Consider the following 43,408-nt stretch of genomic DNA (forward strand, 5'->3'; position numbering starts at 1 on the left):
ACCTTATTGATTTTGATAATAAATTCGAGGCTGCATTCTGGTATGTTTTCAGAGACACTCTTATTGTTGATACATTGACGAATGCACGCCGCTTGATGGGTGGCCTGCGTATGGTTACCCTTGAAGGCGAGGTCATTGAGAAGAGCGGTGCAATGGTGGGAGGTTCCCAGCAACAGCAGTCCGGTCTTTCCTTTGCTGCATCTGAAAAGGATAAACTTGTGAGGATAGCTGAAAAGATTACCGAGCTTGATTCCAAGCGCAGCAATGCTATCAAGAAACTGGATCAGGTTGAAGGCCATATTGCTCAGATCAACCGTGAGATCCACGAGCATGATAAGGAAATTTCCAAGAAGCAGATGCAACTTGAAGAGATATCAGGCAGGGGCGAGCGTCTTGAACAGCTTATTGAGGCTAAGAGCCATGAACTTGCAGAGATCGAGGAAGCCCGTAGTCAGCTCAGGGAAGAAATGGATGTCACACTCACAAAGAAGCAGGAGCAGGAAGAACTTGTGGCTTCGCTTGAAAAAGATATTGAGGTCCTGGAAGAGAAACTGGAAGGCTCAGAGGTTCCTGAACTTAACAGGCAGGCTGAACAGCTTGACGAGGAGATCAGGCGTCTGGATGGTCGTGTAAGGGATATTGAATCCACTCTAAATGCTCTCAATCTTGACCGCAATTATGCGTCTAATAAGATAGAGGAGAACAGGGAACTCATCAAGTCCATGGATGAGAAGAAGAGCACTCATAAGCAACGCGTTTCTGATCTTAAGGACAAAATAACTGAACTTGAGGAATCTCTCAAGGAGAAGCAGCAGCGTGAACTGGAACTTGCTGATGAACTTAAGGAGTTGCAGCAGGAACGTGCCCGCTTGCATGATGAACATGTTGCGTTGAAGAAAGAATTCGATAAATTCAAGGACAGGTTCGATGAGGGCAACAGGCAGATGATGGCTCTTAACGCAACAAAGGAAGCCCTTGATGAGCAGGTAAGTGATCTTACCGAAGAGATTCAGAGACGTGGTATAGAGGAAACCGGGGAAGTTCCTAATTATGAGACCGTGCGCACAAGGATAGCTTCTATCGAAAGAGCAATGGAACGCCTTGAACCTGTTAACATGCGTGCGATTGATGAATATGACGAAGTTGAAGCAAGACTTGATGAGCTTGTAACCAGACGTGACACTCTCTCGTCTGAAAGGGAGCAGATCCTTGAGCGTATAAAACAGTACGAGCAGCTCAAAAAAGACACTTTCATGGAAACCTACAATGGTATTAATGAACCATTTAAGGAAATATTCCACGAGCTTTCTGATGGAATCGGTGAGCTTGTCCTTGATAATTATGAAGATCCATTTGCAGGTGGTCTTACACTTAAGGCGCAGCCAAAGGAAAAGACACTGCAGCGCCTTGAAGCGATGTCAGGAGGAGAGAAGAGTCTGACTGCGCTTTCATTTGTTTTTGCTATTCAACAGTACAGGCCGGCACCTTTCTATGCATTCGATGAAATTGACATGTTCCTTGACGGAGCAAATGCCGGAAGGGTTGCACAGCGTGTGAAAAAGGCAGTTAAGAATGCACAGTTCATTGTTGTGTCCCTGAGAAAACCAATGATCGAAGCTGCAGAGCGCACGATCGGTGTTGCAATGCAGGAAAATAACATTACAAGTATAACGGGAGTGAAATTACGTTGAACGAAATAGCAGAAGATATGGAAATGGTTCAGGCAGTCGACATTGCCCAGATAGCTGATGTTTCGTTACCATGCACCATTGACCCTGAGTTTGTTGAGACTTTGAGGGGTCTGGGTGTTGATGAAGCCCTTCTGGAATTCCCTGAAGATGTTCTCAGCGAACCTGTTGAGATCCTTATGAACCTTGCAAAGGATGGCGCTATCAATCCATGGGATATTGATATTGTAAATGTCACTGACATGTTCCTTGAGCGTGTAGAGGTTATGCAGATGCTTGATCTGCGCATCTCCGGCAGGACGCTTCTTTATGCAGCAATCCTCCTGCGCATGAAGTCAACGGGAATCGTTCAGGAAGAAGAGGAAGAAGACTGCTTTGATATGTTTGATGCTGAGCTGGATTTTTATGAGGTTGACGAATATCCTGTTCCAAAATTACCGATCAGGCGCAGGGCGACCCGTCCAGTCACACTTCAAGAACTTATTGTTGAACTGCGTAAGGCTGAGAAGGTTGAAACCCGAAGGAAAGATCGCAGTGTTCACCGCAGGCTTGAAGAAAAAGCAGCAGTAACCACAGACGAAGTCCTTGGAATTGCACACGAAGAGGACATTCTGGGACGTGTGAGGGACATGGGTGCAATGCTGGAAAGATCCTTTGAAGACTGCGAATTTGTTATCCTTTCAGATCTTATGACCGATGACCGGTCTGAAAATATCATGACATATGTTTCATTGCTGTTCCTTGCTACTGAAAAGAAGGTCTGGCTTGCTCAGAAGGAACTTTTCGGAGAACTGTATGTTTATCCATGCAATGAGGCTTGTGATATTGTAAATATAACTGAGGCTGCGTGAGGTGTATTCACAGTTATGAGTGATAAGGAAGTTATCGAAGCAGCACTTTTTGCTGCCGGAGGCGCACTTGACGCTACAACGCTGGGCAGACTGATCGGCAAAAATAAAACGAAGGCTATTCCTATTGCTCTTGAGCTCGTGAAGGAGTATTCTGAGCGTGAAACCGGCCTTGAGGTTCTGGACCTCGGTGAACGTTATGTCATGCAGGTCAAACCCAAATATACTGATGATGTAAGGCCTCTTGCTCCAAAGGAATTGAGTGCACCAATGCTTCGCACACTTTCCATGATCGCATATCATCAGCCGCTTGTCCAGTCAGACCTTGTCGACATGAGGGGTAATTCCGCTTACGACCATATCAGGGAGTTAAAGGAAAGGGGATTTGTTGAAGCGCTTCCTCACGGCAGGACCAAGATTTTACAGACTACTTCTCTGTTTGCCGATTATTTTGGACTTGAATCCAACGACCCTGAACTTGTGAAAAAGAAGATAATTGAACTTTCCCGCGTCCAAAGCGGGCAGAATGGTCTTAATAAATGGCTTGGCAGGAGATTTATTGGTGTTACTCCAATGTATGAGTCCCTAATGCAGCTTTGTGGCATAAAGGAATACAAAGTTATCAATGCTTATGATCCAACAGAAGAGGAACTTGAAGAGCTTGAGGATGTTTACAAGCTGATAATCTCAAAAGGTTATACTGAGAAAGTAAGCAAATACTATGACGGAGAGATAATCGAGGTCAGTTCAACTACATTTGATGATCTCATTGATTCTATCAAGCTGCTTGAGAATGTCTGGGATGAAGACACCGCAAGTTCAAGTATTGACTCCATAACTGAGCTCAAAGAGCGCTATGTTTCCAAGGCTCTTGTGATTAGCAAGAAAGTTCAGCCCGCCACAGATATGGTTGCGCGCATCGTCAGTGATTTGCGTCTTGGTGTGTCAGCTACGGGAATTGTCATTGCGCCGGATTATGGCCAATCGAGTGAGGGCGTGGAAGTCTCAGAAGGAGCTGACATTTTGATTCCCACACATAGAGGCATGGATGGTGACCTTATAGAGCGTATATGCAGCAAATATGACGCAGTGATTGATGGTCTTAAGAGGTTTGAAGATGAATGAGATTGGATATAAGTATCATTTTCTGAACAATAAATATTAAAACTTTTAGCATTTTATCAGTTTCTTAAAAACCTATATAAATGAGAGGGTATAACTTTATATACTGAATTGTTGAATATTAGCCCGCTTTAAATATGAGGATTATACTATGTCAGATTACAACATCAAAATTGAAAATGTGGTCGCATCTACCAAGCTTGCTGAGGAGTTCGATCTTACAAAAATAGAAGCTGAGTTCGAGGGCGCGGAATATAATAAACAGAAATTCCCTGGTCTTGTCTACCGTGTTTCTGATCCAAAAGCCGCATTTTTGGTCTTCACTTCCGGTAAAGTAGTATGTACCGGCGCAAAGAATGTGGATGATGTTCACACTGTCATAGGCAATATGGCTAAGAAGCTTAATGACATCGGCATCAAGACAATCGAGGATCCTGAGATCACAGTACAGAACATTGTTGCGTCAGCAGACCTTCAGGCAGTTCTGAACCTTAACGCAATTGCAATCGGGCTTGGTCTTGAGAACATTGAATACGAGCCAGAACAGTTCCCTGGACTTGTTTATCGCATTGATGATCCTAAGGTAGTAGTACTTATTTTCAGCTCAGGAAAGCTTGTGGTCACCGGTGGAAAATCACCTGAGAATTGTGAACAGGGTGTTGAAGTCGTAAGACAGCAGCTTGACAGCATGGGTCTGCTTTAAGACCTTTCATTTCTATTTATCTATAGATGTCAAACGAAAATGTTTGTATTTTGTTGCCCACTTTAAACGAAGAGGCTACCATAGGTCAGGTCATCAGGGATTTTCGCTCCGAAGGTTTTGACAATATTCTTGTAATTGATGGTAATAGCAAGGATGGGACCCGTGAGATAGCCCGGTCTGAAGGTGCACGGGTAGTTGTTCAGACCGGTAAAGGAAAAGGTCAGGCTATCAAGCAGGCTTTTGAGCTTATTACTGAGGACTATGTTGTCATGGCCGATGGTGATGGGACTAACCTTGCAAAGGATGTTCATGCTGTGCTTGGTCCGGTACTTGAAGGCAAGGCTGACCATGTAATGGGTAACAGGCTTGTGGATTTTGAAAAAGGAGCTTTTACAAGGCTTAACCTTTTCGGGAACAAGGTAATAAACAAGATGTTTGGCATGGCATATGGTGTCTGGCTCAATGATATTCTTACAGGTTACAGGGCATTTAACAAAAAAGCCATCAAGTCCTTCGAACTTAAAAAAATGGGATTTGAGGTAGAATCTGAGATAACTATCGAGAGTGTGAAGAAAGATCTCAGGATAGTTGAAGTCCCGACCACATACCTTGCCAGGAGTTCTCAGGGAGCTACAAAGCTGAATCCGCTTAAGGATGGTTTCAGGATAGGTTCTACGATCTACAAGATGGCCAAGCTTCATAATCCGATGTTCTATTTTGGAATAATCGGTGGCATTTTCATTGTGGCTGGTCTGATAGTTGGTATTTATGTAGTCCATCAGTGGTTCCATGGAATTACACGTATTCCAATGACCATACTCACTACTTTGTTAGTAGTTGCAGGTTTTCAAATGTTTATTTTTGGAATGCTCAGCGACCTTATGGTTACCCTTCACAGGGAAAACATGCGCATGCTCCGTAAGATTACTGAATATATTGAAAAGGATGATGACTGATCTTTCACGAGTCATTATCTTTAAAGGCGAAGTTTCAGTGATTGTAATATAATGTCATTTTTTCTGTCAACAAAACAATCTTAGTTGTATTAATGATTTCGGGGGATGGTCCATTCTCTGTCTTCTAGACCTCTATTAGGTCTATTGATTATTGTTTTTCGAATAATTAATCTTATCTATTTTTTGATTTTTAAATGAAAAAGCAGTATCTATAAAGTTAACTTGACTTTATCTAAAGTTTATTTTTTGACAAACATTATATACGATTTGGTTATTGTAGGTTACATCTAATCTTGAGGTATAAACAATGACAATAGTTACAGATGCAAAAAATGGTAAGATCACAGAAGAGATGAAGATCGTTGCCGAGATTGAAGGCAAAGACCCAGAGTTCATCAGACGTGGAATCGAATCAGGAAGAATCGTAATCCCAATGACTCCATACAGAGACATAAAACTCTGTGGTATGGGTGAAGGTCTTACAACTAAGGTAAATGCATCCATTGGTGCATCATCAGACATCGTTGACCTTGACATGGAAGTGCAAAAAGCAAAGGCAGCAGAGGCAGCAGGCGCAGACACACTTATGGAGCTCGGTACCGGTGGAGACTTCCTTGGTATCAGGAAAGCTGTATGTGACGCAATCTCCCTTCCAGTAGGTTCAGTTCCACTCTATCAGGCATTCATCACAGCAGCAAAGAGAGACGGTTCCATTGTCCACATGACAGAGGATGACCTCTGGCATGCAACCGAGGAACAGGCAAAGCTCGGTACAAACTTCATGGCTATCCATACAGGTATCAACAACATTGTCCTTGACAGGTTGAAGGCACACGGCAGATACGGTGGTCTCTGTTCCCGTGGCGGTGCATTCATGAGCACATGGATGCTGCACAACGAGAAAGAAAACCCACTTTACGCAGAGTTCGATTACCTTTGTGAGATCCTCAAGGAACACGAAGTTACACTCTCAACCGGAAACGGAATGCGTGCAGGTGCAGTAGCAGACGCAACAGACAGAGCACAGGTACAGGAGCTCATCATCAACTCTGAATGCGCACAGAAAGCACACGACAAATACGACCTTCAGGTTATCGTAGAAGGACCAGGTCACGTACCACTTGACCAGGTAGAGATGAACGTCAAGCTCATGAAGGCAATGAGTGGTGGAAAACCATTCTACATGCTCGGTCCTCTCGTATCAGACATCGGTGCAGGTCGTGACCACATCGTAACAGCTATCGGTGCATCAGCTTCCGCAGCAGCAGGCTGTGACTTCCTCTGTTACGTAACACCAGCGGAACACCTTGCACTTCCAAACCTTCAGGATGTAGTTGAGGGTGTCAAGACATCAAAGATCGCAGCACACGTCGGTGACATGGTCAAATACCCAGAAACAGCTCGTCAGGTTGACCTTGCAATGGGCAGAGCACGCGCAAAACTTGACTGGGAAGCACAGTACAAACTCGCACTTGACCCAGAACTTGCAAGGAGTGTAAGGGATAGCAGAGCACCAGGCGACGAAGACGCATGTACCATGTGCGGTGACTTCTGTGCTCTTAAGATCGTAAACCAGAACTACGACCTTTGCAAATAATGCTATAGGGCATTATTTCTCTTCTTTTTTCTTTTTTAAATGTACACAAAAATTATTTTTCTCTTTTTTGTAATGTTTTTAAACCCACTATCAATGATGGGTCTTCCACACCTGGAATATATATATATATTTTTATGATAATTTATCTCCCATATTATTGAGGGTCACATCGCAAATAAGGCGAAATGGTTTTTTCTGCTTACAGTATCATTTAAACATGTATTTATAGCAAAACTGACTGAAATTATATTTATGTCAGTAATCACTCTTACTACTGATTTTGGCTCTCTTTATCCTGCATCCATGAAGGGTGTCATACTCAGTATAGATCCTGATGCCACAATTGTTGACATTAGTCACTCAGTGCCTCCCATTGACATTAGGGCAGGTGCGTTTGCTCTCTATTCTGTGGTAAAACATTTCCCCTCGGGAACAATCCATATAGGTGTGATTGATCCGGGAGTAGGTAGTGACCGCAAAGCGATAATTGTCAAAGCAGGTAACCAGTGGTTTGTAGGGCCTGATAATGGTCTTTTGATCCCTCCGGCACGTCTGCTTGGAGATATTGAGGTATATGAAATAATAGAAGACGAAATTTCGGAGCATATCTCATCAACTTTCCACGGTAGGGATATCTTTGCCCCGGCAGCTGCACATTTATCTAATGGCATGGATGTCCTGGAAATTGGCCGCAAAACAGATGATTATGTGGACATGGATTTTTCAGGTTATACAATAGAAAAGCAGTTCATCGAAGCAACTGTTGTTTACGTGGATGATTTTGGGAACATAATTACCAATATCCCAGGTGAGAAGATACTGGATGAGATAGAAATAGGTACTGTTCTTTCCGTATCCGGCAGGCAAATGCCTTTCCTGAATACTTATAGCGGAGTTTCAAAATGGGGATTGGTCGCATTAGTAGGAAGTCATGGATTCTTTGAGATAGCAGTGAATCAGAGCAGTGCTTCACGTCTGCTTCATATGACTAATGGAAATAGTATAAGGATAGGAATTATTGGCAAGACTTAACTAGCCATATTCTTATTTTCTCCTGATTAAGTACAAACAGCACATTGCCATTATGGCTATTATTGCACTGTTCTGACCGGTTTTAGGACTTTCTTCATCAGTTGTGTTTTTCATATCTGTATCCTGAGCATTCAGTTTCACATCGCCAACTGTTATATCTGCATTGGTTACTGTTATCGGGAGATCATCTCCTGCAGAGTTGGTAATTACCACATTTTTCATCTCAAGCTTGGCAATCCCGGAACTGTTCTTTGCCTGAAGTGTAATGGTAGCAAACACTCCCTTGTCAAGCATCATATCGTCTCCCATCATCACTGAATATATATTGGTGACAGTTCCAAGTTCATTATCAATTGTTCCTTTTGAGAATATTGTACTTTCCCCGCCTTGCTTGAAGAAATTACCTTCTGCTATGGACACTACTTCTATCAGTGTTGGGTCATATGCAAGTTGCATTTCAGCACCGGAGACATTGACATCGCTTTCTATCATGATGCTGAGGGTGAATTCCTCGTTTTCTTCAACGTGTAGCTGGGATGGATTTAAGGCAACTGATATCTCTGCGTTTGCAGTTCCTGCAAGTAGCAGGATTATAAACACAAATATAGAAACGGCTATAAATGTACTACAGTTTTTAATATGTGGAATATGATCACCTTCAATTATTCTACATAATTATTGGTGGTTTATTATATTAAAAACATTGCAGGTTTTATTGTGAATGGATTTCACATCCATTCGTAGTGTCTTGCAACTTCGGTATTAAAATTATACATGAGGCTGTTCTCTACATAACCAAAGAAAAGGCATTTCTGGCAACTACGCGCCTTCTCCCTTCGGATATTCTTTGTCCTTTCCCAGAAGTTTGTGATACCTTCATTGATATGACCTATTGGTTCACGATGGACTCTGCAGTTCTCTATACTACCATCTGCTGTGACATCAAGTATAATATCATTTGCATGACAGGTAAAGTCGGGATTCAGGTCACGGACCATTTTAAGGTATGTATAGGAGTTTATTATCGGATAGCCTTCCCTTTTCATCTCAATTATCCTGTCAACGGTCTGATGATACTTTGAGATATCACGAATCCCCATTCTTTCCCATGTATCATTCTTGATTCCCTGGAACTCGTACATCGGCTCGAATGAGATTTTCACATTCAGGTCTTTTGCCATTGTGACCACTTCTTCGATATCATCCAGGTTCTTTCCACTGATGACACAGTTTAGTAAAAGAGGGTTGTCAATTTTTTCTTTTGCTTTGAGGATGCCTGGCATTATTCTATCAAGATCCACACCTCTGATGTCTTTGTAACTGGAAGTCCCATCAACAGAAACAGAAAGATAATCAAGGTTTGTGAGTTCATCTATGCGTTTTTCAAGCAAAAGTCCATTAGTTATGAGTGATGTTACCATTCCAATGCTTTTTGCGTGAGCTAGAATTTCAGGAATGTCTTTCCTGAGAAGCGGCTCTACTGTCCATGCATTATATACAAGGATTCCGAAATTTCTTGCTTCATCAAGAAGCTTGAATATCTCCTGAAGCTCCATTTCTTCGCCTTCTGTTTTCCAGTATTCGCAGAAAGAGCATTTCATGTTACATCTGGAATTGATGGCATGGGACAGTACAAATGGACGTTTTCTAATATGCATTTGCCAGACAGCTTTTGCAGCAATGAATGGTGAGTATTTGGCCATGTGTTTTCATCCGTTTTTATAGTTCTATCACTTTCTGCATTATATATCTTGGTTCTGATAGCTTTAGTTTAGGTAATACGAATATTCATGATGTTAGTTCATTAAGTATATATAGTTCCTAGTACGTATCCACAAGTGTTACAAAAAACGATAAATTTCATATCCATGCCTATAACTTAATGAGGATTTAAAATGCATATTCCGGATTCCTTTATACCAATGGGTCAGGCAATCGTCTACTGGGTGATTGCTCTACCTTTCATATTTATGTCCATAAAATGGGCTAGAAAAGAACTTGATGACATGAAAGTACCAATTCTTGCAGCACTTGCAGCTGGTATATTCGCGATACAGGCATTGAACATTCCAATTGGAATGGGGACCAGTGGTCACATGGTCGGTGCCGTCCTTGTTTCCATAATATTCGGCAGCCCTATGGCAGGTGTTCTTGTACTTACACTTGTGCTTCTGGTTCAGGGTTTTGTCTTTGGTGATGGCGGTATAACAACAATGGGTGCAAACATTCTTAACATGGGTGTCATATCCGGTTTCACAGGATATTACCTGTTTGTTGTACTGAAGAATAAGACTGGTATCAAAGCAGCTTCATTCGTAGGAGCTTGGATCGGTCTTCTGATTTCTGCTCTTGCCTGTGCAGTTGAAATGTCAATTGCAGGTACATTCCCTCTAGTGGCAGGGCTTGCAACAATGGGTCTTTACCATTTGATAATCGGCTTTATCGGTGAAGGTCTTATCACAGCAATTGTGATCACTGCAATTGAAAAATCAAGACCTGACCTGCTTGATTCATCGGTTACAAATGTAAAAGGTGTGAGGGCATGAGTGTGGCTGCAAGTTCCAATATGAATATGAAATTCCTTTATGCAGGAATTGCTATCGCTTTGTTGATAGCCATTGCTGCTCCTTTCCTGGCCTCTCCTGATCCTGATGGTCTTGAAAGTGCAGCAGGAAGTATTGTGGAAGAATCAAAATTAGCTGGAATGGAAGTATCAGCTCCTTTTGTAGAGTCTCCAATGGCGGATTATGCAATTGAGGGACAGGGCAAGATGGGTGAGGTAGTTGCAGTTGTTGCAGGTACAATACTTGTTCTTGGTATCAGTTTTGTATTAGGAAAAGCAGCGAAAAAGAAATAATTCTTTTCCTCTCTTTTTTATTTTTGTTTTCAGGCTGCAAAAGCTATAATTATTGTTCCTATGGTGATTATCGAAAACAATATGTCACTAGTTTTTATCCTGTTCTTGTGAACATATACTTTATTGGCACTGGAATATCCTCTGCATAGCATGCTGATATAGGTTCTTTCGCCCTGTTCGTATGAACGAATGAACAATGAACTGATGGTATATGCTACCTGCTCTAGAATCCATCTGTGTGGCACATCCTTATTCCATAGATAGAAAAGGCGTGTTTTCTGCGCGACCCTTATGCGTTTTAGAATTATCCAGAATACGAAAAGGTACCTGACCATCATTGACAGGATGAGTGTGAATTCTGCTGGCATTCCAAGTCGTCTTGCGGAACTAACCATGTCATTCATCTTCATTGTAGATGATATGAGGACAATAGCCGTGATGCAGACTATGTATTTGGCAAGGAGTATGAGGCCAAACGTTATGCCTTCATAGGTCATAGTTATTCCAAGTGGCAGTCCAACCGGATATGCCGTGAATGTTTCAATAAAAGGTTGTCTTATAAATGGCTGTATAAGAACAATAGCAAGTCCGAACGGCAATATCGAGAGAAATCTCATAAGGGTGTAGAGTGGGTTGAGTCTTGCAATTGCCATCAGGAGTATAAGATAAAATTCCAGTATTGCAAGTTTTGTGAAATTGGCTTCATCCATGCGTGGAAGACTGACCGCAAAAATGATTATTGCAAGCAGTGCAAGTATCTTCGCTCTTCCATCAAGCCTGTGGACCGGGCTGTCCTTATATGCTTCCCTTTCAATATCAGTGAGTGTGATCTTCATAGGCAGACCTTTTATTTTTCATTGATGAGTCTGACTATCTCATCTTTTGCGTCAGGTGGTGTGATCTTTATATCAGTATCAAATCCGGATTCCTGAAGTAACTCAAATACCTCTGCAATACGTGGCATCCTGAGGTGTGCATTTTCAAGAAGTTGATGTTTTTTAAATATCTCTTTTGCAGTTCCTCTGGCTTCTATCCGACCATGATGCATCACATAGACCACATCTGCAAAAAGAGGTACTATGTCGACATCGTGGGTTGAAAGGACAACAGTTATGCCGAATTTCCTGTTCATTCCATCAACAATCTTCATGATATTTTCTGCACTAAGGGGATCAAGTCCGGCGGTTGGTTCATCCAGCACAACCACTTCAGGCTGCATTGCAATCACTCCTGCAATAGCAACAAGTTTTTTCTGCCCTCCGCTTAGGTGATGTGGGGAACGTTCCTCAAAACCGGAAAGGTTTACCAGTTCCAGGGCTTTTTTTACCCTCCTCTCTACCTCTTCTTCATCAAGACCCATGTTTATGGGTCCAAAAGCAACATCCTGCTCAATTGTGGGTGCAAGTATCTGGTCGTCAGGGTTCTGGAACACAATACCGACGGTCTGGCGTACAGTTCTGATATTCTTCTTTGAAATGGGCTCACCTTTTACAAGAACTTCTCCGGATGCAGGTTTTAAGATGCCGTTAAGATGTCTGAAAAGAGTAGATTTGCCAGCTCCGTTTGCTCCCAGAATTGCTATCTTTTCTCCTGGATAAAGGTCAAGATCGATATTATCAAGAGCCTTTGTCTTGCTACTTGTGTAAAAATAGGATACTCCTTTTAATTGAACGATAGGTTTTTGGGTCATTATAGTCACGCTGATTTACAACCGGCCAAAAAGCCTGTTTTTGACAGGGCGCTTTTTCATTCTACATAAGAATCCTGTTATAAATACTTGTTTGGTGTTACCAAATGGAATTATTTTTTGATTCCAGTTATTTTAATATGAATTTGTTTTGGAGTTTTGTCTTTTTATCCGAAGGCAAGAATTATTAGAATGATACCAATCTATATCTACTAACAGAACAAACATAGTATCGATGTTCAGGAAAATCCGCAGATACATTACTATCTTCAGGGTATTCTCAAAATACAACCTTTTCAGCCTCATTTACAGTGAGGTCAACCAATACTATGTTTCCAATAGGAGAAATCCCTGTGTACTGGATTCTAAGAACCGGGAAAATGCTGTAAAACTCAGGAAAGCCATGGAGGAACTCGGTCCGACTTTTATAAAACTTGGACAGATACTGAGTAAGAGGCCTGATATTGTTCCTCCTATCTACATCGAAGAACTTGGGAATCTTCAGGATAATGTCAACCCACTTGAATTTGATAAGATGAAAGTTGCCTTTGAGGGTTTTAGTTGCAGTATTGGAGATGCGGAAATTGAAGAAAGTCTTGAAAATTCGGGTTTTGATGTACTGAGTATTTTTGATGAATTTAATACTGACCCCCTTGCATGTGCTTCCATTGCCCAGGTGTATGAAGCAAAACTGGATGGGAAAAAGGTAGCTGTAAAAATTACAAGGCCCAACCTGATTGATACTATTAACCTTGATCTTGCAATATTAAATGACATAAAACCTCTTATTATAAGAGTTATAGGTCTTGGGAATAATTTTGATATTGATTCTTTTCTTTACGAATTCAGAGAACTTCTTAACCGCGAGCTTGACCTGAGTAATGAGGCCAGGAATATCAGACGTTTTGAAGAGAACTTTGCAGATGTAAAAGAGGTAAATGTTCCTCATATTTATGATGACTTTTCTAATGAGAATGTCCTTGTCATGGATTATATGGAAGGAGTCACCATCAGGAAACTTTCAGGTGTCACACCTGAAAAGAAAAAATGGTATGCAGATATTATCAGTAAGAGCTACCTGAAGCAAGTCTATCTTGATGGTTTTTACCATGCAGATCCTCATAGTTCCAACATTATATTGCAGGAAGATGGTATTGCATACATTGATTTCGGAGCAGTTGGTACAATTGATGATGAACTGCGTCGTAACATGTTGAATCTTTTTTACGGGATCTATAAGAAGAGACTTGATGTTGTTTTTGACTCCTTTATGAAGATCACGGGGATAAATAAGGAAGATATCAACGTACGTCGCTTTAAGCTTGATCTTGATGACATAATCTCAAAGCAAAATTATTCATCCGGGGAGCGCCAGAGCGATAACTATGCTACACTTGCCTTAAAATATGATCTTTCTCTCCCAAGTGAATTCTCAACCCTTGAAAGAGCATTGATATTAATTGAAGCAAACTGTCTTGAACTTGATCCAAAATTCAACCTTCTGGAAAATGCAAAACCTGTAATTACAAAAGTTTTGGTGAAGCGATATTCACCATTTGAGGCTTTCGAGTACCTGCAGCTTGAAGGTGACAGGTATCTGGAAATCATCAAGGAACTTCCACAGGGTGTCAATGATGTTATTGAAACTATCAGAGGCTATAAGATCGAGAGGTTTGAAAAGAAAACTGATGAGATCAGGAAGTATAAGACAATTGATTCAATTTCCAAATATACATTCCTGCTTGGTATTCTTCTTGCATCTTCATACTTTGCAATAAGTGGTGAAGGCTACCTGCCATTAATGGGTATTATAGGCTTTATGAGCGCAATATTCCTTTTTGCAGTTATGTTTGTGAAGAACTCCTGACTTTTATTTTTTCTCATCCAGTGATTGCAAATCTTATTTATGTTTAGTTCCATAGTAAATATTGGGAGTTAAGAGGCCATTAGTTTCTCTTAATTAAGAACTTAAAAGGATGTGAGGAAATAAATCACATAAAGGGGAACAATTTCGGGTGGTTATTTGGTGGGAAACACTATGATTTCTTTGCAACAATTCTTGGCTTTGGTATGCCATATTACAATCAGGTAGCTGAAGTTCTTCCGCTTGAAACTGGTATGTCTGTTCTGGATCTGGGATGCGGAACAGAGTCTGTTGGTATTGCAATTTCCAGGCATCTTGCAAAAGATGTGGATATTCATGGAGTTGACCTATCAGGTACTCAACTGGATTATGCAATCATAAAAGGCTTAAGATCAGGTGTCTCTCTGAATCTTTATAGGGGCTCAATGGACTTGTTGCCTTTTAGTGATGGATCATTTGACCTTGTGGTTACATCTGTAGCATTCTGTGAGACAACATCTGAGGTGAGAAAAGGTGCCATCATGGAAGCTTCACGTGTATTAAAGGATAAAGGGTTTTTTGCTATTGTAGATTGTGCAAAACCAATTCTTGGTATGGATACTGTTATGATGCTTCCGTTCTTTATGTTCAAAGAGACAGCTGAAAGCTGGAATAATCATTATCCTGACATCTGCCTGGAAAATAATCTGATTCTTGAAAACGAGATATATATCAAATCTTACGTAAAGTGCCAGCTTTTCAGGAAAGCTGATTAAAAAAAGAATGTTTTGTCCGCACAAAGGCGGACATGAAATATTTTGTTTATCCGAAGAGTGCTCCGAGACCAGCCATGCCGCTCTCTTCTGCTGCATCATCTTCTTCTTCTTCAGCTGCTGCCTCTTCTTCTGCTGGAGCTGCTTCAGCTGCTGCTGCTGGAGCTGCTGCTGGTGCTGCTGCGACTGCTGCGGTTGCCATTGCTTCCTCAATGTCTACGCCATCAAGAGCTGCTACAAGTGCCTTTGCACGTGCGTCATTGACGTCTACGCCTGCTGCCTGAAGTACTGCTGTTACTGCTTCTTCTGTAATGTCTTTGCCTGCTTTATAGAGTAAAAGTGCTGCATATATGTATTCCATGTGAAATCACCTTTTATTTATCAATGTAAGTTATGTAGTTTGTTAATTTTGATTATCCAAAGAGTGCTCCAAGTCCGGCCATGCCGTCTTCTTCAGATGCCTCTTCTTCTTGTTCTTCTTCCTTCTCTTCTTCTGCTTCTACAGTCTCTGTTACAACAGTTGCTGCTGCTGCGCTTGCTGCTGCACCAAGTGTTTCCTTCAGTTCATCGTCAACTGCATCTTCATTGTTAGCAGATGCAACGGATGCGACTGAAAGCATTTCGGACTGTGCTTTTCCAAGAAGCATGTCGACAATGCCTGGTTCCAGTACCACTGCGTTGACACCAAGGTTGCGTGACTCTGTTGTTGCCTTTGCAATGAGTGTCTTGATGTTTTCTTCAGTTGGGTATGCTGCGAACACGGACGTGTTGAATGCCTGCTGTGCTGCCAGCACAATGTCTGAGAAGTATTTGTCTTCGTCGATGGCCAGTACATCTGGTGTGAAGATCATTCCGTTCTCAAAGGCTGCTCTGAGGTCAAGACCTACTTCCATAGGGTAGATCTCAAGTCTTGTAAGCATTGCAGCGAGTTTCTGTGAAACTGCATCGCCTTCCTTTGCTACGGCTTTTGTCTCTCTGATTACCACTTTGCCGCCGTCGATAGCTGCAGGAATTCCTGCTGCCTGCATATCTCCGAGTATGGGGCCTGGTGGGAATGATGTTGGTCCCTTTTCGACGATAATGTCACGAGGTGCAATAGCACCTGCTTTGATTGGGGATGGGCTCTTGCTTTTTTCCAGTGTCTTGAACAGTTTGAATGGGTTCTGCTCTGTGAATACAAGGGCGGTCTGTACGTCTACGTACTCTTCCATGTCCTTTACATCACTGGACTGCTCAAGTGCTCTTCTGATTAGAGTGTTTCTTGCGACTTTCAAAACAGCCTTGCCTTTAAGATCCCTTCTCATTTTCTGAAGTTGCTTTGCTGGAATTCCACCAATACCAATGACACCCATTATTGGGTATTCCTTGATGAGTTCCTTTATTGCCTCAACTTCATCCTTTTTCCACTGTGGGATGTGGCTTGTGTGGTGTTCTTCAGCCATATTATACCACCTTCACTGATTTACCCATAGTGGTTGTAACATAAATGGATCTTATGTTATGCTGACCCTTCTCAAGGGCACCTTCCACTCTGCTAAGGACTGTTTCTACGTTCTCTGCAAGTTTCCGGACTTCCATGTCTCTACGGCCAACGGATACGTGGAATGTAAGTTTATCCTTTGATCTTATCCTGATTGAGCTTCTTGCGCTGTTGATAAGATCAGCCACGTTCTTTCCTGGTGGCAATGGAGTTGGCATCTTGCCTCTTGGACCCAATATGGCACCAAGGGCCTTACCGATCTGTGCCATGTACTGAACTTCTGCAATAAAGAAGTCATACTCATTGGCAACTGATCTCGCACGTGATTTGTCTTCTGCCATCTCTGCAAGATCTTCTTCGGAGAATACCATCTCTGCGCCAGCACTTTTTGCCTGGAGGCCAACCTCACCTTTCGCAAATACTGCGATCTTGAGGTCTTTACCCAGGCCGTGTGGAAGTAAGATCTCTTCATCAACACGGTTTTTGGGCTGACTCATGTCCAGATTCTTTAAGTTAATAGCAAGCTCAACACCCTCTGGGAATTTCCTCTCTGGTGATTCTGCTAATAACTTTTCAATAGTTTCTACTATATTTTCGTCTGCCATTCTTTACCTCCCGTAGTGTGAACTCATGGTTCAGGCAGGACCTTAACGGTCTACTACGGATTTGTCTAGAGTTTTAGATCTTCAGACCTTTACTCTGTCTATAATGGACACACCAATTAACAGTATTTATATTAAAGTTATTGGTCAAAGCATGGAGTTACCATGCTTCTTGTGCCAATGCATCGTCAAACTGTCCCTCGTCGATAGCTTTCTGGCATTCCTTTGGAGGCATACCTTCTGCTGTAACGCCCATTGGGACACAGGAACCAATTACTTCCTTTACTGCAGCCTTAAGTTCGTATGAAAGTATATCTTCTTTCTTCATACGTGCTATTTTTGCTGCCTGTGCAATGGTAATGTTTCCTACGATTGTTGTGTTAGGTTCGCCGGATCCTTTCTGGATTCCTGCTTCCTGTAATATGAGTGCAGATGTTGGTGGTGTTCCTACTTCTATTTCGAAACTCTTATCGTCTGCTACTATTACTTTGACAGGGACTTGCATCCCATTGTAATCTTTTGTCTTTTCGTTGATCTTGTCGATCACGTCTTTTATGTTAATTCCAAGAGGACCAAGTGCAGGACCGAGTGGTGGACCTGGATTTGCTTTTCCTCCTGGGACCAATGCTTCTACAACATTTGCCATTTGAATATCACCGTTGGATTAAATAATAAATATCAATTCAGATTCTTTATGCTCTCAGGCATTATCCTCTTCATCTTTCCTGAGGACTCTTACAGTATCTCCGCGAATAGTTATAGGTATCGGTACAACTGCATCGAACAGTTCTACTGTGATTTCCTCATGTCCCTCATCGACTCTCTTCACACGTGCCTTTTCACCTTTGAAAGGACCGGATGTAATCTCGATGATCGCGCCTTCTGAGATTCCTGTTACTGTTGGTTTTGGTGTAAGGAAGTGTGATATCTCCTCTATGGAAGACTGTCCTTTGACCAATGCTCTGGCGTGGGGTACGGTCTGTATTGCCTGTTCCACATCTCCAGGGGACGAAGCTTCAATTAGCACATATCCTTTCAACTCATCCGGTGCAAGGATCGCCCTGATGTCCAGGTGCTCTTTCCTTGCGGATTGAGTTATCATATTTGCTACTGATCTTTCCTGATTCGCAGTTGTTTTTACTACGAATATCGCTGACTCTGCGGTCATGATTACACCCATTTAGGCATTTCCACCAGAAGTACATATATAAGGAAACCTAAGAATCCAATTACAAGGATTCCCAGACCAGCAACCTTGGCTATGGTCAGGAACTCCTCTCTTGATGGTTTCTTTGTTAGTTTGAGTACCCTTAAATATGTCTTCAAGGATTGGTTTATGCTTGCGCTATTGATATTGCTTAAATCAAATGAATTTTCTGCCAAAGTACTTCACAACCGGTTATGATCGTTTATAATGCATGCGTTTATTTTGAAGCCGTATAATGTCAGAACTTTGTGTCTGCTAGTATATAGCGCCATCAAAACAACGTCTTTAATAAAATACCTTTCGATTGGATTGCGTAAATAGGCCATCCCATCGAAAGTTTTCTATGTTAAAAAAGGGAGAGATTCTATTTAACAAAATCGATTCCGTATTTCCTGGTTACGCTCTTTGCGCCGCCGTGGCCATATATTTGTGGTGACTTCACACCAGTTACCACGATCATTGTACGCACAGTCTGCTCAAGTTCATCATTGACCTGAGCACCCCATATAAGTCTTGCTTCGGGGTCGATCCTGCTGTATACTTCCTGTACAACACTTTCGGCTTCTGCAATTGTCATATCCGGTCCGCCAATCACATTGACAAGTGCGGATGTTGCACCAGATATGTCTACATCAAGAAGCGGGCTGCGCAGTGCTTTCTGCACGGATTCGACAGCTTTTAACTCGCCGTCTGCCTCGCCAAGTCCGATCATTGCCACGCCACCATTCTGCATGACTGTTCTGACATCGGCAAAGTCAAGGTTAACAAGACCTGGTTTTGTGATAAGCTCAGTGATACCTTTTACTGCTCTCATAAGGACTTCATCGGACACTTTGAATGCTGCCTGAAGTGGTAATCTTGGAACAACTTCAAGAAGCTTGTCATTTGGAACCACAATTACTGTGTCTGCTACTTCTCTGAGTCTTTCAAGACCGGCTTCTGCATTTGTTCTTCTGACCTGTCCTTCAACACTGAAAGGCAATGTGACAACGGCAATTGTAAGAGCTCCGGCATCCCTTGCAGCTTCAGCTACAATCGGTGCTGATCCTGTTCCGGTACCTCCTCCAAGTCCGCATGTAATGAACACCATGTCGCTACCGTTTACTACGGCTGCGATCTCATCAACACTCTCAAGGGCTGCATCCTCGCCGATCTGCGGTAGACTTCCGGCACCAAGACCTCTGGTCTTCTTCTTACCAATGAGTATCTTCTGGTCTGCTCTAATGTTAAGAAGGTGCTGAGCATCTGTATTTACTGCAATGAACTCTGCGCCTTTAATTCCTTCTTCGACCATTCTTTGAGTACTGTTGGAGCCTCCACCACCACAACCTATCACTTTGATATTGGTGTGTAACTGGCGTAACATCTCCTCTAATTCTGCATTTATGTCTTTGTGCTCGGGGCTTGCTGCAGGTGAACCGCGGATGTTTGCCTCCTGTTCAGACCTTGCAAGTGCCTCTTCTACTATGGATCTCATTCTTTTTCTCCCTCAAATGAAAATCGTATATTGGATTACAGGTATGATTATTTATATTTAATCGGACAACTGGATACGCTTTACCTTTATTTTGTGTACCATCTCGGGCGTGATGGTCTTTTCCTCTAATGTTACCGGGTTACCTTTTGCAAGTTCACCAAGCATTGGCCCGGGAGGGATACCCAGTTCTTTTGCTGCTTTCGGATCAAATTTTTCACTGATGATGCAAAGTATATTCTCATCAGGAATATATTTAATTTCATAATGCTCTTTTAGTATTTTAATGCATTCATTTGTAACGTTCTGCATAGCACTTTTAGTGTCTTCACCTATTCCCAGTATGGTATTTGAAAGAGTTCCGTTATTTCTTTCCATATAGATGGGAGCACAGCGTTCAAGCATTTCTTCAGTAAACTTCCTGTTCGCTTTGACAGTTTCCTGGAACAGTTCATAATTGATGCTACAAAGGACGATTTCTCCATATGTTTTTCCGCCTTTATGCCGGGATCTTTCAATTTGTGATATGAATATATCAGTGGCTCTGAACTTTCCGTCAGGACAAAGCTCATTACATCTGTTCTTGATATCCATGAATATATCCCAGGGAATCCTTCCTATTTCTCTGATATCACTCTCCCTTAGTAATATATAATGCAGCTCATTTATGAGGCTGAAAAGTCTCTCTCTTTCTTTTGCATTCATGGATTTTCTGTCAAAATATGCAAAATCGGCTCTGGATTTATCAAAAGCCTGAACCATCATTTCCCTGTCTACAAAAGCTAACTGATAGTCAGGGAAATTATGCCCGAACGTAACTTCTGCATCCAGTATAAGTTCTGTTTGTCTTGATGCATAATGTCCTCCTCCAAAACCAACAGCTACGGGTATATATCCTCCATCATCTTTTGGGGATATGAAATCTCTAATTGCTCCTAATATTGCTTTTGATGCAATGTTTCCTGCTTCTTGATCATTCCACTGTATTTCAGAACTACCTATCTCTGCATAGACCATTGGTGTCTTCAATTCAGTAGGTCCGTGGTGAGTGGACTCCATGTTCACTTCATAATCTATTCCTTCTGAACGTTTTTTCATATTTTTCAGTATACATCGCAACATATGAGGTGCTGCCACAGAGAGCTCCTTTGGTCTTCCTCCAAAATCTGCGGTATCAGGATTTCCCGTAAAGTGGGCAGTGAGTACTGATCTTCCGTCGCTGCTCTTGTGTTTTGAAGCGACAATAATCATATCTGTATCAAAACCGGATGATCTCATCTTCTCATCTATCCTGTCTTCGTAAATGTGGTGTCCTTCAATCTCCAAAATTCTAATTTTCGGATTATCATAAATTGAAACGAGTTCTTTCCAATTGTCAGGAGTTGTCTCTATTTGTTCCCAATGTGCATTTTGAAGCAGGTGGTTCTTTATGTTCTGGCTTGCTGCATCGGCAGCAGAACATAATATATTAATCTTCTTCATGTTCTGTAATCCTGTCTCTCGATGTGTCAGTGTATTAAACAATTATTTTTCTCTCAGTAGTTTTAATGCTTATGATGCATTCATTTGGGATGAAGTTTTATCATAGTTGTAATTCTCTCTGATTTGTACTTGGAACTAAGTAACCGGTACAGGCTGAATACAATTATGTATCTCATAAAATTGATTTAAAGACGTGATACTTTGGCTGATATGACAATTAATGGTGTATTGATAAGAAAACTGGAATATGCAGGTTTTATGGTAAAGTCCGATGAAATGGTACTTTATATTGATCCCAATGGGCTTGGCAATGAAAATATTCCAGAAGGAGACATGGCTGATCTGATTCTCATTACACATGAGAACTTTGGCCACTGCGATCCGGATTCAATCAGGAAGATCCGCAAATCTGATTGTACAACTCTTATTCCTGAAAAGATGGGATTGCAGTTCAGGGGCGATGCCAGAAGGGTGATGGGAGGTGATTCCTTAACAGGTGAGTTAAGCATTAAAGGTGTGGATATTGAAGTTCTTGCTGCCTATGTTTCATGCAAGTCCAACCGAACTCTTAGCAAGGGAGTAGGTTATTTCTTCACTTTTGGACATCTTAGCATTTACCATGCAGGGCATTCATGTGATATTGCTGACATGGGGGGTCTTTCCCCTGATATTATAATGTTACCTATTGGTAATGAGCAGCTAATTAGTGTCCAGAAAGCAGAAGATATCATTACAAAACTTGCACCTGATTATGTTATTCCTATGTGTTACGGCGATACAAATGATGTTGATATATCGGAATTTGTAAAATCAATAAAGTCAAAGTGTCCATCCTCGGAGATCTTACTCTTTTAGATTACAGGTGCTTATTCATGGCAAAATCCCGAAAAAAGAACAAGGCAGTGGCTCGTAGTATCGCACAGGAGCGAATAGAATATCTTTTCGATCTTGCAAAAGGTGAGTTTTCAGAGAACCCGGAACTGAGCAAAAGATATGTCTCCCTTGCCCGTAAAATAGGTATGCGTCACAGAGTCAGCATTCCTTCTGAACTGAAAATAAGTTTCTGTAAAAATTGTGGTTCTTTGCTATTACCGGGAAATAATTCAAGAGTGCGCTTAAAGGATGCCTCTATAATAATAACGTGTTTGGATTGTGGCAACATCAAAAGATATCCATTTGATAAGGAAAAGAAAGGATGATCATGGATTGATCCATGAGAGCAATGTTGTTGCCAAATATGCTACAGTGAATATTATTGCACCCATAGCTAAGTAGAGGAATATATTCCTGAATACCACATCTTTTTCAGAGCCTGCTTTTATCCCAAAACCGCCACCACACCCTCCTCCGCATCCTCCTCCACATGATGTGCATGCAACATTTCTGCCTGACTCTGCTTCATTATCTTTTTTGTTTAATAAAGGAACTGTTGTTTTTCCAGACATCGTATACTATTCTCTCCTTATTCTATTAGGTTCTTGCCAGTGAAATATGGCATAATATTCATTCTATGGTTTAGTATTTTAAAAAAAGAGCGACGAGAGGGGGATTCGAACCCCCGAGGCGCATAGCACCACAGGATTAGCAATCCTGCGCCATACCGGGCTTGGCTATCTCGTCATTTTTTGTAGTGTTCGTTCCTAAATGCAATTCAGGTATTTAACGTTTTCCGGGTTAAAGTGACAGGCACGCCCGAAGTCGTTGCTTTTTCCATGATCAGGTGGTCTGGAATTTCTTCTCCACCCCGCAACCCTCCAAGCGACGATTGTCTACGGTAGGCCTGCTCCCTTCCGGGCCTGGGCTGGTTCCCGCAGTTAAGATATAAGTACATGCTCTCCAGTAAGCACCTATATCAACGTCATCCAAGCAGGACGGGGTTTCTCAGTTGAAATTACAGGTTTGAAAATGGTCCAAACATCTTCTTCAGGCTTCGTCTCCCGCGTATCGGCGATTTCGGGTTACAGGTAACGCCGGCCTACCCAGACTAGCCTGCCACCCTTAGATATGCATTACTGGTTATAAAAGTATCCTTTGGTATAGTTAGCATAGCATTGGTATATGTTCTGAAAAGAGCTTCTGGGTGGATACATGTAAAAGTAATATATAGAATGCTGGACAATATTATATAGGAGGTCTTAAATGGAAGAATTGATTGGATTTGTGACTGGTAACAAAAATCGCCAGAAATTACTTACTCTTCTAGGTTCTAAACATCAGCTTGACGCCGGAAAACTTGCCAAGAATATGCATATTGCACGTCCATCTGTCGAAAAGATAGTGGAAGAGCTCCTTGAAAAGGAGTTGATCGTCCAGGAATCTGATATGTATATGCTTACGGAACTAGGAGAATCTCTGGAACGTAGGGTTCAGAGCATTTAACTGTTTTTTCTCTTTTCCTTTTTGTTCATTTATTTTCTCTAAATTGTGTGAAAAGTTCATATCAGGGTGTCTGTTCTGAGTTTTATGCCACTCTCTGTAATGGCATATTCTTTTATTGAACGTTTATGTTTTGCACCTCTGGATTTTGTAACACACATGTATCTGCGGTCTCTTGCCTTGGAATTATGTAATATGAGCACAGAATCCATGATTGATGAGATATCTATCTTTTCGTTGCCCGGACAGTCAGCAGGTGCAATATCTGTTGTGAATAAAGATGTGATATTCTTGCTTTTAAGGTAACTTGTAATTGAATACAAGTATCCTCTAAGTTCAAGCATATCGGGTATCGATATTTCCATGTGGTTAGTGCCATCAAAAAAGACTCTTTTTATATTGTTTGTTTCTATAGTTTCTTTTATTCTGTCAGCATGTTCTGCAGGATATATCTGATTTGGATTTGTGCATATAAAATGTAATAGTCCTTTATTGATGTATTCTTCCAGTTTCCAGCCAATTCTTTTGGAATCAAGTATCATCTGATGGGCTGTGTCCTCAAAAGTGATAACCATTGCAGGTTCATTGTTCTCCAGTCCCTGTAGTATGAATTGCAATCCAAAAAGTTTCTTTCCGGTACCAGGGACACCCGCTACTAGTAAACTGTTATAACGGTATAATCCACCTTCGAACATGCTGTCAAGGCCAGGAACGCCAATCTCGACTTGTGTATCATCAAGATTTATTTCTTTCATCGGTCTGAGTGGGGGATAGACGGTAAAACCAGATGAGTTGATGTCGTAAAGATATTTGTGTGAGGTGATCTCTGAACGTTTGCCCGGATCAATTCCTCTCATTTTTATAAATTCCAGTCTGTGGTCTGCTCTGCTATTCCTGTCTTCTCGGGTAAGATATATTATTCCATCAGAAAGGTGGCTGACAACAGAATTGTGGATATCTGATTTGAGTAGTTCTCCAGCCAGGAATGTTACCATATTCCTTTCCTGCAACATGGAATCAAGAGTATAGAAGAATCTTCTTTTTTCCTGTTCGATAAAACCATATCCAAGCGGTGTAATCGGATCGATCACAAGTCTGTCAGGTTTAATTGATTCAAGGATATTTCCTATTTCTATTAATGTGGTCAGTGGATCTTTTTCAGCCAGTTGTCTGTTTATTGGATGAACTTCAAAGGAATCCTCATAAAAATCAAGCGTTGAATTATAAAGCTTCAGTTTTTCAGGATTTTCGGTTGTGATTGGAATGTAAAGAGCTTTCTCTCCATTTTTGGACGCGTTTGATAACATCTGGAGTGACATAATGGTTTTACCCACACCTGCAGATCCTGCTATCAGGACTGTGGAGGGCGACATAATTCCTCCAAGGATTGTATCAAGTCCTTTGATACCACACGAAATATGTTTTAATTGATCCATTTTATCCCAGGTTTCATTTATCGTCTCAATAAATGTTTATTCGTTAATTTAATATATACTTTTATATAATTAGTTGTTGGTGAAAAAAAGTGAATTATAGATGTCCTGTTTGTGAAGGTAAAATGAACCGCTGGAGATATCCTGTACTAAAAAGATATGATCACTTTGGCCGCACGCTGGCAATCTATAAATGTGTGGAATGCGGCCATGAAGAGATGTATCCTGATTTCTGATCAATTTAGAACATTGAATATACTTCTTCATGCGGATGGATTACAAATCCGCCAGGAGTTATATCATATGGATGGATCTTCTTGCTATGGTCAGATCCTCTCATCTTGTATATTTCCATACTTCGCATTCTGACGTTCTCGTGTCTCTTGTAGTATAATACTATAGTACCATCAGTGACGAAGTTTTCGACACCAAATCTTGAAGGTTTGGATTCGTCAATTAGTTCACAGGTCATCATCGAAGTAAGGCCAATAACTTCCAGTGTGGTGCTGAGTTTAAGAAGTTCAATTCTGATCTTCGCAGGATCCTGCAGGTAGAAGCTAACAGAAGTTGTCGAATCAACAAGTGCACGTTTTGCATTAATCTCTTCCTGTGTAGCTATTATCTGGTCCATCATGGATCTGATGTCGAATGGTCTTACGTCAACATATTTTTCTTGGGAAGGAATACCTATTTTGGTTGAGCATGCATCGATAATTACGAGTTTGTTTTCATCTTCAAGTGCCTGAAGGTCCCAGCCGAACTTAAGAACATTTTCTCTAATCTGTTCGGGTCTTTCTTCAGTTGCCACAATGATTCCATTCTCTCCGTATTTCGTGATCCCATTATAGATGAATTGTATGGAAAAATTTGTTTTTCCTGCACCTGATGTACCTGATATAAGATATGTTCTGTCACGTATCAGACCGCCACCACATAATTCGTCAAAACCCGGAATGCCTGTTTTGACACGATTTGTTTCGTCATCCATTGATATTTCTTCAGAAACTGCACCATCGAACATCTTATTATTTCACTCCTTGATAATTGGTAATTCCCTCATTGATTATATCGAAAATTTTCTGAACTTGCCAGACTTTTATTTCATGTCCCTTTTATGTAATAACATATATAAATATGTTGAACTATTCTAGCTTCAATGGCATTGATTTCATGGATTTTCCGTGAAAACTAAATTCCTGCATCGACGATTAGTGAAGAATATTTCATTTTTTGTCTGTTTTTCCCTTTAAATCTCATGACGAGTTCGACATTTACCGTCGAATGCATCGATGTTTGCCAATGCAATGCGATAATTGTTCTGTTTTAGACCACAAAAGATTTAAAACGGCAATTGTTTAATAGAACACTTGTAATCCAATATGACGGGATTAGGAGGGTGATGAAGTCTCCTTCGGCAATAAACGAACTGTCTTGTTTGTGGCCAGAAGACTAATAAGGCGAAGCTCGCTTTATTCTTTGATTCTCACTCTTTTATTACATGAATAAATACGGAGGAAAATAATGAAAAGATTTACAACAATCGCATTGGTTGTTCTTGTGGCATTAGCTACTTTAATAGTGCCTGCAAGTGCAGCTAATTCTGTTGAAGTCAGGGGTACTGTTTACAACGGTTCTTCTCTTGATAACATTATAGCGACTTCAGCAGCTGGAAATGATACACTCAAATCTGCATATATTGAGATGACACCACAGACATTTGCTGGATTCTTCTACGACATTGATGATGACACATCCACTGAGTCACTCAAGATTTACAACTATACTGCCACTGATGGTGACCTTGTTGATGGCAGAACCATCTCAAAGAACGGTGTAGTTTACAACACATCCATCGCATTAGTTAACTATTCAAGTCCAAACCTTCTTGGTCAGTACAATGTTCTCGGTCTTTTTGCTGAGAAGTACATCCCACTGAAGGATACAACACCGGACAAGCTCGGTAAGCTTCTCCTCGATGAAGACCAGAAGTACACTCTCAGGACCGGTTCCGCTCTTGATCTTGGTGATGGCTATGCAGTCACTGCCAAGCAGGTAGATGTTGACGGTAAGAAGGTATGGATGGAGCTTACCAAGGACGGCGAGTTCGTAGAAGATGAAGTACTTGACCTTACAAACGGCGCTCAGACCTGGGACTACCAGAGAGACGGTGTTGCAGGTGAGGACGATGTATCTGTATTCAAGGTCAACGTCACTGACGTATTCCAGGGACAGGTCGACAGTCTTGCTGTAATCGACGGTGTTTGGCTCATGGACTACTCCAACATACTCGAGATCCAGACCGATGACACATTCGGTGATCTGAAGGTCAAGACAGTAGGTACAAACTACCTTACCCTTAAGAACGACAACTCAATAACCCTTACAAAGAACAAGAAAGTCTCAATCGCAGAAGGTCTCTATTTCCAGACTGCAGACTCTGATGATGTCAGGTTCTTCCTTATGAAAGAATACACCGCTGCAGGTACATATGATGTCCGTGGTTCAGTATCAACCGGTACTGGTGGAGCTACCCCTGTAACATCATGGGACTACTCCAACTTTGCAGGTTTCTTCTACGACCTTGATGATAATATCTCAACAGAGGTTCTGACCATCCTTCAGCCAACTGTAAGTAGCAGCAGCCGCACAATTGACAAGGATAACCTTACCTATACAACCACAATTGCATCCGTAGATTATGCAAGTCCAAACCTTCTTGGTCAGTACGATGTTCTCGGTCTTTTTGCTGAGAAATACATCCCACTGAAGTCCACAACACCTGACAAGCTCGGTAAGCTTCTCCTTGATGAGGACCAGAAATACACTCTCAGGACCGGTTCCGCTCTTGATCTTGGTGATGGTTATGCAGTCACTGCCAAGCAGGTAGATGTTGACGGTAAGAAGGTATGGATGGAGCTCACCAAGGACGGCGAGTTCGTGGAAGATGAAGTACTTGACCTTACAAACGGCGCTCAGACCTGGGACTACCAGAGAGACGGTGTTGCAGGCGAGGACGATGTATCTGTATTCAAGGTCAACGTCACTGACGTGTTCCAGGGACAGGTCGACAGCCTTGCTGTAATCGACGGTGTCTGGCTCATGGACTACTCCAGCATACTCGAGATCCAGACCGATGACACATTCGGCGACATGAAGGTCAAGACAGTCGGTACAAGCTCACTTACCCTCAAGAACGATAACTCAATAACCCTTACAAAGAACAAGGACATTGATATCGCAGAAGGTATGAAGTTCAAGACTGCAGATTCTGACACACTTAGGTTCTACCCATTCGTAGAGAAGACCATTGGTGAATCTACAACAGGTACAACAACAGAGCCAACAGTAACAGAACCAACCACTGAGCAGCCAACTGAGAATGTAACTGAGCAGCCAACTGAGAATGTAACTGAGCAGCCAACAACTGAGCAGCCAACAACTGAGCAGCCAACAACTGAACAGCCAACAACTAATGATACAGGCACAGAACAGCCAAGTCCAGGATTTGAAGCTGTCTTCGCAGTTGCTGGTCTCCTTGCAGTTGCATACCTTGTCAGAAGGAACTAAGATAAATAATATCTAGAAGGGATATTCCCTTCTGGAACTCTTTTTTTTTTAAATTGATTTCTACTATGAGGTCAGACTATGCTTAAAAAAATACTAATTATAATGTCTCTTTTCGTATTGTTTGTTTCAATATCTGGATGCCTGAATAACAACCAAAGCACTGATAATGAAGCATCAAGTGTTGTATTGACAACACCACAAGAACTTATCGTGGTAAACGAACTTCCTGCAGGTTTTGAGTATATGGGTGCTCCTTCTATGTCAATAGGGGATGTTCAAAGAGACTATGTTGCTACTGCAGGAATAAAGTCCGCTGCAGAAGGCTTGTATAAGTATTCAGATAAAATTGACTTCAATATTGACGTAATTGAGATGGATAATACCACTGCTGCGGAGAATCTCATTTCGCAATATAAAGCAGGGTTCAAAGAACTTCCTGCAGGTGATCGCTTTACTGAAGAATCATTTAATGGTCATTCTTCTACAATAATCAAAAAGTACGTCGTCTCTGGCGGTCAGGATGTTCCGAGGTATGTATATCTCTGGAATAACGATAATTTTGTATTTGTAGTAAGTGGTGCCACAGATGATTCTGCACTCTTGCGCACTTTTGTCGAATCAACCGGTTATTAGGCCGGTCATATTCTATTTTTTGGAATAGTATTTTCGTTTTTCATTAGTTTCAATCGATACGCTTTAATATGACTTTGCCCTTTTACATGCTGCACTGCCCGGATAGCCTAGTTGGTTGGGGCGCCAGACTCATAGGGAATAAAATTCCGTGCGTCCAAAATCTCCTGAGATATCTGGAGGTCGCGTGTTCGAGTCACGCTCCGGGCACTCTTTCTTATTTTTCTTTTACTTCAACGCAAAGCATATATGTTGCAAGCCTGTAAGGATAGTCATGAACTTTCAGATACTGGACGCTGATTATATAGGGCATGAAAGTGGTCCTGTGATCCGTCTTTTTGGTAGAGCTGAAGATGGACAGAGCGTCTGTTGTTTTGTACCGAGATTTGAACCTTATTTCTATATGAATGCAGATGGAGAGCTCGATAAGCTTGCCACTATGTTGAAAGAAAGGTTTGATGTAATCAAAAAGGTAGATATAGTTCCAAAATTTGAACCTGTGGGTTATCAGGTATCAAAGAAACCAATGTTACGTATTACTACTATGGAACCACGTAATGTTCCTGAAATACGTGACGATGTCCTTACTCTTCCTGGTGCAAAAGAAGTATATGAGACTGATATCCTCTTTAGAAACCGTTTCATGATCGATACGGATCTGCATGGTATGGGCTGGGTAACAGCAGAGGGCATTTCAGAAAGTCCTATCTCTAACGATCATATTTATTGTGATTCTATTTTCACCGCAACTTCTGTCAGAGAAACTGAAAAGCTCTCCATTGCTCCACTTAAACATGTATCATTCGACATTGAATGTCTTCCCATAGATGGTTCAATGCCTGTGCCTGAGTCATCTCCGGTTATTATGGTAAGTATGTCTTTCAGTCCTGCGTTCAATGGACATGATACTCTTGTTCTGGTATCAAAAAAAGTAGAAGGTTCAGATGATGATGTCCTGAGTTTTGATTCCGAGACTCAGATGCTTAACCGGTTCTTTGAGTTGTTCCAGGAATATGATCCAGATATTGTATCTGGTTATAACATAAATGATTTTGATATTCCTTACATCGCTGACAGGGTTGCTGTCCTGTCGAACGCCGGGGAAACCGTCAGACCAACAGTCGGGCGTGATGGGAGGGTACTGAGTTACCGCAAGATAGGCAACAGGACAATGGTATCAATTCCTGGAAGGGTTGTTGTGGATGCATTGCCACTTATAAGAAGCCAGTACAGTCTTAAGCGTTATACGCTGAGGAACGTGGCAAAAGAGCTACTGGACATGGAGAAATTGGATGTTGTGCCATCCGAGATGGAAGAATACTGGCTAGATGATGGTGAAAAGCTCCTAAAGTTTATAGATTATGCACGCAGGGACTCAGAACTTGCAATCGAACTAATCCTGAAGCTTCGTCTTCTTGATAAGCATATAGCAGTGGCTCAGGTTAGTGGCTCTCTCCTGCAGGAAGTTGTCGACGGTGGTCAGACTTCAATGGTTGATAATCTCCTTTTGAGAGAATATGGTAAGCAAGGAAGGGTTATTCCCCCAAAGCCAAGTGATGAGCTTGTAGCAATAAGGAATCGCAGCAGCGAGGGTCTGAAAGGCGGTGAAGTGCTGGAACCTAAAAAAGGCCTGCTTGAGAATGTTGTGATTCTTGATTATAAATCACTGTATCCCACTATTATGATGGCACATAACCTCTGTTATACGACTGTCGTGGAGCAGGATCGCCCTGAAGAAGGTAAAACTATAATTCCTCCTTCTGGTGGTGAGTTTGTTTCTGCAGATGTCTCTAAAGGTATTATGCCATCTATTCTTGAAAGCCTGCTTCTGAGAAGGGTTGAGACCAAGAAGAAAATGAAAGATGCATCAGATGAATCTGAATATCGTGTACTTGATGCTACTCAGCTTGCACTGAAGATTCTGCTTAATAGTTTTTATGGTTACTCTGGATATACCCGCGCAAAACTTTACAGTCTGACTCTTGCAAACGCTGTAACCAGTTTTGGCAGGGAAAACATTCTCAATACACGTGCGCTTATCAATGGTGGCATAAGTAAAGTTATTCTGAAAGATGATTCTGCTTATTTTACAGAGGAATTGTCCTCCATTGCACCGAACGACCACGTGGTGTCCCTTTCAGTAGTTTATGGCGATACTGACAGTGTGTTTGTTCAGTGCACTTCCAGGCAGGAAATATCGCTTGATGATGCCGGGCTGGTAGGCAGCAAGATCGCTGCAACAGTTTCAGCTTCTCTTCCCGATCCAATGGAATTAGAATTCGAATCGATTGCAAAACGTGCACTTTTCATTGCAAAGAAGCGTTATGCAATATGGGTATTTGAAAGGTCAGGACAAGAATGGAAAGGCGGTATAAAAGTAAAGGGTATGGAAACGGTGCGCAGAGATTGGTGTGAGTTGACATCCAAGACTCTTAATCGTATCCTTGAGTTAGTGCTTAAGGAAGGTAATGTAGAAGCTGCTGTGCAACATGTTCGAAGTGTTGTTGATGGTGTAAGAAATATCGATGTTCAGAAAGATTCTGATATCATTGAAGATCTGACCATGACTCGTATGTTTTCCAAGAAAGCTACCAGCTATAAGAATAAACAACCACATCTGACAGTGGCGGAGAAAATTGAGGAAAGGACCGGAACTCCTCCTCCTGTGGGAGAACGTATTCCTTTTGTGATCGTAGCAGGAAAAGACCTTTTTGTGAATCGTGCTGAAGACCCTGAATACGTCAAGGAGAACAATATTCCCATTGATGTGGACTATTATATCAAAAAACAGTTGTTGCCTCCGGTAGAGCGGATTCTGGGTGTTTTTGGAGTGGATATAGCTAACCTTGACTATGATTCAAAGCAAAAAGGTTTGTTTGATTTCTCAGACAAGCCACCAGAATCTCCTGTTAAAAAGTTTAAGCAAAAGGAAGCAGAAGTAAAGATCCAGCAAACGCCTGTGAACAAAAAATCACAGAGTTCGCTGTTTGATTTTTAAATATTTCAATTACATTTAGATCAATTGAGATCTTTTCTCTGTGCTTCTGCAATATAGACTATGCTTTCGCATATATTGCATGCGTGATCTCCTATTCTTTCAATGTAGCGGAGCACGAAAAGAAGGTGTGATGCGTTTGTAATTATGCTTTCATCTGCTACCATCATTTCTATGAGCTCTTTTTCAATGGAATAGAACGCCCTGTCTATCTCATCATCTTTTTTCGCAGTAGCTTCAGCAAGTTTTGCATCATTTGTTTCAAAAGCTATCATTGTCTGTTCAAGCATTTCACTGGCAACTTCTGCCATTTTAGGGATATCTACAAGTGGTTTGACATGATTTCCTTCCATTCTTTCTGCAATCTCTGCAATATTCACTGCCAAGTCACTCATTCTCTCAATATCGATTGCTATTTTTAGACAAGAGGTAACGAATCTCATATCTCCTGCAGTAGGGCTTTGAAGTGCAATTATTTGGGAAATTGATCTTTCAATTTTCATTTCATAATCATCAATTGGCTGGTCTCCTTCTATTACACTTTTTGCCAGCTCTTTATCAAGCTCTTTCAGAGCTTTTATTGAGTTGTCAATGGCTTCATGCGCCAACGTTCCCATTTCTTTCACATCACTTCTCAAACTATCAAGACTTTCATGGTATTTTGTACGTGTCATTAATCCACCCTGATTTTGTTATATAGATCTCTTTTATCATGATTTTATATATTTGTTATATATGTTGATTGCTTTTGCATCATATGATTTCTTTTCATATCTTATTATTATGCTAATATATTATTGTATTATTATATTATTTACTATATACTATGTGGTATGTAGTCTTATTTAGTTTCCTTTTTTATGAATCTTTCAGATAATTCTGATATCTCTAATTAACAAAAAATGAAGACCCAAGCATTTTTTGTATAAGCTTTGAATCTGTAATTTTGGCTATATGGGTTTATTTTTAGTCATCAATTGAGATTGACTCTCTGGCCAGTGGCCACATAAACAATACTCTCACAAATGTTGCATGCATGATCTCCAAACCTTTCAAGGTATCGGAGTACCAGTAAAAGATGTGATGCATTGGTGATGAGAGCTTTATCTTCTATCATCGCTTCAATAAGCCTGTTTTGGGTTCCGTAGAATAACTTATCGACTTCTTCGTCCTTCAGGGCTGTAGATGCTGCCAGTTCGTGGTCAAGTGTTTCAAAGGCTTTGATTGTCTGATTTAGCATCTCATCACATATTTCAGCCATCTTCAGAATATTGTCCAGGTGCTCTTCATGTTTTTTTTCCATGCATTTAGCAACGTTGGCAATATCTACTGCCAGGTCACTCATTCTCTCCAGGTCAATAGCTATCTTGAAGCAGGAAATGATCAGCCTCATATCTCCTGCTGTTGGGTTCTGGCGCGCTATCAATTGTGTGGTACATTTTTCAACTTTTAGTTCATAGTTGTCAATTATCTCATCACCTTGATATATAATATCTGCCAGTTCTGCATCCTGGGTTTTGAGTACCTGAATAGCCCCGAGTATTGCTTCACTGGATAACTCACCCATTTCAATAATGTATCCTTTAAGCGTCCCCATATTTTGCTGAAATAAGTCCCTTGTCATTTAGCCTCACCCGAATCTGCCAGTGATATAATCTTCAGTTTCCTTTTTCTGTGGATTCTCAAATATTTGATTAGTTTTTCCAAATTCAATGAGGTCCCCAAGCAGGAAAAATGCTGTATAGTCTGATATTCTGGCAGCCTGTTGCATATTATGTGTTACAATGACAATCGTATAATCCTTTTTTAGTTCTAATATGAGATCTTCTATCTTACTTGTGGATATAGGGTCCAGTGCACTGCAAGGTTCATCAAAGAGTATCACTTCTGGTTTTACTGCAAGTGTTCTTGCGATACACAGTCTTTGCTGCTGACCACCACTAAGGTCGAGAGCCGAGGCATCAAGTCGGTCTGCTATTTCTTCCCAGAGTGCCCCTGACTTGAGTGCATTCTCAACTATTGATGGCATCTCTTTTTTGCTCATGCCATGGATCTTGGGTCCATAGGATATATTATCAAATATTGACATTGGGAATGGATTTGGTTTCTGGAAAACCATTCCTACTTTCTTTCTAAGATCAACAACGTCTGTTTCTCTGGAGTATATGTCTTCTCCACTAACGTTGACGTGTCCTTCTATCCTACAACTTGGAATGAGGTCATTCATCCTGTTAAGGCATCTGAGGAAAGTGGATTTACCACATCCTGAAGGCCCAATGAAGGCGGTGACGCTGTTCTTAGGGATATCGATTGATATGTCATGGAGTGCATGGTTATCTCCATACCAGAGGTTAAGGTTCTTCACCTCAATTTCGGTACCGTTTTCGTAAGTTTCTGGCATATGTTATCCTCTTGATTTTGTGTAAAATTGTAGGGATTTCATCATCTTTTAAGTTTCTTTCTATAGTGAGATCTGATCGTAACTGCGATAACATTTACAAACAATACCAGCAGGAGTAGTATTAATGCTGTACCATATTGTATGGGCCTTGTTTGGGAGATATTTGTTCCTGCAGTGGCAAGTACATAAAGATGATATGGAAGTGCCATGAACTGTGAAAATATGGTACTTGGAAGCCTTGGATAAAAATAAGCCGCACCAGTAAGCAGAATCGGTGCAGTTTCTCCTGCAACTCGTCCAACTCCCAATATTGCACCGGTCACAACTCCCGGAATTGCAGCAGGAAGGACAACTTTTCTGATAGTCTCCCATTTCGTGACACCTAGTGCGAGTGAGGCTTCTCTGTACTCTTTTGGAACAGTCAGAAGAGCCTCCTGACTTGCTCTTATGATAATCGGAAGTATCAATAATGCAAGTGTTAAGGATGCAGAAAGAATCGAGTCGCCAAAACCAAAATATTTGACAAATATTGCAAGACCAAATAGTCCGAATACAACGGACGGTGTACCCGCAAGGTTATTTATTGCCATCTCGATCATCCATGTTGTTTTTCCGGGCTGGGCATATTCTGTTAGGTAAATAGCAGCCAGTATTCCTAGCGGGAGGGCAACGATCATCGAACCCATTATCAAATAGGTTGTTCCTACGATTGCAGGGAAAATTCCTCCCTGTGTCATTCCTTTTCTTGGAGCACTGGTAATAAATTCAATACTCAGGATACCATACCCGTTGGATATGATGTCATACAGGATTATTACGACAAAAGCAATAACCATGGCCATTGCAACTTTCAATAGTGCAAAGGCTATTTTTTCATTAAGTTTTGCATTGGAGAACATGGTTATCACAGACTGAATCTATATCTCCTTTTTATGTAATTTGCAATTATATTAATTATAAAAGTAGTAATGAAAAGTACAGAACCGATTGCAAAAAGTGCATGGAAGTGGTCGCTTCCCTGTGGGACTTCTCCCATTTCTAAGGCTATTGTGGCTGTCATGGTTCTTACTGATTCAAAAAGGCCGGAAGGGAATCCAGGTATTATCGCTGAATTTCCTGAAACCATCATGACAGTCATTGTCTCGCCAATAGCTCTTCCAATTCCAAGCATAACCGCTGCTGAAATTCCCGAAAGGGCTGCCGGGACTGTGACTTTATAGATGGTTTGCCATTCTGTAGAACCAAGCGCAAGCGATCCTTCTTTTATGCTTCTTGGTACTGAGCTTATAGCATCTTCTGATATTGATATGATTGTGGGAAGTGCCATTATTCCAAGCATAATGGAACCTGTGAGTGCTGTCTGTCCTGTAGGCAGACTCAGGGTTTTCTGAACGATGGGCACAAGTATCACAAGGCCAAAAAATCCATATACTACAGATGGAATGCCTGCAAGTATCTCTGTAACTGGTTTCAGGACATTTGCTATTTTAGGATCGGCAATTTCTGATATATAAATAGCTGATGCGATACCTAAGGGAACTGAGAATAATATTGACCCGACAGTTACTACAAATGATCCCAGAAGTAGTGGTAAAAGTCCGTATTGGGGTTTAGTGGCTGTGGGTAGCCATTTTGTATCGGTTAAAAAACTGCTAACCGGATAATTTTCAAATAGGAGTGCTCCTTCCCTAAATAAAAATATACAAAGAAGGAAAAGGGCTATCACTGCCGTCGCACCGGCTGCAAAAAGCAGTGACTCTATGCCCTTTTCTTTTATATTTCTGTTCAACATCTGTCCTCTAAAGCGTGGTTATTTTTAGTTAATTGGGAAATATCCGGATTCAGAAACAATTGCCTGTCCTGTGGAACTGAACACATAGTCTATGTATTCTTTTGCAAGTCCTGTTGGTTCTCCATTGGTGTAGTAATAGAGTTGTCTTGCAAGTGGGTATGTTCCGCTCTTAATGTTCTCAGGGGTAGCTTCTATAAATCCATCTCCTGCATTAACTGAAACTGCTTTTACGTTTTCATCAAGGTATGCATAACCTATGTATCCGATTGCCTGCGGGTTACCTGCTACGCTTTCCTTTACAAGTCCATTGTCTGAAAGTGCAAGTGCGTTTTCTGAATAGCTTTCTTCACCGAGTACGGATTCTTTGAAATATTCATATGTTCCAGAGGAACTGTCACGGCCTACAACACTGATCTCTGAATCTGCTCCTCCGACATCTGCCCAGTTTGTTATGGTTCCATTGAAGATACCTCTGAGCTGATCAAAGGTGAGTTCTGTGACTGTGTTCTCCGGGTTAACCACAACAGCTATTCCGTCCCATGCAATTGCATGTTCTACTGGATTGACGTTGTTAGCATTTGCGTTTTCAATCTCGGATTGTTTGATCTCTCTTGAAGCCTGAGCAATGTCAGTGGTGCCGTCAATAAGTGCAGCAATTCCTACTCCTGATCCTCCGCCTTTTACGGTGAGAATTGCATCTGGGTAGGTATTCATGAATTCTTCAGCTTCGAGTGTGGAAAGTGGTAATACGGTAGTTGATCCAGTGATGCTGAGTTCTCCTGAAACTGTGTTTTCAGTAGTTCCTGCATCTGCAGGTGATGTTTGTTCTGTTGTGGTAGTACCTCCGTTATCAACACATCCAATTCCAATGAATGCAGTTGCAATAATTACCATCACAACAGAAAAAATTGTAATGTTTTTAAATAGTTTTCTGGATATCATATATTGGTTCACCATTCTATTTTTAATACTGTTTTTTTAATACTGTTTTAACTTGTCAGTGAACCATTACAAAATCAATACATAAGGGTTATGTAAGTACAATATATACTCCTATATTCCCAGTACTCTTGTATATTGTCTATATAGGTACTATTTAGCTATATAGTCATACAATATTTTATTTCTCTCTGTCTATCATAAAAAGCATATACTTCTATAGGAATATAGGATTCTATGCCTGATATTCTTATCAAGAACACCAAAGTCTTCGTCAATAATTATCTTCAACCTGCAGAGGTGCTTATTGAGAATGGAAAGATATCCCGTATTGCAAAAGAGATAGATGTTCAGCGTCTGAACCAGATTATTGATGCCAGGGGTTCACTTACTCTTCCTGCCGGAATTGATGTTCATGTCCATTTCCGTGACCCTGGTTTGATTGAAAAAGAAGACTGGTATACAGGATCCTGCTCCGCAGCAGCAGGTGGTATAACTACTGTGATCGATCATCCAAATACAATTCCTCCGACTATTGATAAGAAGACATTTAAGAACAAACTTAAGATCGCAAACCGCAATTCTATAGTTGATTTCGGACTTTATGGTGGGGTAACAGGGAATATTGGAAAACTTCCTGAACTATGGAAGAGTGGTGCCACTGCCTTTGGTGAGATCTTCATGGCTGAATCGACTGGTGCTCTTAATATTGATGAAAAATGCCTTGATGAAGCACTAGCTGTGCTAAAACAACTTGATGCGTTACCATGTATTCATGCGGAAGATGACAAGATCAGGCTGGAATGCGAGGCTTTCCTTAAGAATGACTATGCACCGGATTCTCACTCCCGCGCACGTCCAAATTATTGTGAGGCACTTGCCGTTGAGAAGGCTATCAAACTGATACGAAAGAACGGTGTAAAGGCACATTTCTGTCATATAAGTGCCATGGAATCTGTGGGACTTCTGCGCAAGGAACGCTATCTTGATTCTAAAGATGGTATTGCACCTACAATTACAAGTGAAGCTGCGCCTCATCATCTGTTCCTTTCGACCAAAGACTGGGATCGTCTTGGTTCATTTGGTCGAATGAATCCACCTCTAAGGGATCGTAGAAGTGTAAAGATGCTGCTGAACTCCTTGAATGATGGTACTATTGATGTAGTTGCATCGGATCACGCACCACATACTGAAGCTGAAAAAGATGTCGATATCAAGAGTGCACCTTCCGGGGTTCCTGGCGTTGAAACTTTGATCCCATTGATGCTAGTTGCAGTTAAAAGAAATCTTCTGCCCTTGGGGCGCATGATCGATGTGACAAGTAAGAATCCTGCAAGGATATTCGGACTGAACCGTTTCTCAAAAGGAGTATTTGCTGAAGGCTATGATGCTGATATCATTATAGTTGATCATTCCAAGGTCAGTGAGATCAAGGGCGATGATCTTCATAGTAAGGCAGGATGGACCCCCTATGAAGGTATGGATGGTATTTTCCCGGAATATACTATTGCCCGTGGTGAACTTGTATGGGATGGTGACATTATTGCACCAAGAGGCCGGGGAAATTTCCTTCCGGGTAGAGGTTTCACGTCAGATGACTCTGAATAGATATGTTCATAATTTAGAATGTGTGTTCACAATACCATAACATTTTAAATATATAATCACCTATTGTGTACATATGGTGGTGTGATGAAAACCAAATTCCCCATTCATACTACGTTAAGCGCAGACGCTATTAAGGTTCTTGAGCGATACGAAAAAGAACTTGGTGCAAAGAATGTTGTACTTGAAAAGGCACTGCTTAATCTTGATTCTACTCGTTTCAAGGCCAAGCTTGATACTCAGAATATCGACCGTATCATCAAGAGAGTCACAACTGGAATTCCAGGATTGGATGATTTTCTGGAGGGTGGATTCCCTAAAGGGTTCGCTGTCGTTGTGACCGGTCCTCCAGGTACTGGCAAGACTACTTTTTCAATGCAGTATCTCATAGAGGGTGTAAAGAATGGTGAACGATGTATCTTTTTCTCATTTGAGGAGAGGGCGCAACAATTAGTCCAACATTTTGCAAGATTTGGGTGGGATGTCGGTAAGTTCATTGATGATGGTTATCTTGAAATATTCGGAATCTCCATGTTGACATCAGAGGAAATGATGGAGATAATAGATTCACACAAGCCAGAAAGGGTTGTTTTTGACTCTATGAATGTTCTTACGGCACCAAGTGATTTCCGCACTTCAACTTCATGGCGCGGACTTCATCGTTTGCTAAAGAAGAACCTGACCACTGCTATTCTTGTAACTGAGAAATCCCATGGAATAGAAGTAAAAGAGTATGATGATTTTGATTTCCTGGGTGATGGTGTTGTTTTCCTTGATTTCATTCAGACAAATGATATTGATACAACTCCTATGCCTGTGATGGCAGTTCAGAAGATGAGGGCAACACGTGTGGACCACACGCCTCAGCCATTCAGGTTCACGAACAATGGTATCGCCAAATACAGGGCTCTCAACATTCCTTCAAAGGTTCTGCAGGATAGAATTGAAAAGCGCAGAGCTGAAAGACTTGGAATGTCAATAGACGAAGTATGATATTAAACTGGCAACAATTGTTGTCAGATATATAGCTTTATAGCTACCAGCGCCACCAATGCTGATAAAGGCGCTACCTGTTCTCTCTTTATTGAATGTAAGTACTGAGATTATGTTTCCTGTTAGTATTCCGCCAACGCCTGCTATGAATGTGACAGATGCGGCATTTTCCGGAGAGACTATCAACGAGAATGGTAATGCGATAAGGCCAATGTAATCTGGTATTATTAGTCCTATTCCACCTATCATTTCTGAAAGAAGGCTAACTGCAACAACAACAATAAGCATAATTTCCAGTGCTGTGTTGTTTGGCTGGGTCAGCAAGAGGTAAACTGTTGCAAGTGCAGGAATAATTGCTCCGCCGAGGTTTGCTGTTATTCTTGTGGTAAAAACCCTGTCTTTGCCAATGTTCAGTTCTTTTACAACCGGGACTGAATATATATCTTCAAGGATTGGTGCATATCTGAATAATTGTTCTGGTTTTTTGGTTCGTGTGTTGATCAATGGTATTTCAACAATTGAACCAAGAATCATGGCAAAAAGGATGATCATTAGTGCAAGGGAACTTATTGTTCCAAGTGCAAGGTGTCCTTTATAACAAAGGGCTGCTGTGGGGAGCAGAATCAATACAAAAGCTGCGTATGTCCTAATCTCGGAAATGTTAGTATATCCTCTCATCTGTCCTCCGATAGTTATTAGGGTTTGAGAGCTTTAATATTTTTGGTGAGATATACTATTCGTATATCTCAAAATGTTGGTAATTTAATAGTAATCAAGCTGTGATTGGAGCAATTCCTGTCTTTTCTTTTCCAGGTAGCTGTAAACGCTTCCGTGATTCGCTCCTTCAATTAGCATCTCAATTGCGGTTCTAGCTATCTGATTTTGTTCGGGAGTGCCGATCACACTAACTGTCTTTCCATAGACTGACATTTTCACGCCTATCAACCTTTCAGTTATCTCACGGGTCTTGCCGCCTTTCCCTATAATTCTTCCTTTAAGGCGCAACAGTTCTTTTTGGGTTCCTGTGTGTTTTGAGAGATCAATGACTTCAAGCATCAGCATGTCATCATCAAACATTGTGAATGTCTTGTCCGGATTAAATCCTCTTGCAATTGCATTGATAACATCTTCTGCCTTCATGGCTCCGACTGCGTCATCTCCTGGTATGATCTCTACAGTTCCTTCTTCACTGTCAATGTCCAGACTTGCTGTTGATTTCTCTTCTATTATCTGTTTGACGCGGCCCTTTGGTCCTATTATTGCGCCAACTCTGTCTTTAGGAACTTTGATGTGTGTCATAATTGTCTACCTTTGTAAGTTATAGGTCATTTTCTTCGTTTTTCGCTTCTTTGTTCCTGATCAATTTGTACAGTTCGTGTGGATCTGCGCTAATGCTATATTTTTTGAAATAGCGTGTTATATTCTCAATGTCTCTTATCAGGAATTCTATTGATCGGGGATGCTCCCGGGTTACGGACTGACCCATATCTATGAATACGGGCTCTTCAGTTTCGGGGATTATGAGTATGTTATACTCGCTTAGGTCTCCATGAACAAGGTTTGCTTCGTTGTACAGGAGATCAATGTAATTGATGATCGTGTCGAATGCTTCCTTTGCGGTTTCTTTTTCCATCCTGTAATCTTTTAGTTGGGGGTATGGTATTCCGTCTTCTCCCATAAATTCCATCACAAGGATGTTTCGCTCTGCCACAAAGGGTTCAGGCACTTTAAGGCCTGCTTCTTTTGCACGTACAAGGTTTCTTTGTTCTTTTTTTGTCCATGCAAATATTATGTCACGTTTTGAATGCCTCACGTTTCTAAAACGTGGGTCTCCGAGGATGTAGTCCTCCATTGAATTGAAGGTGCTTGAAGATATTCTGTATATCTTCACAGCTATGTCTTTTTCCGTATCTTCAGCAAGGAATACGTTTGCCTCTTTTCCTGTGCTGATGGATCCTCCAATGGCTTCTATTATTCCTTTATTAGATAATGTATAAAGGGTCTTTAAGGTTGGTTCGTCAAAGACATTCTCTTTTACTTTTAGAGTATCAGTATCTTTGCGTTTCATCCTTAGTTTGTCGACTCTGGTGTCAATACGTTTAACTTTGCTTGTAACTTCTTTTTTCATGTTCTGCTTATCCTTTCAGGTATCCCTTGCGTTCAAGCCAGTTTACCTGTGGACGTGTATATTTCCATATTACGTCTGCTTTCTCGTTCTGGAAGTCCCAGGGGACTGCAATTACAATATCTCCTTCCCGTATCCATGTTTTCTTTTTCATTGATCCGGGAATTCTGCCCATCCTCACGACGCCATCCATACATCTGAGCTTTACGTGATTTGCTCCTAGCATGTTTTCTACGGTGGCTAGAATTTCGTTGTTTTCCTTGCGCGGGGTGCGAACTCTTGTGACTTCGCCTGTGTCTGGAACATTGTTTCTTTTCTTGTACTGCAAGCTTATCCCTCTTGCATTTTTTGGGTGAGTACTGCTATGTCACTTATATTGTTAAAGCTTGCGTAGCTTTGCTTTTGTTTATGTTTTTGTTCTTTTTTATTGTATTATCATCAATCTGCATATTTGTATTGCAGTCAAATTAATTAAATACGTTAGGTTTATATAGTATGAATGGTATGTATGAATTCCCTCCAAGGTAGCTTGGAAGGGTCATGAACACTTTTCTGTCAATTAGGCAGTGTGTATTATGGCGATGCCACAAACTCCATATAGGATGAAATCATAAATATGAAATCCGAGTGGAAATATGAGCATTCTGATATGCTCCAAAGGGCCATCCTTTGGCTTCGAACCCAGCGTTCGAAAGCCTTATATACAATGGTGACCTTTGAAGGAGTCCGCGCAAATCGCGCGAAAACACTTACAATCACCGCCTTACAAGTGGAGACAGAAGTTTTTTCTGTCTGACGTTGGATTTGGCAGTTCGGTTAATTCTGACCGGTAGTGTATAACTACAAACAATTAAGGAATTAACCAAACTTATGTGCAAATAGGAAATATTCTCTCAAAGAGAGTTCTTTCCGACTGATTCCTAAATGACTTCCAAATATTTTGTGTGTGATCAACAACAATTCTGGTTGATCCTGCCAGAGGTCACTGCTATCAGTATTCGATTAAGCCATGCGAGTCAAATGTTCTTCGTGAACATGGCGTACTGCTCAGTAACACGTGGATAATCTGCCCTAAGGTCAGGTATAACTCCGGGAAACTGGTGATAATCCCTGATAAATCATAGATACTGGAATGTTCTGTGATTCAAAGCTCCGGTGCCTTAGGATGAATCTGCGGTCTATCAGGTAGTAGTGGGTGTAG

The 43,408-nt window shown here is 41.2% G+C and carries 45 protein-coding genes, 2 tRNA genes, 1 rRNA gene and 1 other RNA gene (1 of these 49 running past the window's edge); 22 read left to right on the top strand and 27 right to left on the bottom strand.

All coding sequences use genetic code 11. The features are described from left to right. The 7 genes from smc to BLP52_RS12940 all read left to right on the top strand — a co-directional run. A protein-coding gene (smc, locus tag BLP52_RS12910) for a chromosome segregation protein SMC (protein WP_091710904.1) crosses the window boundary here: on the top strand, positions 1–1,691 show its end. Its footprint begins 1,834 nt before the window's first position; the window shows 1,691 of its 3,525 coding nt (coding positions 1,835–3,525); its start codon lies off the left edge, out of view; its stop codon occupies positions 1,689–1,691. Beyond that, positions 1,688–2,539 carry a segregation and condensation protein A gene (locus tag BLP52_RS12915; RefSeq protein ID WP_238380837.1) on the top strand — a complete coding sequence of 284 codons (852 nt, stop codon included), beginning with the start codon at positions 1,688–1,690 and terminating at the stop codon, positions 2,537–2,539. The genes smc and BLP52_RS12915 overlap by 4 nt, the downstream gene beginning before the upstream one ends. Before the next feature lie 15 nt (positions 2,540–2,554). Further along, complete coding sequence (gene scpB, locus BLP52_RS12920) at positions 2,555–3,661, top strand: SMC-Scp complex subunit ScpB (protein ID WP_091710905.1); 1,107 nt, start codon at positions 2,555–2,557, stop codon at positions 3,659–3,661. A 148-nt stretch (positions 3,662–3,809) separates the two neighbouring features. Further along, positions 3,810–4,361: a TATA-box-binding protein gene (locus BLP52_RS12925; RefSeq protein WP_091710906.1), complete on the top strand. Its 552-nt coding sequence runs from the start codon at positions 3,810–3,812 to the stop codon at positions 4,359–4,361. A 26-nt stretch (positions 4,362–4,387) separates the two neighbouring features. Then, entirely contained in the window at positions 4,388–5,317 is a 930-nt protein-coding gene (aglJ, locus tag BLP52_RS12930; protein WP_091710907.1) for an S-layer glycoprotein N-glycosyltransferase AglJ, read from the top strand. A gap of 307 nt (positions 5,318–5,624) precedes the next feature. Next, positions 5,625–6,914: a phosphomethylpyrimidine synthase ThiC gene (gene thiC, locus BLP52_RS12935; RefSeq protein WP_091710908.1), complete on the top strand. Its 1,290-nt coding sequence runs from the start codon at positions 5,625–5,627 to the stop codon at positions 6,912–6,914. A 252-nt stretch (positions 6,915–7,166) separates the two neighbouring features. Next, entirely contained in the window at positions 7,167–7,946 is a 780-nt protein-coding gene (locus tag BLP52_RS12940; RefSeq protein ID WP_091710909.1) for an SAM hydrolase/SAM-dependent halogenase family protein, read from the top strand. 12 nt (positions 7,947–7,958) lie between these two features. Here the strand turns inward: BLP52_RS12940 and BLP52_RS12945 are convergent, their stop codons facing one another. Then, on the bottom strand, positions 7,959–8,546 hold the full coding sequence (locus BLP52_RS12945) for a cohesin domain-containing protein (protein ID WP_091710910.1): 588 nt from the start codon (positions 8,544–8,546) through the stop codon (positions 7,959–7,961). 128 nt (positions 8,547–8,674) lie between these two features. Next, positions 8,675–9,649, bottom strand: a complete 975-nt coding sequence (locus tag BLP52_RS12950; protein ID WP_091710911.1) for a radical SAM protein — start codon at positions 9,647–9,649, stop codon at positions 8,675–8,677. Between the two features lie 192 nt (positions 9,650–9,841). On the opposite strand from BLP52_RS12950, the gene cbiM reads away from it, so the two are divergent. Then, on the top strand, positions 9,842–10,492 hold the full coding sequence (cbiM, locus tag BLP52_RS12955; protein WP_091710912.1) for a cobalt transporter CbiM: 651 nt from the start codon (positions 9,842–9,844) through the stop codon (positions 10,490–10,492). Then, positions 10,489–10,803, top strand: a complete 315-nt coding sequence (locus BLP52_RS12960; protein WP_238380838.1) for a PDGLE domain-containing protein — start codon at positions 10,489–10,491, stop codon at positions 10,801–10,803. Before cbiM ends, BLP52_RS12960 begins: the two co-directional genes overlap by 4 nt. A gap of 29 nt (positions 10,804–10,832) precedes the next feature. Here BLP52_RS12960 and cbiQ read toward each other — a convergent pair whose 3' ends face one another. Further along, positions 10,833–11,639: a cobalt ECF transporter T component CbiQ gene (cbiQ, locus tag BLP52_RS12965; protein WP_091710913.1), complete on the bottom strand. Its 807-nt coding sequence runs from the start codon at positions 11,637–11,639 to the stop codon at positions 10,833–10,835. An 11-nt stretch (positions 11,640–11,650) separates the two neighbouring features. Then, entirely contained in the window at positions 11,651–12,493 is an 843-nt protein-coding gene (locus BLP52_RS12970; protein WP_091710914.1) for an energy-coupling factor ABC transporter ATP-binding protein, read from the bottom strand. Between the two features lie 232 nt (positions 12,494–12,725). Here BLP52_RS12970 and BLP52_RS12975 point away from each other — a divergent pair, with 232 nt between their 5' ends. Then, positions 12,726–14,357 (top strand): ABC1 kinase family protein, encoded by a 1,632-nt coding sequence (locus BLP52_RS12975; RefSeq protein ID WP_091710915.1) that lies wholly within the window; start codon positions 12,726–12,728, stop codon positions 14,355–14,357. A gap of 128 nt (positions 14,358–14,485) precedes the next feature. After that, positions 14,486–15,109 (top strand): class I SAM-dependent methyltransferase, encoded by a 624-nt coding sequence (locus BLP52_RS12980; protein WP_274377652.1) that lies wholly within the window; start codon positions 14,486–14,488, stop codon positions 15,107–15,109. Positions 15,110–15,155: 46 nt separating this feature from the next. Here BLP52_RS12980 and rpl12p read toward each other — a convergent pair whose 3' ends face one another. The 8 genes from rpl12p to BLP52_RS13020 all read right to left on the bottom strand — a co-directional run bounded on the left by rpl12p (position 15,156) and on the right by BLP52_RS13020 (position 21,351). Further along, the gene (rpl12p, locus tag BLP52_RS12985; protein ID WP_091710917.1) at positions 15,156–15,467 is read right to left on the bottom strand and encodes a 50S ribosomal protein P1; all 312 of its coding nucleotides are present in this window, start codon (positions 15,465–15,467) and stop codon (positions 15,156–15,158) included. Between the two features lie 52 nt (positions 15,468–15,519). Next, positions 15,520–16,548 (bottom strand): 50S ribosomal protein L10, encoded by a 1,029-nt coding sequence (locus BLP52_RS12990; protein WP_091710918.1) that lies wholly within the window; start codon positions 16,546–16,548, stop codon positions 15,520–15,522. 1 nt (position 16,549) lies between these two features. Further along, entirely contained in the window at positions 16,550–17,191 is a 642-nt protein-coding gene (locus BLP52_RS12995; RefSeq protein WP_091710919.1) for a 50S ribosomal protein L1, read from the bottom strand. Between the two features lie 157 nt (positions 17,192–17,348). Next, positions 17,349–17,834 (bottom strand): 50S ribosomal protein L11, encoded by a 486-nt coding sequence (locus tag BLP52_RS13000; protein ID WP_091710920.1) that lies wholly within the window; start codon positions 17,832–17,834, stop codon positions 17,349–17,351. Positions 17,835–17,888: 54 nt separating this feature from the next. Beyond that, positions 17,889–18,356 (bottom strand): transcription elongation factor Spt5, encoded by a 468-nt coding sequence (locus tag BLP52_RS13005; protein ID WP_091710950.1) that lies wholly within the window; start codon positions 18,354–18,356, stop codon positions 17,889–17,891. Positions 18,357–18,358: 2 nt separating this feature from the next. Continuing rightward, positions 18,359–18,571, bottom strand: a complete 213-nt coding sequence (locus BLP52_RS13010) for a protein translocase SEC61 complex subunit gamma (protein WP_091710921.1) — start codon at positions 18,569–18,571, stop codon at positions 18,359–18,361. A gap of 188 nt (positions 18,572–18,759) precedes the next feature. Continuing rightward, positions 18,760–19,872, bottom strand: a complete 1,113-nt coding sequence (ftsZ, locus tag BLP52_RS13015; RefSeq protein ID WP_091710922.1) for a cell division protein FtsZ — start codon at positions 19,870–19,872, stop codon at positions 18,760–18,762. Positions 19,873–19,929: 57 nt separating this feature from the next. Then, positions 19,930–21,351: a D-aminoacyl-tRNA deacylase gene (locus tag BLP52_RS13020; RefSeq protein WP_091710923.1), complete on the bottom strand. Its 1,422-nt coding sequence runs from the start codon at positions 21,349–21,351 to the stop codon at positions 19,930–19,932. Positions 21,352–21,561: 210 nt separating this feature from the next. Between BLP52_RS13020 and BLP52_RS13025 the strand changes: the two genes are divergently transcribed. Together BLP52_RS13025 and BLP52_RS13030 are read left to right on the top strand one after the other, a co-directional pair. Next, the gene (locus BLP52_RS13025; protein WP_154717884.1) at positions 21,562–22,206 is read left to right on the top strand and encodes an MBL fold metallo-hydrolase; all 645 of its coding nucleotides are present in this window, start codon (positions 21,562–21,564) and stop codon (positions 22,204–22,206) included. Between the two features lie 17 nt (positions 22,207–22,223). Beyond that, on the top strand, positions 22,224–22,550 hold the full coding sequence (locus tag BLP52_RS13030; protein ID WP_091710925.1) for a ribonuclease P protein component 4: 327 nt from the start codon (positions 22,224–22,226) through the stop codon (positions 22,548–22,550). Here the strand turns inward: BLP52_RS13030 and BLP52_RS13035 are convergent, their stop codons facing one another. The 3 genes from BLP52_RS13035 to ffs form a co-directional block, all read right to left on the bottom strand. Next, positions 22,551–22,796, bottom strand: coding sequence for a hypothetical protein (locus BLP52_RS13035; protein WP_091710926.1), 246 nt, complete (start codon positions 22,794–22,796; stop codon positions 22,551–22,553). Between the two features lie 90 nt (positions 22,797–22,886). Beyond that, a tRNA-Ser gene (locus BLP52_RS13040) sits at positions 22,887–22,971 on the bottom strand. 60 nt (positions 22,972–23,031) lie between these two features. After that, an RNA gene (gene ffs / locus BLP52_RS13045) (signal recognition particle sRNA) lies at positions 23,032–23,346 on the bottom strand. Between the two features lie 144 nt (positions 23,347–23,490). On the opposite strand from ffs, the gene BLP52_RS13050 reads away from it, so the two are divergent. Then, a complete protein-coding gene (locus tag BLP52_RS13050) occupies positions 23,491–23,730 on the top strand; it encodes a transcriptional regulator (protein ID WP_091710927.1) in 240 nt (79 codons plus the stop codon). 56 nt (positions 23,731–23,786) lie between these two features. Here the strand turns inward: BLP52_RS13050 and BLP52_RS13055 are convergent, their stop codons facing one another. Further along, positions 23,787–25,163, bottom strand: a complete 1,377-nt coding sequence (locus BLP52_RS13055; protein ID WP_091710928.1) for an ATPase domain-containing protein — start codon at positions 25,161–25,163, stop codon at positions 23,787–23,789. Positions 25,164–25,252: 89 nt separating this feature from the next. Here BLP52_RS13055 and BLP52_RS14485 point away from each other — a divergent pair, with 89 nt between their 5' ends. Next, on the top strand, positions 25,253–25,396 hold the full coding sequence (locus BLP52_RS14485; protein WP_154717885.1) for a hypothetical protein: 144 nt from the start codon (positions 25,253–25,255) through the stop codon (positions 25,394–25,396). 5 nt (positions 25,397–25,401) lie between these two features. Here the strand turns inward: BLP52_RS14485 and BLP52_RS13060 are convergent, their stop codons facing one another. Further along, on the bottom strand, positions 25,402–26,181 hold the full coding sequence (locus BLP52_RS13060) for an ATPase domain-containing protein (protein WP_091710929.1): 780 nt from the start codon (positions 26,179–26,181) through the stop codon (positions 25,402–25,404). A gap of 500 nt (positions 26,182–26,681) precedes the next feature. Here BLP52_RS13060 and BLP52_RS13065 point away from each other — a divergent pair, with 500 nt between their 5' ends. From BLP52_RS13065 to BLP52_RS13080, 4 genes are all read left to right on the top strand, one after another. Next, entirely contained in the window at positions 26,682–28,727 is a 2,046-nt protein-coding gene (locus BLP52_RS13065; RefSeq protein WP_091710930.1) for an S-layer protein domain-containing protein, read from the top strand. Between the two features lie 78 nt (positions 28,728–28,805). After that, positions 28,806–29,360: a hypothetical protein gene (locus BLP52_RS13070; RefSeq protein WP_091710931.1), complete on the top strand. Its 555-nt coding sequence runs from the start codon at positions 28,806–28,808 to the stop codon at positions 29,358–29,360. 96 nt (positions 29,361–29,456) lie between these two features. Next, positions 29,457–29,567, top strand: a tRNA-Met gene (locus BLP52_RS13075). Positions 29,568–29,631: 64 nt separating this feature from the next. Continuing rightward, entirely contained in the window at positions 29,632–32,355 is a 2,724-nt protein-coding gene (locus BLP52_RS13080; RefSeq protein ID WP_091710932.1) for a DNA-directed DNA polymerase, read from the top strand. A gap of 20 nt (positions 32,356–32,375) precedes the next feature. Here BLP52_RS13080 and phoU (BLP52_RS13085) read toward each other — a convergent pair whose 3' ends face one another. The 6 genes from phoU (BLP52_RS13085) to BLP52_RS13110 all read right to left on the bottom strand — a co-directional run bounded on the left by phoU (BLP52_RS13085) (position 32,376) and on the right by BLP52_RS13110 (position 37,439). Continuing rightward, positions 32,376–33,026, bottom strand: a complete 651-nt coding sequence (gene phoU / locus BLP52_RS13085; protein WP_091710933.1) for a phosphate signaling complex protein PhoU — start codon at positions 33,024–33,026, stop codon at positions 32,376–32,378. A gap of 299 nt (positions 33,027–33,325) precedes the next feature. Further along, positions 33,326–33,976, bottom strand: coding sequence for a phosphate signaling complex protein PhoU (gene phoU / locus BLP52_RS13090; RefSeq protein ID WP_091710934.1), 651 nt, complete (start codon positions 33,974–33,976; stop codon positions 33,326–33,328). A 6-nt stretch (positions 33,977–33,982) separates the two neighbouring features. Beyond that, the gene (gene pstB, locus BLP52_RS13095; RefSeq protein WP_091710935.1) at positions 33,983–34,753 is read right to left on the bottom strand and encodes a phosphate ABC transporter ATP-binding protein PstB; all 771 of its coding nucleotides are present in this window, start codon (positions 34,751–34,753) and stop codon (positions 33,983–33,985) included. A gap of 41 nt (positions 34,754–34,794) precedes the next feature. Next, positions 34,795–35,652 (bottom strand): phosphate ABC transporter permease PstA, encoded by an 858-nt coding sequence (pstA, locus tag BLP52_RS13100; protein ID WP_091710936.1) that lies wholly within the window; start codon positions 35,650–35,652, stop codon positions 34,795–34,797. Positions 35,653–35,657: 5 nt separating this feature from the next. Further along, positions 35,658–36,545, bottom strand: coding sequence for a phosphate ABC transporter permease subunit PstC (gene pstC, locus BLP52_RS13105; protein WP_091710937.1), 888 nt, complete (start codon positions 36,543–36,545; stop codon positions 35,658–35,660). A 24-nt stretch (positions 36,546–36,569) separates the two neighbouring features. Then, entirely contained in the window at positions 36,570–37,439 is an 870-nt protein-coding gene (locus tag BLP52_RS13110) for a PstS family phosphate ABC transporter substrate-binding protein (protein WP_238380839.1), read from the bottom strand. Positions 37,440–37,721: 282 nt separating this feature from the next. Between BLP52_RS13110 and BLP52_RS13115 the strand changes: the two genes are divergently transcribed. Together BLP52_RS13115 and BLP52_RS13120 are read left to right on the top strand one after the other, a co-directional pair. Next, complete coding sequence (locus tag BLP52_RS13115; RefSeq protein ID WP_091710939.1) at positions 37,722–39,092, top strand: dihydroorotase; 1,371 nt, start codon at positions 37,722–37,724, stop codon at positions 39,090–39,092. A gap of 84 nt (positions 39,093–39,176) precedes the next feature. Continuing rightward, positions 39,177–40,082: an RAD55 family ATPase gene (locus BLP52_RS13120; protein WP_091710940.1), complete on the top strand. Its 906-nt coding sequence runs from the start codon at positions 39,177–39,179 to the stop codon at positions 40,080–40,082. Here the strand turns inward: BLP52_RS13120 and BLP52_RS13125 are convergent. The 4 genes from BLP52_RS13125 to eif1A all read right to left on the bottom strand — a co-directional run bounded on the left by BLP52_RS13125 (position 40,065) and on the right by eif1A (position 42,535). Next, positions 40,065–40,760: a DUF1614 domain-containing protein gene (locus BLP52_RS13125; RefSeq protein WP_091710941.1), complete on the bottom strand. Its 696-nt coding sequence runs from the start codon at positions 40,758–40,760 to the stop codon at positions 40,065–40,067. The two genes, BLP52_RS13120 and BLP52_RS13125, sit on opposite strands and share 18 nt — an antisense overlap. Before the next feature lie 84 nt (positions 40,761–40,844). Beyond that, complete coding sequence (locus BLP52_RS13130; protein WP_202905794.1) at positions 40,845–41,381, bottom strand: KH domain-containing protein; 537 nt, start codon at positions 41,379–41,381, stop codon at positions 40,845–40,847. 19 nt (positions 41,382–41,400) lie between these two features. Then, on the bottom strand, positions 41,401–42,210 hold the full coding sequence (locus tag BLP52_RS13135) for a serine protein kinase RIO (protein WP_091710943.1): 810 nt from the start codon (positions 42,208–42,210) through the stop codon (positions 41,401–41,403). 7 nt (positions 42,211–42,217) lie between these two features. After that, the gene (gene eif1A / locus BLP52_RS13140; protein ID WP_091710944.1) at positions 42,218–42,535 is read right to left on the bottom strand and encodes a translation initiation factor eIF-1A; all 318 of its coding nucleotides are present in this window, start codon (positions 42,533–42,535) and stop codon (positions 42,218–42,220) included. A 631-nt stretch (positions 42,536–43,166) separates the two neighbouring features. Here eif1A and BLP52_RS13150 point away from each other — a divergent pair. Next, a 16S ribosomal RNA gene (locus BLP52_RS13150) occupies positions 43,167–43,408 on the top strand; the annotation flags it as partial.

This window comes from Methanolobus vulcani, from assembly GCF_900100715.1.
In the GTDB taxonomy this organism is placed as follows: domain Archaea; phylum Halobacteriota; class Methanosarcinia; order Methanosarcinales; family Methanosarcinaceae; genus Methanolobus; species Methanolobus vulcani.

What these genes read in the sequence shown, in the direction of transcription:
- scpB (WP_091710905.1), top strand. Translation starts at nt 2,555, where the DNA reads ATGAGTGATAAGGAAGTTATCGAAGCAGCACTTTTTGCTGCCGGAGGC.
- BLP52_RS12925 (WP_091710906.1), top strand. Translation starts at nt 3,810, where the DNA reads ATGTCAGATTACAACATCAAAATTGAAAATGTGGTCGCATCTACCAAG.
- aglJ (WP_091710907.1), top strand. Translation starts at nt 4,388, where the DNA reads ATGTCAAACGAAAATGTTTGTATTTTGTTGCCCACTTTAAACGAAGAG.
- thiC (WP_091710908.1), top strand. Translation starts at nt 5,625, where the DNA reads ATGACAATAGTTACAGATGCAAAAAATGGTAAGATCACAGAAGAGATG.
- BLP52_RS12940 (WP_091710909.1), top strand. Translation starts at nt 7,167, where the DNA reads ATGTCAGTAATCACTCTTACTACTGATTTTGGCTCTCTTTATCCTGCA.
- BLP52_RS12950 (WP_091710911.1), bottom strand. Translation starts at nt 9,649, where the DNA reads ATGGCCAAATACTCACCATTCATTGCTGCAAAAGCTGTCTGGCAAATG.
- cbiM (WP_091710912.1), top strand. Translation starts at nt 9,842, where the DNA reads ATGCATATTCCGGATTCCTTTATACCAATGGGTCAGGCAATCGTCTAC.
- BLP52_RS12960 (WP_238380838.1), top strand. Translation starts at nt 10,489, where the DNA reads ATGAGTGTGGCTGCAAGTTCCAATATGAATATGAAATTCCTTTATGCA.
- cbiQ (WP_091710913.1), bottom strand. Translation starts at nt 11,639, where the DNA reads ATGAAGATCACACTCACTGATATTGAAAGGGAAGCATATAAGGACAGC.
- BLP52_RS12970 (WP_091710914.1), bottom strand. Translation starts at nt 12,493, where the DNA reads ATGACCCAAAAACCTATCGTTCAATTAAAAGGAGTATCCTATTTTTAC.
- BLP52_RS12975 (WP_091710915.1), top strand. Translation starts at nt 12,726, where the DNA reads ATGTTCAGGAAAATCCGCAGATACATTACTATCTTCAGGGTATTCTCA.
- rpl12p (WP_091710917.1), bottom strand. Translation starts at nt 15,467, where the DNA reads ATGGAATACATATATGCAGCACTTTTACTCTATAAAGCAGGCAAAGAC.
- BLP52_RS12990 (WP_091710918.1), bottom strand. Translation starts at nt 16,548, where the DNA reads ATGGCTGAAGAACACCACACAAGCCACATCCCACAGTGGAAAAAGGAT.
- BLP52_RS12995 (WP_091710919.1), bottom strand. Translation starts at nt 17,191, where the DNA reads ATGGCAGACGAAAATATAGTAGAAACTATTGAAAAGTTATTAGCAGAA.
- BLP52_RS13000 (WP_091710920.1), bottom strand. Translation starts at nt 17,834, where the DNA reads ATGGCAAATGTTGTAGAAGCATTGGTCCCAGGAGGAAAAGCAAATCCA.
- BLP52_RS13005 (WP_091710950.1), bottom strand. Translation starts at nt 18,356, where the DNA reads ATGACCGCAGAGTCAGCGATATTCGTAGTAAAAACAACTGCGAATCAG.
- ftsZ (WP_091710922.1), bottom strand. Translation starts at nt 19,872, where the DNA reads ATGAGATCCATAGTAGAAGAGGCACTTGCAAGGTCTGAACAGGAGGCA.
- BLP52_RS13020 (WP_091710923.1), bottom strand. Translation starts at nt 21,351, where the DNA reads ATGAAGAAGATTAATATATTATGTTCTGCTGCCGATGCAGCAAGCCAG.
- BLP52_RS13025 (WP_154717884.1), top strand. Translation starts at nt 21,562, where the DNA reads ATGACAATTAATGGTGTATTGATAAGAAAACTGGAATATGCAGGTTTT.
- BLP52_RS13030 (WP_091710925.1), top strand. Translation starts at nt 22,224, where the DNA reads ATGGCAAAATCCCGAAAAAAGAACAAGGCAGTGGCTCGTAGTATCGCA.
- BLP52_RS13035 (WP_091710926.1), bottom strand. Translation starts at nt 22,796, where the DNA reads ATGTCTGGAAAAACAACAGTTCCTTTATTAAACAAAAAAGATAATGAA.
- BLP52_RS13050 (WP_091710927.1), top strand. Translation starts at nt 23,491, where the DNA reads ATGGAAGAATTGATTGGATTTGTGACTGGTAACAAAAATCGCCAGAAA.
- BLP52_RS13055 (WP_091710928.1), bottom strand. Translation starts at nt 25,163, where the DNA reads ATGGATCAATTAAAACATATTTCGTGTGGTATCAAAGGACTTGATACA.
- BLP52_RS13060 (WP_091710929.1), bottom strand. Translation starts at nt 26,181, where the DNA reads ATGTTCGATGGTGCAGTTTCTGAAGAAATATCAATGGATGACGAAACA.
- BLP52_RS13065 (WP_091710930.1), top strand. Translation starts at nt 26,682, where the DNA reads ATGAAAAGATTTACAACAATCGCATTGGTTGTTCTTGTGGCATTAGCT.
- BLP52_RS13070 (WP_091710931.1), top strand. Translation starts at nt 28,806, where the DNA reads ATGCTTAAAAAAATACTAATTATAATGTCTCTTTTCGTATTGTTTGTT.
- BLP52_RS13080 (WP_091710932.1), top strand. Translation starts at nt 29,632, where the DNA reads ATGAACTTTCAGATACTGGACGCTGATTATATAGGGCATGAAAGTGGT.
- phoU (WP_091710933.1), bottom strand. Translation starts at nt 33,026, where the DNA reads ATGACACGTACAAAATACCATGAAAGTCTTGATAGTTTGAGAAGTGAT.
- phoU (WP_091710934.1), bottom strand. Translation starts at nt 33,976, where the DNA reads ATGACAAGGGACTTATTTCAGCAAAATATGGGGACGCTTAAAGGATAC.
- pstB (WP_091710935.1), bottom strand. Translation starts at nt 34,753, where the DNA reads ATGCCAGAAACTTACGAAAACGGTACCGAAATTGAGGTGAAGAACCTT.
- pstA (WP_091710936.1), bottom strand. Translation starts at nt 35,652, where the DNA reads ATGTTCTCCAATGCAAAACTTAATGAAAAAATAGCCTTTGCACTATTG.
- pstC (WP_091710937.1), bottom strand. Translation starts at nt 36,545, where the DNA reads ATGTTGAACAGAAATATAAAAGAAAAGGGCATAGAGTCACTGCTTTTT.
- BLP52_RS13110 (WP_238380839.1), bottom strand. Translation starts at nt 37,439, where the DNA reads ATGGTAATTATTGCAACTGCATTCATTGGAATTGGATGTGTTGATAAC.
- BLP52_RS13115 (WP_091710939.1), top strand. Translation starts at nt 37,722, where the DNA reads ATGCCTGATATTCTTATCAAGAACACCAAAGTCTTCGTCAATAATTAT.
- BLP52_RS13120 (WP_091710940.1), top strand. Translation starts at nt 39,177, where the DNA reads ATGAAAACCAAATTCCCCATTCATACTACGTTAAGCGCAGACGCTATT.
- BLP52_RS13125 (WP_091710941.1), bottom strand. Translation starts at nt 40,760, where the DNA reads ATGAGAGGATATACTAACATTTCCGAGATTAGGACATACGCAGCTTTT.
- BLP52_RS13130 (WP_202905794.1), bottom strand. Translation starts at nt 41,381, where the DNA reads ATGACACACATCAAAGTTCCTAAAGACAGAGTTGGCGCAATAATAGGA.
- BLP52_RS13135 (WP_091710943.1), bottom strand. Translation starts at nt 42,210, where the DNA reads ATGAAAAAAGAAGTTACAAGCAAAGTTAAACGTATTGACACCAGAGTC.